Below are 57,405 nucleotides of genomic sequence, written 5' to 3'. Positions count from 1 at the left end.
CAAAACATTCTGTGTTTCTATAAATTCTTTAAACTTAATTTGTTCAGGTCTTAATTTACCTTTTTCGGTTTTCACTTCAATTGCGATAAACTTACCGTCTGATTTACGATAGCCAAATGTATCGGGAAAACCTTTAGGTAATAATTTAATAACGCGATTGTCTTTGGTTACGACTTTGCCTGCATTTGCACGCCATAACCTGTGGCCACGTTTGTTGATTGCTAAGATTATTTCGTTTTGTATTTGTTGTTCAGTCATAAATCCTCCACAATGTTGTTAAATGTAGGCTAATATGTAGGGTGAAAATAGCGCTCAAACCTTACGCGCTCTATGTTTGAATGAAATTATGTAGGGTGGCTCTTAAAAAAGTTATCTATATTTATATACTTCTTTTTATTTTTGTATATGACTTTTACAACTCTTACCCTACATAATATACATAAAGATAATAAAAACACTGATATAAAAAGGTTTGTAAGCTTTAAAGTGTAATTTTTACCCTACATTTCCACCTGCATACCCTACATAGTTTTATAAACTTTCTAACCCTGGATATTTCATCGGTATTTCTAAACCAAAATAAAACATCCCGCTCGTAATTCGTTTATATTCAAATTTCTCTTTCATCTTTTTGCCAAAATCTTTGTTACTCATTTTGTAGTTTCCGTTGTCATTCGCCCATTTTTTATATAATTCATATAGCTCATGAGCTTTTACTTTTCCGTCATCTACTCGCTTGCATTCATCTTCAATAAACTGTTCAATAACATCCATCTCATTACGATAAGCTTTACTTGCTGCTTTCAATTTATCAGGCATTTCTAAACCTTCCTGCATCCACATGTAGGCACCTTCGGCCATCCAATTTAAAATCGCCGGTGCTTCTCTTAACAATTTATATTTAAGATCTTTATCGACTTTTTCTTCAGGTATTTGAACATCGAACGGGATTAATACTAAACGTCTCCAAATACCATCATCAGTACCACGAATGATAGGTTTATGGTTTGTAGACACCCATATTTTAAATTTCGGTGTATATTCAAATTCTTCAGCATACAAGAAACGTGCAGTGACTTTATCTCCACCAGTCAACTGTTTTATTAATCCTTCATCAAAACGAAAACCCTCATTTGGTTCAGAACTGGTCACAAATCTCGCTTTACTTAAACGTGCAATGTCGGTATTAACATTGTCGTTTTTCTTAACCATCAATGATTTAGCTTGCATGTTATTGGAATAATCCCCAAGTATTTCCGAAATCACTTCAACAAAAATACTTTTACCATTACGACCTTTACCAAATAGAATGAACATAATTTGTTCTCTTGTACTACCAGTAAGCGAATAACCTAATGCTTTTTGAATGTAGCGAATTACTTTTTGATCACCTGCAAAAATATCGTTTAAGAAGTCTAACCATACTGCAGGTTGCATTTTTTCTGTGTAATCAGTATTGGTTATCTGAGAAAACATTTTATTGATATCGTGTTTATAAAGTTCTCTTGAAGTTAAATCAATATAACCATTCGCAACATTTATAAGCATGTCATCTCTATCAAAGTCATCAGGGGTAGCTGGTCGTCGATGCATGAGTTCATTCATAATATTTTTCTTCGCTTGAGTACCGCGTGTCTTTTTGTAGTATTTTTGGAAGAACTCTCTCGCTTCTTCTTCTGTAACATCATCACCATGAATTATTTTTTCATCTTTGATACTTTCAATCATTTCATCAATTAATTTACGAATTGAACCTTTATCATCAATTTTCCATTTCATACCATCATAAATATAAAATTTATTGGCAATGTAACTATATTTGTAAAGATTGCCGTATCTATCTATAAATCGGTCTGCGTTGCCTGTGTCGTCGTAACTTCTAATTGGGAAATCTTTTGTTTCTTCTTGATTATCGAATAGTTTGCTTAATGCATATCTAAGTGGGTTATCTTCTGTTTGTTGTTTGGGGGTATAAATATTGTTAGCTTCATTAATTGCTTTGAATAAAGTTTGTTCACCATATGTGGAATTCTTTCGCTTTTCATCCCACTTATCACGATATAGATTAGATTGTCTAAAAATACTATCCATTTGTGAGTAATCTCTTGCACACCAAAAGGCTAGTATATTCGCTAATGCCATATCAGCCTCTGAATGTGATGTGTAGTAAGGTTCGTAGTTCCCTTTCATTAAGTCATCAAATAGTTTAGCTTGCTTTGATTTATATATTTCGTTAATAACGTCAATTTCTGAAAGATTGTGGATATTCTGTTGATAATTATTTGTTGTAGGATATTTCACAGTGTTATTTGGTAAATATTTTTCATAAATTGTTTTAAAGACTTGTTCAGACACTTCTGTAACATCTTTATATTTACCAATCGTTTTACCAGTCATTGTGAAGAAACGACCACTATCGTACATTTCTATATTACCTTTACGTCTACGACTGCCGGGGATTTTACCTTTTACAATAATGTGTAATCCATTACCACTTGGGCTTACTTCTGTATAACTTTTAAATGCTTCGTTAAATTCACTAACAATATTGTCTAACTTATCCCCTTGTTTAAATCTGTGGAGATCATCATCAATATCATCAATATCAATGCCAAGGTATGGAGGTTCAAAGAAGAACCCTATACCATCGACACCTTCTGCATTAACTGCAGTTTCATAACTAGACCATGTACGTTTGTCGTTTGATTTTGCAAACTCACCTGTTTCTGCATTAAAAGGAATTTTTGTACGTTTGCCATTTCTATTTTCAAACTTCCACACACACCAGTTTTTAAGTTGTTTTAATTCATCTGGAATATTAGAAAGGTAAGTCGTCATCATTGATGTCTTCACCACCCGCAAATGCATTATTGCTACTTGGTTTATCGTCATCTGATTTCCATTCATGATTCACTTGTGGGAATTTAGTACGTTTAAAATTCCATGGTGCAACACGATTGACGATTTGTTTTTCGCCTTTATATTCATTTTCTTCTTGTTTCACAAATACTCTTACTGGCTTACCTCTGAACATTTCAAGTAACTGTTCGATACTTTCAATTGCTGTACCTTCTGGAACACCTACACCATTTAAATAGTGCATGAAGTTATCCATTTTATATTTATATTGTCCGTCAATTGTGCGTTTCCATTCATCGACGAAAATTACTCTGTTAGCGAATTTAGCTTGATGTTCTGATGTTTTCTTTAAATCGTTTCTAACAACTAATTGTAATTGTGTTTCTTCTTTTCCATTCTTCGTTGCTCTTTCTGTTGCACTCTTGATAACAACTTCGTATTCTCCTTCTGGTAGTGGTGAAAAGTCATTGCTTTCTAAATTTGAATAATCTGTAGTAAATAATGTCATAGTAAAAATCTCCTTTAATAATTGTATTTTTGTTTGATTGTTTTTAAATCTGCATATAACACCGGAAACGGTGCGTTTTTATAATAAGGATTATTAAATTTAATCCATGATTCTTTGTAATTGTTCGCTTTAGCAAACAAGTAGTAGTCTTCAAGTGTTTCTAAATCTTCCTTATTTTTTTTACGTTTGTCGTATTGCATTAATGTATAATCAACTTTGAAAGGTTTGATATCTGTGAGCTCTGCGTCGTAATTTTCCAGACCTTTCTTTTCTTCTGTTTCATTAATATGACCACAATTAGGGCACTCATACAGTTCAGAAGAATAGACTGTAAAACATTTTTTACATGTTTTTAGTCCTATATCATCGTTTTCTTTACGTTTACGCTTCTTAAATCCTTTAAAATATTTCTTCCAATCATGCGGCGTGTCAGGTAAGCCGTGCCTTGCATAATTACCTACATGATCAATAATTAACGCTTTCTTATTCGGTTGATAACGCATTGAACGCATTGCTTGCTGCATGAATAAAACAAGCGAATCAGTTGGCCTAGCTAAGATGACACATGTACAATCAGGTACATCAAATCCCTCTGAAATGAGATCAACATTACATAGAACTTTAATAACGCCTTTTTTAAAATCTTCCATAATTTGAGTTCGTTCTGAGATGTTTGTTTTTGCGTCTGCATGTTCTGCGTTAATACCGGCATTTCTAAATTGTTCTGCAATATCTTTACTAGCCTCAACACTGTGGGCGTAAAGTATGGTCTTTTGTCCGTTAGCGTGCTTTTGATAGTTTTCTACGATATCTCCATATATGCCTTTTGGTATCGCATTGTCGATTGATTTTTTAGTGAAGTCACCTGTGCTAGACTTTTTTAATTTACTTTCATCTGCCAATACCACACTTTTATAATCGTAGTCTGCTAAACGCTTATTTTTGATTAACCATTCAACTGATGGACCTTTCACCATTTCATCGTATATATCTGTAAATCCTTTACTGTTAGCACGCCATGGAGTTGCAGTGAAACCAACCCGTAAAGCGTTAGGAAAATAATCATAAATGTCTTTATACGTTTTCGCTCTACTATGATGTGTTTCATCAGTTACAATAAGCTTAGGTGGTGTAAGTTTGTGCATAATATTTTTAGCACGTTTTTCGGAAAGAATATCAACTTGCGATAAATCAACGTCGTGTTTAGTTAGTGTGTTTTTTATCTGATGACTTAATTCTTTTCGGTGTACGATAAAAAGAATGTGCTTTCCTTTATTAACTGCATTTTTAACCACTTCAGCAATCATGATCGACTTACCACTTCCTGGCGGGCTTTGTATGAGTACACCTGATTTATTTAACAGGATGTGCCTAGCTTGATCTACTAGCTTTTCTTGATAGTCGTAAAGTTTAAACGTTGCCATCCACATCACCGACTTTAAATAAATCTTCCTGCAAGCAATGTTCTCTGTTGTCTAATTGATTTTTTGCGAATACGTTATTGCTTGGGGCTAGTATGAAACCTCGTTTACCGGATTTCTCATTAAACACCAATCTTGCTACGACTTGGCAAAGACCTGCTACGTTATCGCGAATAGTTTTACGTATATCTGGTACAGCTTGCGTAATTTGTTGCCCTGCAGGCGTGTAGTTTTCAAAGTTCGTTTCCCAAGCAAGAAATACTAAACGTTTTTTTAAGCTTTGTAGGAAACGCAAACTATCGATTGTAAAGAAGTCTACACGTTGGTAATGACTCATTTCTGGTACACGTTCATTTTTACCATTACGCCCTAAGTTTGCTAACATTGATCTAAACAATTCTGAAATGTTGTCGATAGCTATTGTGTCGTATTGATTAATGATTTCTTTATTGTCTGCCAACCATTTCATTAATTCACTCCACTCTTTCCATGCTTCGTGGGTATTAAATTCTAAGATGTCGATGTTCTCATTACCTTTTAAAGGACGTTCTGATTTGTCCACATTGATATAAAGTGTTTTACCAGGAAGGAAATTCAATGTATGTGTTTTACCTGTACCTGGTTTTGCATAAATTAAATATGTCGATTTATCTGTGTTAATTTCAGTAGCGTTTGAAATGTTAAATGTCATACTCGACCTCCTCATATTCAGTTGTTTCAGTTACTGTTTTCTTTATTGCAGTATGTTTTGTCATGTCTATTACTGAATTATCTAACCCATCAAATGGCTTGGCATCTCGTCTGTTAGTTGAGTATTTAATGTCCGGAAAGTTGCCGCTAGGACGATTAGTGATATATAAGTCGTCATCTACATCATTACGTTTAATGAGATAAGTCACTGTCTCTTTCATCTACACACTCCCCATTTGAAATTTGGAACATTCTTTTATAAATTTCTGTTAAATCCTCATACAAATTGATCTTTTGTTGCATTTCTTTTCTTTGACGCTCTAATTCTTCATCACGTTCAGCTAGTTGTGACTTGAGTCGCCATTCGTTTTGCCATGCGATTTTGAGTAAGTTTAATAAATGTTCTTCTGTACTACTCATAGTTGACTACCTCCGTTTATTTTGATTTAATAAACGTAGTTCTTTCGGAAAATACGTTTACTTTTTTGACTGTTTGCTAATTGCCGTTAGCATTCAGTCTTTTTTATTTGAAAAAATTCATATTCGAAAAATACAAATGCTGCGATACTGATTAACATTGCAATACCTAATGCAGTTGTGAAGTAGATACCTGCAAATGTGAGTGCTAGTGAAAATGTGAACCATGTGAGTAATGCGATTAAGAATGATTTGTTCATCGTGTTACCTCCAATTCCTTTAATACTTCTTGTGAAAAATCTACGTGAGGAAACTTCTCTTGTACCAACTGAATAGGTATCTTTCCTCTTATTGCGATGTAGCCCTCTGATTCTAGTTGTTCATTTAATTCTCTAATGATTTTTGACGCAGTCGATTTTGATATTGGTAAAATCTGGCATAACTCTTTTGCGTTAAGATGATTTTTTATCATTATTGGTACTTCCTTTCGTGTATAATGTTGTTATCCCTTTATGAAGGGAGGTGTTATCTATAGCTAAAAAGTCAAACGTTTCTATTGATTTTGATGAAAAACAATTTGATCAAGACTTTCTAAAAGCTTTGGATAAACAATTAGCTAATTTTGATAAGAAAATGAAATGTCCAGTATGTGATAAAAAAGCGACTTTCAAGTTCAGAAATTATAAAGCTAATTGCCCGAAGTGTTCTTCTGAGATTGCTCTAAATCAAATTTGAGTCTAAATTGATTTAATTTATCAAAATCATTCTTTAAAGCTACAATGTCTTTTTGAATTGTCTCCAGCAATTCATCTAGTTCATTGCGGTTTTTTATATTTATTTTTAATTCAAATTTATTCTTTTTTCGTTTAAACATTTGATTTCCTCCCTTCTATAACAGGAATATTTGGAACACTTCTAGCACTATTAAAATTATTAGTAAGTAATTAAAGAAATTTAGTTTCCTATTAATATCAACTATTTCCCAACCAGTAATCTTGATGTGGTCGTTGTTACATTGAGATTTTTTGTTTTGGTCGTTCAATACTGCATGCTCCTTTCTGCTATACTCCTTATTAGGAGGTGATAATATGGAATTAAAATATGAACTTATACGACAAGTTCTATTAGTTGTTGAAAGTAAGAAAGACTTAAGAAATTTCCTAGACCTTGAAGATATATATGTCGATATAGATTCAAATAAATATTCTAAAGATGATGTTGCATACACACTGTTAAAGTCTAGAGATGCTGGTTTAATCGATGCTGAACCTATAAAAGGCTCTGAACTTTCTAGTTTTATGATTGGTCATCTTACATTCACCGGTCACGAATTTTTAAATAGTGTTGCTGATGAAAATGTATGGAAAGAAACAAAATCAAAAGCTTCTAAATTAAAAACCGTTACTCTACCTGTATTGCAACAATTAGCGGTATCAGTAATGAACAAACAATTAGGTTTAAGCTAATTTGAATTCTTTTCCTTGAATCAGTGCATAAAGGTTGTTTCTTGTTTTTGGGAATTTTGCGTATAACGATTCATAACTATCAATTAAACAATTTGATTCAAATATAGGTCGTCTATTATTTTCTTCGTCATAGTAGTAATAGATGACTTTTTTATTTTGTTCATGCATTTGTTTTCCTCCTTTAAGTTGTTTGTCAATTGTGGGTTAAATCGTTGCTAAGTTGTAATTCGTTCAATTATTATCACTTAAAGTGATACTAATATTAAATTTTTTTAGCCTTTATATAATCAACTTCGGTGTTGAATAATTTGGCTAAAGCATAAAGTTGTAATCCTTTTAGTTCAGCGTCATCTTTTTCCCATCTTATTACAGATTGCTTAGTGACACCTAATTTATCAGCTACATCTTGTTGTGTCATTTTTGAATTAGTACGCCACACTTTTACTGGAAACTCTTTAAAATCCTCTGGCATTTCGTATCACCTCCTATTGACACCTACAACTATACTATCACTTAAAGTAATATGTCAACACTTAAAGTGATATTTATTTAAAAATAGTAATAATAAGTGTTGTAAAGTAATATCACTTATGGTAAATTAGTATTACATTAAGTAATACTAAAAGGAGAAAAAACATGGAATATAAAAGTGCGAGAAAAATTTTGTCGGAGAATTTAGATCAACTTATGAAAGAGAACAACGTAACGCAAATAGAACTTTCTGAAGCAATCGGGGTAAGCCAATCCACAATCTCTAATTGGTTGAAAGAAGTTAAATATCCTAGAATTAGTAAAATACAGGAATTAGCTAATTACTTTAATGTACCGAAATCACGAATTACTGAAGATAAAAATGAAATAAAACAAAACACAATGGCTGCTCATTTCGATAAAGATGGCCTAACTGAAGAAGAAATTGAAGAAGTAAAACAATTTATTGAATTTGTTAAAAATAAAAGAAAATAAAGGGTGTTAATATGGGGAAGTATGAAGATTTGATAATAAAGAATAATCACTTACCTATAACTGAAACAAACCGATTACCTCACTTTCAATCCGGTTTTTATATGAATGGAGAAATATTCATCAATGAAAATAAATCGACAACTTCTAAACTTGAGGCATTAGCCGAAGAATTAGCTCACCATCAAATTACTTATGGGAATATTCTAGACTCTAGTAAAATACAGAATAAAAAATATGAGTTGAAAGCTAGACGTTTAGCTAGTGAAATATTAATACCATTAGAAAACATCGTTAAAGCATTTAAACATGGCGTTCATAATTTATATGAACTTGCCGAATTCCTAGAAGTATCAGAGAATTTCATCATCAAAAGTTTAGAACACTATAAGCAAAAGTATGGATTAACTACTCGATGCGGTGATTATGTAATCGCATTTGAACCATTAAGAGTGTTTGAATACAAAAATATATAAAGGAGCAACAAAAATGAAATTCAAAATATTAGGAACTGCATTACTATCTGCAACATTATTATTGACTGCATGTGGTCAAGGTGAGGACCATTCTAAAAAAGGCGATGACAAGAAATCAGAAAGTAAATCTGATAAGAAATCTAATGATCCAAAGAAAAATAAAGATAAAAAATCAGAGGACAATAAAGAGAAAGATAACAACAAAGAAAAAGACCAATCAAGTGAAGATAATCAACAAAATGAACAGTCTAATGATCAAAATAATTCTCAGAACAATTCAAATCAGAATAACCAACAAGCTCAACAGTCTCAACAACAACCTGCTCAAAACCAACAAGCAAATGCACAACAAAACAGTGGTGATCTAAATCAAGAACAAATGGAAGCTAATGCCAAAGTTGCTAAACAAAATGGTTATACAGGTATACCAAATGGAGATGTTGGCGGTGTTCCTACTTCAGATAAAGCATTTTCCAATGACCAGTTAGATCCCGAAACTGGATTACCTAAAGATGACGCAGTACCACAAGATACAGAATAATTCCACTTGGTACCTAGTGCCCCTTTTATTTTACTCTATTACGTTTGATCCGTTGAGGCTTTTTAAATTGCATAGAGTAGATTAACGCCGTGCTATTGGCAGATATAAATTAAATGGAAACATAAAGAAACCACGGATAAAAACCGTGGTGATAACAATATTGAGTATCGGAACAACTACCCTAGATAACTTCAGCCGCGCAACAGAATTCAACACCACGAGCGCCCGATATCCTGTTAACTTTATTATAACATGAAATTATATATAAGTATTTTGTTAATAGCTTGAAACTATTAATCTACCCTGTAGAAAAAAATCATAAATTTATAAAGGAGAAATATAATGAAAATAATTAATTATCAAGTTAAACTGAGAAAAATTTTTTATACCGTGAGAACTAACAGAGGTAATGTTTTTAGGAAGTCACGTCCTAAAAAGGAAAGTATCATGAAAACACGCAGAAAATTACAAAAATACGCCCGTGAAATTGATAAAAAAAGAAAGTAACTCCAAAGGAGTTGTTATTTATGAAAGAAACACATGAAGTTTGATAATTGTAATTTTAGTGGCACTTATTCTTACTGGCTAATAATGATAATTGGAAGATATTAGAAAGAATATAATTCTATGATTCAACCCGTCCTAGTGGTGGTTTGATGTAAATTAAAAAACGCCTAACTGAGTTAGACGTCAAAATTTACCATTTTTAATTGCATTAGCCCATAATGATGATTGCTGTTTATTTTTATTGTTTAATTTTTTTTGATTTTTAAGTTCTTTCATCTTATTATCGTTTTTCTCTTCAACTTTTTCAAATTGATATTTTACTTGATTAGAAAAATGTTTGAATTCAATATCATCTTTTTGCTTCATTTCTTTTAAAGATTTTAACATACAATCACCACCTAAGGAGGAATTTACTTTGAAACATTATTTATATACCGATAAAGAATTTATATATTCTTATTTAAGCCAACACGGAAAAGGTTTAAATCTATCTTACAGTCAAATGAACAAAAATACAAGTACAGAAAGCGAAGGTACAATCACTGCTAACACGAAATCCACAAATGAAATTAACGGAAAGTCAACAGGAGATTTAGGTTTAGAAATCAGTGCAGGCGTAGCAAAAGGTTCATATAAAAGCGGTGCTAATTATAAAATAAAAATCAATAAAAATTCTTTGAAAGAAACTTTAAATTTTATTAATTCGAAAAGTGAAGCTCAATCAGAATTGTATAAAATCGAATTGCACGATTATCTTTATGAAATATTTGAAAATACCGCTATGAATAAAGGTGATAAAATTTCTTTATATTCAGATAAAAAATTAACAATTGCAGAATTGGACGGTAATCATTTCAAATTTTTAGAACAATTAATGAATATTTATATAAAGTCTGAAACATCAAGTTTCATCGGTATCGATAAAAAAACTCAAGAAGAATTCAATGGTATGAAAAAAGATTTGAAACCTTTAGAAAAAATGAGTTCAATTATAGATAAATTAGTACCTGGAGATTATAAAATTATACTTGAACACGATAATCAATCTTTAATCGGTTCACTTTACAAAGGAAATTTAAATGTCCCATTTAAAGAGCTAAAATACTTTTACGCTCAAAGTAAATTAAACATCGTTGGAATAAAGGCTAGCAAAATCGAATTTAATAAATTTGAATATGAAAATGTATTTGAAGTTATACAATTAGATGCTTCATTACAAGGGCCATTATTAAATGAATTATTACCGAATGAATCAATTTATTATTTTAAACCTATTTTGATTTACAGTAATATTTAGTGATCTTTAGGGTAGTCCACCTACCCTTATTATTTTTTACCTTTTTTGAGGAGGATTGAAAGAAAATGCCAGTATATAAAGATGAAAATACAGGAAAATGGTATTTTTCTACCAGATATAAAGATGTTTACGGTAATAATAAACGCAAAATGAAACGTGGTTTTGAAAGAAAAAAAGACGCTAAATTTGCTGAAAGTGAATTCATTCAAAATATTAAGTTTGGTTATTCTGATAATCAACCATTCGAAACTATATTTTATGATCGATTAAAAAATGAAAATTTATCAACTCGCTCAATAGAAAAACGGACAACTGAATACAATACCCACATAAAGGCGAAGTTCGGTAATACACCTATTGGTAAAATAACCACAACACAATGTACAACTTTTAGAAATTATCTTATCAATGATTCAGGACTCTCAGTCGATTATGCACGCTCTGTGTGGGCAGGATTTAAAGCAGTGATAAATTATGCCAAAAAGTATTATAAGCTTTTATATGACCCAACACTGCCCGTTACACCAATTCCTCGTACAAAACCACAAGCGAAATTCATTACACGTGAAGAGTTTGATGAAAAAGTTGAAAAAATAACGAATGAGACTTCACGTAATTTAACAAAACTGTTATTCTATTCAGGTCTTAGAATTGGCGAAGCTTTAGCGTTGCAATGGAAAGATTATGACTTTGAAAAAGGTGAATTAAATATAAACAAGAAATTAAATTTAAGCAAAAAAACTATTGAAACAAATTTAAAAAAAGAAAGTTCTAAAGGAATTATTCCTATACCAAAACATATCAGAAAAATGTTAAATGATATGTATGGTCAAGATTCCAAAAACTATAAATATTTCACTGAAAATTATTTTATATTCGGCGGATATGAGCCAATGATATATATTACTTTTTCAGGTCATTTTAAAAAAGCCTTTCCAAATCTTCGTATTCATCATTTAAGACATTCTTACGCATCGTACTTAATAAATAACGGTGTAGATATGTATGTGTTGATGGAATTAATGAGACACTCTAATATTACCGAAACGATACAGACATACTCACATCTTTATACAGACAAGAAACAACAAGCAATGCGTATATTTGAATAAAAAGGTATCAAAATGGTATCAATACAAAAGAAAGAAGTTTTAAAAATGCATAATATCAAGGAAATAGTAAGTATAAATAACGACCCTTGGGAAGCCTATAATGACATCATTGATAATGGTCAACTTACTTTAAGTAATATAGAGTTTACGACTACTAATTTATGCAATATGAGATGTAGTCATTGCGCGGTTGGTTATACACTTCAAACTCAAGACCCAGAACCTTTACCAATGGACATTATTTACCGTCGACTAGATGAAATACCTCATTTACGTACGTTATCAATTACGGGCGGCGAACCCATGTTTTCAAAAAAATCTATCAAGAATGTTGTTAAACCATTATTAAAATATGCATATCAACGTGGTATTTATGTTCAAATGAATTCTAATTTAACATTGCCACAAGATAGATATTTAGATATCGCTGAGTATATCGATGTCATGCACATTTCTCATAACTGGGGTACAATCCAAGAATTTACAGATGTGGGCTTCGGTGCTATGAAAAAGCAACCACCTTTGAAAGCGAAACTCAAATTATATGAACAAATGCTTGATAACGCAAGCACGCTCTCTGACCAAGGTATGTTCGTTTCTGCAGAAACAATGTTGAATCAAAGTACTTTACCCTATTTAAATAAAATTCATAAAGAAATTGTAAATGATATGAAATGTAGTCGTCATGAAGTACATCCAATGTACCCTGCTGACTTTGCTAGTACATTAAATGTATTGTCATTAAAAGAAATGAAAGAAGCAATTCATCATTTATTAGACATTAGAGATGAAGATACTTGGATGTTGTTTGGTACGTTACCTATATATCCATGTATTAATGATGAAAATGATCAACATTTATTACAACGTTTAAGACATGCTAAAAACGTTACAATGCGAAATGATCCAGATGGCCGCAGTCGTTTAAATGTAAATGTCTTTACAGGTAATGTCATCGTAACTGATTTTGGTGATGAAAATGGGACTATCTCAAATATTCAAAATGATAAACTGACAGATGTTTTTAAGCAATGGCTTAATTCAGATTTAGCACAATCACTCAACTGTCATTGTGCTGAATATCAGTGTTTAGGACCAAATGTTTTAGTGAAAAATATGTACTACCCTAATACAGATTTTAAAGAAAATGAAAAAGCAATGCATGCTAAGCGTATTTTCTCTTAAAGTCTTTATTGTGTAGCATTTTAATTGAATCGCTATTTTAATAAGTATTAAAATAGGCCCTTATATCAATACGTTTTAACGCATTGGTATAAGGGTCTTTATTTAGGTAATTAGAGTATTATCTTTCTATATGCTGAATTTTAGATAAATACTCAATTGTATTTTTGCTTTCATCACGACGTTCTTTGCGACGAGCAACACGTTGTGGTGCAGTTTCATGGAACCATTTTTCAACTTTATCTTCTGGATATACTTGAGGTACTTGTGTTGGTTTACCACTTTGATCTAACGCAACGAAAGTTAAAAAGCTAAGAGCTGCTAATTTTCGTTCACCTTCGAACACATCTTCAATAATAATTTGCACACATACTTCCATCGAACTACTACCAGTGTACGAAACCATCGCTTCATATGATAAAATATCACCATTTTTAATTGGCAATAAAAAATCAACAGAATCCGTTGACGCTGTAACAACAGAGTTACCTGCATGTTTCATGGCAGTAATAGCTGCAATTTCATCAACGTTAGCCATTAAAGTACCACCAAACATCGTATGATGATGATTTGTATCTTGTGGATAGACTTGTCTAGATTTCAAACTTTTAGATTCTGACATTGCTTTTTTAGTCACTTGTTGTTTTGCCATTCATATCTCCCTATCTCTTAATGAATTTTGACTCCTCATCTGTTCTATAACATGATATTTAATTTGCCCAATTACCATTTTCAAATACGAGTTCTTTAGTACCATCTTCTAATATGCCATAGATAGTTAAATCTGCACTGCCAATCATAAAGTCTTCATGCACATTTGAATCATTTAAACCACTTGCTATTTTTTCTTCCGTAGTCATTTCTGTTCCACCTTCAATGTTGAAGCCGTATGCTGAACCTATAGCTAAATGACAGGATGCATTTTCATCAAATAACGTATTATAAAAGATGGTATTACGATTTGAGATTGGTGAATCATCCGGTACTAACGCAACTTCACCTAATCGTCTAGCACCTTCATCGGTATCCAATAAATCTCTTAACACGTCTTCACCTTTATCTGCTTTAAAATCAACAATTACACCATCTTTAAATGTTAAGGTAAAGCCATCAATAATATTACCATTAAAACTCAATGGCAATTTATTAGTCACATAACCGTTAACATTGTTTCTATCTGGTGCAGTGAAAACTTCTTCTGTAGGTATATTAGCAATAAAGGCTTGTTGATCACCATTGACATAACTTGTCGCATCTTCCCAAATGTGACCTTTAGGTAAGCCAACAACTAAGTCTGTTCCTTCAGATAGATAGTGTAATGCTTTGTATTGTTTTTTCTGTAATTTATCAGCATGCACACTTAAATTTTTTACGTGAGATTTCCAATTTTGAATTGGATCGTTACCATCAACTCTTACAATATCAAATACTTCATCTATAAAAGTTGAGTACGCATCTTCTACTGATTTATTAGGATATACACGTTGCGCCCAAGCTTTAGATGGGAATGCTGCTACGACCCATGGGAATTGATTCTTTTGACTTGCTTCCATATAACCCTTATACGCTTTTGAATATTGTAATTGATAGGCTTTTAATTTACTTGCATCGATGCCACTTAATAAGTCTGGATCTTCAGTTAATATTGCAAGATTCGCTGCCCCTCTTTTCACAAAGTCCATTCTAGCTTCTACATCATATGACTTAACGTCGTTATTTTCAAAGTGGTCTAATGATTCATATTCAAATTTTAATCGTTTTAAACGTGGATCAGCATACTCAACTCTAACATCTGAAGCACCCGCAATGTAGGCCTCTTCAACGACTAAATGAGTGAGTTCCAATGCCTCAACTGATGATCGAATAAATACTGGTTGCTTATCTTGAACATTCATTCCTACTCTAACTAATAGTTGTGCATATTGTCTTAACTTGTCTTGATAGTTACTCATTTAGGTTCCCCCTTATTGTCGTAATTGTCCTAGTGCATCTGCAATTGCAGTGACCTCACTAGGTGAAAATGAATCCTTTGAAGTAACAAATTGATGAATTTCACTAATCTCATCATGATTTGCCTCTTTAAATTTATCTGGATCGATGAGTGCTTTATTGACGATATTTAATTTTTGTCTAATCTCAGTAATCATCTCTTCATTAGTTAATGCCACACGTCTCACCTCTTTATCTAAGTAATCATATTCTATCAAACTAACATACTTTATGGAACTTTAATAGAAATTGAAAAAATTTGCTTTCTAATTGTTTGAAGAACCATTAAAATGGGGATATAATTACATGGTTTGGAGGAATCAATATGGTAGACGTTGCTTTTGTATGTCTTGGAAACATTTGCCGTTCTCCAATGGCTGAAGCTATCATGAGACAAAGACTTCAAGACAGAGGCATTAAAGATGTTCGGGTACACTCTCGTGGTACTGGTAAATGGAATTTAGGAGAACCACCACATGAAGGTACTCAAAAGATTCTTAAAGAACATCAAATTCCTTTTGATGGTATGATTAGTGAGCTATTTGAACCGACAGATGATTTTGACTATATTATTGCTATGGATCAAAGTAATATAGAAAATATCAAAGCAATTAATCCTAACATTCAAGGACAATTGTTCAAACTATTAGAATTTAGTAATATGGAAGAAAGTGATGTACCAGATCCATACTACACAAACAATTTTGAAGGTGTATATAAAATGGTACAATCATCTTGTGATCATTTAATTGACTACATCGTAAAAGATGCAAATTTGAAAGAGAGGTAAAATATTATGGAAAACAAATTCATTACTGGTGTATTATTAGGCGCTGTTATCGGTGGCGCAGCAACATTAGCTGATAAATCAACTCGTAATTCTTTAAAACAATCATTCTCTAATGTTAAAGAAGGCAAAAAATCTCAAAAACCTTCTAAAGTTAGTAGCATTAAAGATGAAGTAATGTATTGGAAAGATGTTATCGAAGAAATTCGTCGTAACAATCCAGAATTAGAACGTTCTATTAAAGATGCTAAAGACACATTTGTTAATAGAAAAAATGAACGTATTGGTAAGTAATGGAATGCCAAATGGACAATTTAATTGAATGTTGGCTTATCGCCAATACGTAATCTAGCTATTTTAAATAGTGAAACACTTCTATTATAATTGTCCCACTCCATTAATACGGGGGTGAGTTTAAGAATTCATTTCCAAATGAGTTCTTTCTCACTCCCTTTCTTTACAACTAATATTAAAATAAAATTGCATTTAAAATTCCATGTCAAAGGACTAAAGGAGATTGTTATGTCAAAGAAAGAAAAAACAAGTTCCAAATTCCTTAACTCTGCTAAAGAATATGAAGAGCATAAGGATGACAAAAATAGTGATAATAAAATTAAAGTAGACCGTACATATATTGAACCACAAGAATTTCAATCTAAGGAACCTAAGAAAGATAACCAAGTTTTCTTCTTATCAAGATTGAACAAACCTGCTAAATATACAAAGAATTCAAATTTCTTTTCTTATTTAGTTTATAGAATTGGCAAAGATGATGCTTCAGGATTAGCAGCACAAATGACTTATCATTTCGTTCTTGCAATGTTCCCTATGTTAATTTTCTTATTAACATTGTTACCATTCTTTAATATTGAACAAAGCCAAATTACTAATATGTTAAGCAGTGCACCTTCTGAAACATCATCAATCATAAAAGGTGTCATTGGCGATGTAACGAAGAACTCAAGTGGTGGCTTACTATCTGTCGGTTTGATCTTAGCAATTTGGTCAGCTTCAAATGGTATGACAGCAATTATGAACTCATTCAATGTTGCTTACGATGTTGAAGATAGTCGTAACGGCATTTTACTAAAACTTCTAAGCGTTGTATTTACAGTTGTGATGGGCGTTGTTTTTGCTATCGCAATGGCATTACCAACGTTAGGTTCTGCTATAAGTCATTACTTATTCGGACCTTTAGGCTTAGATTCTGAAGTAAAATGGGTATTCAATTTAATAAGAGTGGTATTACCACTTATCATCATTTTAGTTTTATTTATCGTGTTATATTCAGTAGCACCTAATGTTAAAACAAAAATTCTATCTGTATTACCAGGTGCTATCTTTACTTCTATCATTTGGTTACTAGGATCATTTGCATTTGGTTGGTATATTTCTAACTTTGGTAATTATTCTAAAACATATGGTAGTATCGCAGGTATCATTATTTTACTAATTTGGTTATACTTAACAAGTTTCATCATCATTATAGGTGCTGAAATCAATGCGATTATTCACCAACGTCATGTGATTAAAGGTGAAACGCCAGAAGAAGCTGCATTGAAACATGATGATAATAACCAAAATCATTACAACGAAGATATAACATATGAATATAATGATCATCGTGAAATAGGTAAAGATGAAGATTATAATATTGATAAAGATGCTAAAGACAAGTATCAAGAAGATCAAAGTACGATGAAAGATAAAATCGTTAATAAAATTAAAAATAATGATTCTGAAGATAAACATTCTTAATCATTAAATTAAAGGCCAAGTGGAATTGATATATCATCCACCTGGCCTTTTTTATAATTATTGAATTAAGTTATGTTGGAATGCATAAATGACTGCCTGTGTTCTATCTTGAACTTCTAATTTACTTAGAATATTACTTACATGAGTTTTTACTGTTTTTATTGTAATATGAGATGCACTAGCAATCTCTTGATTAGAATAACCTTTAGCAATTAACAATAAAATTTCCATTTCTCTATCTGTTAACATTTCGTATAGCTCAGCACGTTTTTTCATTCTGTTACGCATTTTAACTAATACTTCTGGTTCAAATACCGATTCACCATGATATGTTTTACGAACCGCTTCTGCGATATCACTAGCACTTGTGGTCTTTAAGATATAACTATCTACACCAGCATCTAGAGCTCGATACACTTCTTTATCTTCAATGAAACTTGTAAGCATCACAACTTTAATGTGTGGTAAATCCTTTTTAATTTCTGTTGTCGCTTCTACACCATCCATATCATCCATAAGTAAATCCATTAGAATCAAATCTGGTTGTAACTCATGTGCCTTTGCAATTGCATCTTTCCCAGACTCACCTTCTCCCACTACTTCAATGTCAGATTGTGTTGATAAGTAACTTGAAATACCTATTCTAACCATCTCATGGTCGTCTACAAATAATACTTTAATCGCCATACGAATCCTCCTTGTTTAATGGTGCTTTAACTTCAATACGTGTACCAGAATCTGGTAATGAAACGATATGGAAAGTAGCACCAATTTCTAGTGCACGTTCACGCATATTCTTTAATCCATAACTTTGCTCAAGTTTCTCGTCTACATTAAAACCTTTACCATTATCTTGTATACGTAACAATAAATAATCTTGTTTATTAAATAATTCAACCGTTACTCTTGTACCATTAGAATGTCTCAAAGTATTTGAAATTGCTTCTTGTGTAATTCTGAATAAATGATCCTCTATTCCTTTTGGTACTTTAAATTCTTGAATCTCATGTACTACTTTCATTGGAACTTTCTTTTGAAGGTCAATGACTAAATCTTTAATTCCTTCACCTAATGATTTATCTTTTAATCCTAGCGGTCTTAAATGAAGTAACAACGCTCTCATTTCAAGTTGAGAATCTTGAATCATTTTTTCGAGTACAGGTATTTGTTGATCTAATGGTGGTTCTAACTGTGTTTCTTTAATTGCTGATAACATCATACTTGCAGCGAATAGTTGTTGACTTACAGAATCGTGTAATTCTCTTGCTAAACGTTGTCGCTCGTCTTCAATAATTTTTTTAACTTTAACATCATTCATATTGTAATTTTCGTTAGTTAAATTTTGTGTTTTCATTCTTAATCGATGTAACTCTTGATTTAATGGAACGAGTGTATGATATATTTCTAAAGTCTCACTATACAATTCAATATTTTGGTCATTAATACCAACTGTTTCCCCTTCAATTGATCGCTCAATTTGAGTTTTAATCCAATCATTCTGTTGATTAATTTTATATGCTAGAACTGATCCGACTATAATACATAATAATATAACTATAATATTTAAGAATAAGAACACTGGAATACCGAAAATTTGTGTATAAAACATGCCTTGAAAGTAAATGATGTTAACAAAAACTTTATCAATAAATAAGAATGCCGTTAACATACTATATATCAATATCAGCATTGACCCAATGGCTCTTATATAGTGATTCATCTATATATCACCTCTACGTCGCCAATAAATGTTGATACATAGACATTAACTGTATAATTTTCTTCTTTTGTCTTTTCTTCAACATGAATATTATTATTCTCTATCTTGTATGATTTTTCATTAATATATGCGGAACCATAAAATGCCGTCGCATGGATATTAATATTATAATTTAATGGCACAATCACTTGTACTTTACCTAATATATGTCTAACAACAATTGTGTTGTTATCTTTAATATTTGCAGCTTTAGTTAAATCAATATGAATATCCCCGATTCCATGTTGGATTTGAACATCTTCCCACTTATATACATATACTGGTGTACGTTGTTCACCAAACCATTTCTGCTTAATAAATGCTGGCGACGTAACTTCTTCTTCAGTTGCTGTTACTTTTAATGGTTTAAATTTATAAATTAAGTACCTTACAATTAATATTAATAAAAATATAAACAATATGATAATTGTATATTTATTAGAAAGTAAGGTGAATGCAATTAACAAAGTACCAATCCAAAAGGATAACAACCCTCGTACTTTATGAAAATAAATATATCCTACATAGACTAATACGCACCCTAAAAGTAAAACGAGTAAAAAGCCTATTTTTTCAAAGAATATATAATAAAAATTAGCAATAATCATTAATGCTGTAAAAACTATCAACAATTCTGTTGATATATATTTATGTGTCATGATTCGCCACCTTTCTATGCCACAGCACTCATATATTGAATTAAATGACATTCTTTTTCGATAGTCATTTTCTCTTTTGCTTGTTCACTTATTTTAGTTTCAATTTGATCACAATACGCTTCAATTTGATTTAAATGATTTCTTAATGATGCAATTTCATTATCATGTACTTCTTCTGCACATCTAATATTATATAAATCTGCTATATCTATATATTTATTCTCTAATGCTAATGAAAGACTGTCAATTAGCTTTTTAAGTTGCATTCGCTTTTCATTTAAATAAGCGATATAATCTTCAATACTTTTCAATTTTTTGTCTAATTTCATTTTATAATCATCAATGTTGTATTGTAATGATGTTTTAAATATTTTATTTAAGTAAATCTCCATGTAATTCATAGAACCACCTCACCCTTGATTAGGTTCTATTATAAAACAATTCCGAAACCATCAGTAATAGGCTCCGGAACCATATCTTGTTAGTCCTTTAGTCCTAGTCTATGTAAAATGAATGACTATACGATCTAAAGGATGATAATACTTTAATCTTCAATTTTAGTTGTTAATAAAGGGCCTTCTTTTGTGACAATGACAGTATGTTCTATTTGTGCAACGTAACTTTTATCTCTTGTTTCAAATGCCCATTCATTTTTACCTTCAGTCACAAATGTTGCTTTAGAAGAAATAAATGGTTCAACTGCAATCACAAGTCCTTCTTTTAAAAGTGTTTTATCTTTAGGATCATAATAGTTCATGACATGATTAGGTGCTTCATGTAATGATTGACCAACGCCATGACCTGTTAGGTTCTTAATAACTGTTAAATCATTTTGACGTGCTGTTGCGTGTACAGCTTTACCAATATTACTCAACTTTGTACCTGGTTTTACTTTAGCCATTGCATTCTCAAATGCCATTGTAGCAACATCACACACTTTTTGTTTCATAGGATCACTTGCTTCTCCTACCACAAATGAAATACCTGTGTCGGCATAATAGCCATTTTTCAATGCAGAAACGTCAATATTAACTAAGTCACCTTCACGAATCACACGTTTTCCAGGTATACCATGTGCTACTTCTTCGTTGACACTGATACATGTCTGTCCTGGAAAATTCTCATCATGAATTGGCGCTGAAATTGCACCATGTTCTTCGAATAACACTTTAGCAATATTGTCTAACTCTTTTGTCGTAACACCTGGTTTAGTCTCGGCTTGCATTGTGTCTCTAACTTTTGCACAAATATAGCCAATCTCTTTTAAAGCTTGTAATTCCTCATCTGTTTTTACAATCATTTTTATCCCGTTCCTTTTTATTTATTATTCTATCTTATTATAGCAAAAATTTTTTGATATACTAAACATGAATGCATTGAAATGACTTTATTTTGTTTGATTAAGAAAGAGAATTTGTAAAACCGTAAATCGTTTTAAAAATTCCCTTTTCAAGGGGGACAACATGTTGAATGAAAAATGGTATAAAAATCTTATTGGTGCTCGCACTATCAAGACAGGTTTAGCTACATTTTTTACGACTGTCTTTTGTATGTTATTAAATCTTACACCAATATTTGCCATATTAACTGCAATTGTAACAATTGAACCTACTGCTAAGGCCTCAATTAAAAAAGGGTATCGCCGTTTACCTGCTACAGTTATTGGCGCATTATTTGCAGTTGTATTTACTTTTATATTTGGGGATCAGTCACCATTTGCTTATGCATTAAGTGCAACATTGACAATTTTAGCCTGTACTAAGCTGAATTTACAGGTAGGTACAACGGTCGCTGTATTAACGTCAGTTGCAATGATACCAGGTATACATGAAGCGTATGTATTTAACTTCTTTTCACGTTTACTAACCGCCTTAATTGGTTTATTGACAGCAGGTCTAGTCAATTTTATGATTTTACCACCTAAATATTATAATCAGTTAGAAGATCATCTTTACGATTCTGAAGAAAAAATGTACGCACTATTTAATCAACGGTGTCATGAATTGTTGCTTGGTCGCTTTCAATCGGATAAAAGTAATAAAAAGATTATCCGAATCAGTAATTTAAACCAAAAAATTGATATGCTAACTGGCTATCAACGTGATGAACTTACTTATCATCAGAACAAGGCAGACGATTGGAAAAAACTAAATAAATTAACTAATAGAGCTTATACTAATCGATTACTGATGACCCATTTAGCAAACATTATATATTTACCTAAAGATGCACACGTATTCTTTACACCTGAAGAAAAAATGGCAATTCTAAAAATCAGTACAAGTATTAGCCAAATCCTATGTGATGGTACATTTAGACGTGAGCGACAATCCGCTTCAACACTAAAATCTTCAGTTAAACAACTAGAAGAATTTGACCAAAATCAAATTAAAAGTCATCTTATATACGAAATATTGTTAATCTATAAAATATTAGACCATCGTTATGCATAATAAAATAGAAAGAGGTTGCGACTCGTTACAAAAGTCACAACCTCTTCTTTTATGTTATTTACTTTTATTTGCACGATCTATTAAAACTTGTTTGGCTGCTTCTTCTTCAGTATTATCTAATTCTTTGGGTTCAAACGGAATACCTTTTCTTTCACAAGCTTTCTCTAATAAATAATCAGTTACTTCATGGTTTTTAGGTAAAATTGGACCATGTAAATAAGTTCCTAGTAAATTCTTATAATGGATACCCTCTTTACGATCCGTATCATTATTACCATAACCATGTGTCACTCGACCTAGAGTACCAAATTGATGATAAGTTCTTCCCCCGTGATTTTCAAAGCCAACAATAGTTCCAAATGTATCACTTTCGATAATGATATCACCTGTTAATCGGTCTTCTCTAGATTCAGTATAAAAATCTAAAATACCTAAACCTTCTAACTCTGTACCATCTGGTGTAATATATTTAGTTCCTAGAAATTGATATCCACCACATATAGTTAATCCAGGCATACCATCCTCAATTGCTTCTTTTAATGGGGTTTTAATTTTACTCAATTGTTTTGTAGCTAGTGATTGTTCACGGTCACTTCCCCCGCCAATAAAGAAGATGTCACAATCATCAAAGGTTACACCCTCTGTTTCATTAATTTCTACAACATTCAATTTAATATTTCTTTTTTTGGCTCTTATTTTTAATGCAATAATATTGCCAATATCGCTATATAAATTTAATTTATCGGACATAAAATGATAAATCGTTAATTCGTGATTCATTATGATTGTCCTCCTTCAAAAGAACGATTCAATTGTTCTAGCATCGGTGATAATGAAGTATAGTTAGGAATCGCTACTGTAAACCCTGTAAAGTCCATTGTTTTAGCAGTTGCTTTATATATATCCCTTTCAAGGATAACAGGTACATCCACTTCAGCTAATTTTAATCTTAATTGTAATTCTTCAGCACGATTACCTGTAACGATAATCGTTTCAATATCTTGATTACTTAGTTTTTCAAAGTCCGCATCATAAATCCATGACGTATCTCTACCATCCGCAGCATTATCATTTAAACTGATAACATATACTTTACGTCCTTTTAATTGTTCGCCGACTGATAAACTTGCATTCATTCCAGCTGGATTTTTAGCTAAGTTAATCATCGCTTCTTTTTGATTTAATGAAAAATACTGCATACGACCATTGTCAGATGTATATGTTTCAAATCCTTTTTGAATAGATGTATCATTTAATCCTAATTCTCTTAACACAGTATATGCTGCAAGTGCATTATATGCATTAAAATCACCAGCAATCTTCATATTAAACGTTGCCTCTCCTATATTTAATTTAAGGAATGGTGATGTTTCGAAAGAAGATACTTCATATTTAGGTTGTTCACGTTTAAAGCCGCATTCACAATGATAATGACCAATTTGATTATAATGTATGTAATCATATTTAAGTAAACGGCCACAGTTAGGACAATATCTACTTTCATTCATTGTACTTTGTTCAAATTCATGAGCATGTGCTTTCATACCATAATAAACTCGAGTCTCACTTGCAATCTTAAGTCGGCTAACGAATGGATCATCCGCATTTAATAATAATTTGATACCTTTATCACTAATTGATTTAGCGATATTATTGACCATGATGTCTATTTCACCAAAACGGTCCATCTGATCTCTGAAGAAGTTTGTAAATACCATCATAGATGGTGTTACTTCTTTAAGTACTCTCGGTATAGAGCCTTCGTCTATTTCAATAATTGCAATTTTAGTTTGCTTTGTTGTTTGCATAATAAAGGCAGACGTAATACCTGCTGCCATATTGGCACCTTCATTGTTATGAATAATATCAATTTGGTTGGCCTTTAATGTATGTCCAATTAAGTTAGATGTTGTTGTTTTACCGTTTGTACCACTTATGAAGACAATATCATCAACTTGTTCTGATAATTTTCTTAATATATTTTGATCCACTCTACGTGCGATTTGACCTGGTAAGTCAGTTCCATTTTTACCCACGGCTCTACTGGCCTTGCGCGCTAACTTCGCTAAATGGGTTGCAGTCCATTGTCTCATTTGTTTCCTCCCTATTACTATTCACTCGCATAATTATAACATGCAGAGGGTATAACTAAAAAGATTCTCAATTAAAAAGATAAAAATGCACTCCAGATTATAATAATTATTATTTACGAATGAGAATAAGTTTGTTATACTCATTTTAGTCAACAGAGAAAGAAAATGAAAATTTTCATATGAGGTGAATACTATGTTAAATAAAGAATTATTAGAAGCATTAAATGAACAAATGAATCATGAGTATTTTGCTGCTCACGCATATATGGCAATGGCATCTTATTGCGATTCTCAATCATACGAAGGATTTGCAAACTTCTACATTCAACAAGCTAAAGAAGAAAGATTCCATGGTAAAAAAATCTATGATTATATTAATGACCGTGGTGGCCATGCGAAATTCACAGCATTACCAGCACCAAAAGTAGACTTTAATTCTATTTTAGAAACATTCAAAGACGGTCTAGCTCAAGAACAAGATGTAACAAAACGTTTCTACAATCTATCAGAAATCGCACATAAAGATAAAGATTACGCAACAATCTCTTTCTTAAATTGGTTCTTAGATGAACAAGTTGAGGAAGAATCAATGTTCGAAACTCATATCGATTACCTAAACCGTATTGGTGATGACTGCAATACGCTATATTTATATGAAAAAGAATTAGCTACTCGTACATTTGACGAAGAATAATTCAATATATAATTAGATAAGTCATTTATCATTTATAGAAGAGCTGTCAATTAACGCTTAAAGTTGATTGGCAGTTTTTTTATTGAATTTCAACAATGACTTCCACATATACGCGCCTTAAAATGAATGTTTTATAAATGTTAAGTCTTTCCCTTTTACTATCCATTATAGCTTTGATATATTAAAATATATTTTATGATTATTGATAGAAAGGAGTGGCACAATGAGTGAGAATGCATTTGTTGCACTAGACTTTGAAACTGCTAACGGTAAACGTACTAGCATTTGTTCAGTAGGTATGGTTAAAGTAATAGATAACCAAATTACAGAAACCTTTCATACTTTGGTCAATCCGAATGATTATTTCTCTGAACAAAATATTAATGTGCATGGTATATACCCAGAAGATGTGGCATCTTCTCCAAATTTTTCATATGTATTTCCCTATATGATGCAGTTTATCGATCAACTTCCAGTCGTTGCACATAATGCTGCATTTGATATGAATGTACTCCATCAAAGTATTCAAGACATTGGACTTGAAACTCCTCATCTAACATATTTTTGTTCATATCAATTGGCTAAGCGAACAGTTCAATCACATCGCTATGGCTTAAAACATATGATGGACTTTTATCAACTTGATTTTCATGGGCATCATGACGCACTAAATGATGCGAAAGCTTGTGCAATGATCACATATAGATTATTAAAACATTATGATGATTTACATAGCATGTTAAATATCTATGGCAAAGATTTAAAAGATAAAGGCTAATAATGTATTAAATATCATACATTACTAGCCCGTTATATAAAGTCATATATAGTCATATTGCGGTATGCTGATTGTTCTAGGTTACCTACTGTAACACCTATTAATCGTATAGGCACTTCAGGATCTTTCAAATCAGTATAAAGTGAGTAGGCAATATTATAAATATCTGTTTCTGAATTAACTGGATCTCTTAAACTGGTTTGCTTTGATAACGTCTCAAATTGATACGTCTTAATTTTAACAGTAACCGTTTTACCTGATTTTTGTAATTTATTTAATCTTTCAGCCGTTTTTCCAGATAATTCCCAAACCTTTCTTAATATCTCGTCATCATCATTTACATCTGTCGCAAAAGTACGTTCTGTTCCTACAGATTTACGTATACGGGTCGATTTTACCTCATTATGATCGATACCTCTTGCTTTATTGTATAAACCCCTACCCCTTTTTCCAAACAAACGTATTAACTCAAATTCGTCCTTATTATATAAATCTTGACCGTTAAAAATTTGATTATCATGCATGACTTTTTCAGATGCTTTTCCAACACCTGGAAATTCACCAATATCCAAACCCATTAAAATGTCATGCACATTATTATAATCTATTACTGTAAGGCCATTAGGTTTATTCATACCGCTCGCTAATTTGGCTAAAAATTTATTATAAGACACTCCTGCAGAGGCTGTTAATTCAGTTTGTTCTAATATATCTCTTCGAATAAAATTGGCTATTTTAGAAGCTGGTAAATCAGGTCTCACTAAATGTGTAATATCTAAATAAGCTTCGTCTAAAGATAAAGGTTCTACAATTTCAGTATAACTCCGAAATATATCCATAATTTTTTGAGAAGCTTCTCTATAAGCATCAAATCGGCTCGTTACGTAATAACCATTAGGACATAATTTATGTGCTTGCGACATAGGCATGGCTGAATGCACACCATACTTTCTAGCTTCATATGATGCCGTTGATACGACACCCCTGTTACTTGCCTTTCCTCCAACAATAACCGGCTTTCCTTTTAGTTTCGGATTATCTCTCATTTCCACTTGCGCAAAAAAGTAATCCATGTCAATGTGAATAATTCTTCTTTCTTCCATTATTTTACCACACTTTCATTTTTAGTTTAATCATACTTTTATTATAAAATGTATGACAAATATTCACGAATTTCATGCTCTTAAATTAAGGCATTAAAATAAGCCATCTCCACTTTTAAGAAAGATGACTTATTTGTTGAACTATTATTCATGATTCATTTGACTTGGCTTTTGTTGATATAAATATAATCCTTCATCATATTTTTGAATATATTTAAAATTACTAGCAAGTGCTAAAGACACTAATAAAATATCAAGCACACAATAACCAATATGAATACTAAACATAAATATCAACGATGAATATGCAAAAGTTTTGATTAATACAAGTAAAAGCGAACTTATTAATACAAGAGGCGCTAACATGATTGTGCTAAATTGCCATCTGTTAAAGCAAGTTTCAGTAAATTGTAGTAACATTGTTCCCTTTTTATATTTCATTTTAGGCTTTTCACCTTTAGAAAATAATATAAATAATACTCGATGTATCATCTCATGGAGAATTAATAAAACTAAAAATCCAGCGAAACCATAAACTAAGTTCAATATAATATTTTGTTCGATAATATGTGTCACCGTGTAAGCCCATTTATATGTAAATAATATGACAAACATAATTAAAATAATCTGCATTAATACAAAGCGACGAATATTAATTTTATGAGGAAACAAATTAATTTTATGCACAACCAACCCTCCATTTATCTCTAAAATCAACTTTAGTATACATTGTTTATGATTGATACTAAAGGCATTTTCAAGAAAGTAAGTTGCTTGTAATATAATTTTAATAATCGTCTTGTTTTAGCAATCAACTTCTTCAAATTTCTCATCAAATGACATTATTTTCTTTCAAATATTGCCACAGTTTCGATATGCGTTGTTTGCGGGAACATATCAACAGGCGTAATTTCTTTTAATTCATATTGACGACTAAGTATATGTGCGTCACGTTGTTGTGTAGACGGATTACATGATATATATACAATACGTTTTGGATTAAGTTCTAATATTGTTTCTAAGAACGTTTCATCGCAACCCTTTCTTGGCGGATCGACCATGACAACATCTGGTCTTATTCCTTCTGATTTCCATTCTAGAATAACTTCTTCAGCTTTCCCACAGACAAAAGTCGTATTTTCGAATTGGTTTATAGTCGCATTTTGTTTTGCGTCTTTAATCGCAGAAGGAACTACTTCGACACCATAAACGTGTTTCGCATTTTCAGCCATATACAAACCTATTGTACCGATACCACAATATGTATCAAGAACAATTTCATTGCCTGTTAATTGAGCATAATCTAATGCTTGTTGATATAATTTTTCTGTTTGATGTGAATTGATTTGATAGAATGATTGATCGCTAATATTGAAGGTGACTTCATTTAATTGATCTTTGATTTCTTCTTCACCATAAAGCGTGATAGATTGATGACCCATAATCACATTTGAATGTGCATCATTAATATTTTGTTTAATACTAGTGACATTAGGATATTTTCGAACTAGTGCATCAACCATAACTTGAGCTTGTTTGAATGCCTTTCCATTCGTCACAAGTATAATCATTAATTGATTCGTATAGTGACCTGTTCTCATTACTAAATGACGAAGTAGTCCTTTTTTAGTTTTTTCATTATAAACGCTTATATTTAAATTTGATATAAGTTGTTTAACATCGTTCATCACTTGTTGATGTTGTTGATCTTGAATTAAACAACTATCCATATCTATGATGTCGTGGCTTCGTTGACGATAAAATCCCATGATTGGTAACTGATTCTTACTTAAACCAACGGGAATTTGTGATTTATTTCTATATCTCCATGGCTCTTCCATGCCAACAGTATCTTTAATTACTGTATTGGTAAAATTGGATTTTCTATGAAATAAATTAACCACCTGTTCTTTTTTCATATTGAGTTGTGCTTGATAAGACATATGCTGTAGTTGGCATCCACCACATTTATAATAATATATGCATGGCGGCTCCACTCGTTCATCACTTTCAGTAATCACTTTTATTAATTTTCCAATCGCAAAGTTCTTTTTTACTTTAATAACTTTATATTCAATCGTCTCATCTATTAACGCATTTGGGATAAATATTGGATATCTATCAATTTTCACAACAGCATGGCCTTCATGTGTTAAGTCTACGACTTGTCCTGTTAGTACATCATTTTTCTTCAATGTTTCCACTTTATTTCCCCCACATATAAAAAGGTTAGGACATAAACGCTTGCCTATCCTAACCTTGTGTTCTGTAAATATTTATTATACTTCGTCTGAATTTTGTTGATAATCCTCAGCCTTCATCTGTGGTGTTACTGTTGGTTGGTCAAGTAATTCTTCATTATGAATATCATGAGGTGTAAATACATCGATATGTCTTTCTAAATTCAAGAAATTAGCTGGTAATTTACCGCCATATTCACCATCAACATTTAATTGCATTTCTGTATATGATGAAATATTAATAGATTTTGCTTTTTCATATATCACTTTTGGATGCTTAGTATGTTCGCCTCTCGAAGCTAATGTCATGATATGACCTAATTCTGCTAAGTTAGCTTTTTCTACTATTATTAATGTATAGTAACCATCATTTAACTTTGCGTCTGGTACTAATTTTTCAAAACCTGCCATAGAATTAGTTAATCCTAGTAAGAATAGCAATGCTTCTCCTTGAAAGACTTTGTCATCATATTCGATTCTCAAATCAACAGCCTTCATTTGCGGCAACATTTCAAATCCTTTAATGTAATATGCAAATGATCCGACGATAGATTTTAGTTTACTTGGTGTTTCATATGAGACTTGTGTCAATTGACCGCCCGCAGCTAAGTTAATGAAGTAACGATTGTTCATTTTACCAATATCAACTTTAGTACTGTGTCCTTCAATAATCACATCCAGCGCACCCATAATATCATTTGGTAAATGCAACGCACGTCCAAAGTCATTAACAGTACCCATTGGAATAACACCTAATTTCGGTCGATTAGGTTGCTCAGCAATCCCATTGACTACTTCATTTAGCGTACCGTCGCCACCCGCTACGATTAAGATATCATATTGTTGTTTAAGTGCTCGCTCTGCTTCTAGCGTAGCATCACCTTCACGCTCTGTAGCATACGCACTTGTTTCATATCCAGCTTTTTCTAGTTTAATTAAAACATCAGGTAACATTCGTTTAAAAAGCTCTTTACCAGATGTCGGGTTATAAATAATTCTTGCTCGTTTTCTCATATCATATCCCTCGACTTCATATACTCATATTTAATATTAAATGATTTACACTCGAGTTGAAAGTATTTTTTAGAACTTGTTAATAATTTATTGATTAGCATCTCTGATAAATTTCCGTAACTGAGGCATCAATATATTATCTTATTAAAGTGCTTCGTTTACCTAATACATAAATGACTTTTTCATTCTTTTTTCAATTCATTGTCTCACTCATAGATAGCTCTAACCATTTTTCGTGAAAACGAATGATATTCAAAAAACTCCTACAACGAATAGTTTACACTAAACGTTATAGGAGTGAAAATCAAACTATTTATCTTTTATCTAGTTCTTGTTTTAGTAATTGGTTTACTTTTTGAGGGTTTGCTTGTCCTTTAGAAGCTTTCATAATTTGACCAACTAGGAAGCCCATTGCTTTACCCTTACCATTTTTATAATCTTCAACGGATTGTGGATTGTTATCTAATGCTTCATTAACAAATTTTAATAATGTAGCTTCGTCTGAAATTTGAACTAAGCCTTTATCTTCCATAATTTGTTTTGCATCTCCACCATTTTCTGCTAATTCAGGGAAGACTTTTTTAGCAATCTTACTGCTCATTGTACCGTCTTCGATTAATTTAATCATACCTGCTAAGTTTTCTGGTGTTAATTTAGTATCTTGTAATTCTACTTGATTTTTATTCAAGTATTCATTTACGCCACCCATTAACCAGTTAGAAGTTAATTTCACGTCAGCACCATGTTCGATGGCACCTTCGAAGAAATCAGACATTTCTTTAGTAAGTGTTAAAACATGTGCATCGTATTCAGGTAATCCTAGATCATTGACATATTTCGCTTTACGTTCATCTGGTAATTCTGGGATAGTTTGACGAACACGTTCTTTCCATTCGTCATCTACATATAAAGGTACAATATCTGGCTCAGGGAAATAACGATAGTCGTCAGACCCTTCTTTAACACGCATTAAGATTGTTTTACCTGTTGATTCATCAAAACGACGTGTTTCTTGGCCAATCTCTCCACCATTTAATAATTCTTCTTCTTGGCGTTTTTCTTCGTATTCTAAGCCTTTACGAACATAGTTAAATGAGTTTAAGTTTTTCAATTCAGCTTTTGTACCGAATTCTTCTTGACCGTATGGACGTAATGAAATATTGGCATCACAACGTAATGAGCCTTCTTCCATTTTACAATCTGAAACGCCTGTATATTGGATGATTGAGCGTAATTTTTCTAAATAAGCATACGCTTCTTGAGGTGAACGAATATCTGGTTCAGATACGATTTCAATTAAAGGTGTACCTTGACGGTTTAAGTCAACTAAAGAATATCCATCTTTATGCGTTGATTTTCCGGCATCTTCTTCCATGTGTAAACGAGTTATACCAATACGTTTTGTTTTGCCGTCTACTTCGATATCAATATATCCGTTTTCACCGATTGGTTCATCAAATTGAGAAATTTGATAAGCTTTTGGATTATCTGGATAAAAGTAGTTTTTACGGTCAAATTTAGAATTTGTAGCGATATCCATATTTAAGGCCATTGACGCACGCATTGCCCAGTCTACTGCTCTTTTATTAACAACAGGTAAAACGCCAGGATACGCAAGGTCAATTACGTTTGTATTTGAGTTAGGTTCTGCTCCAAAATGTGCAGGTGATGGAGAGAACATTTTTGAGTCTGTTTTTAGCTCAACATGAACTTCAAGTCCGATAACTGTTTCAAAATGCATTATTTCCACTCCTTATAATTTTTCATAAGCGTCATGTAGGTTGAATTGTGTTTCATATTGATATGCAACACGATATAACGTCTTTTCATCGAACGGTTTACCAATAAATTGTAATCCAATTGGGCGTCCGTTTGATTGTCCACAAGGAACAGAAATACCTGGTAAACCTGCTAAGTTAACTGGTGTAGTTAATAAGTCATTGGCATACATAGTCAATGGATCATCAATCTCATCACCTAAATCAAATGCAGTTGTTGGTGCAGTTGGACCTACAACTATGTCATATTTTTCAAAGATTTTATCAAAGTCATTTTTGATTAAAGTTCTAACTTTTTGTGATTTTTTATAAAAAGCATCATAATAACCTGAACTTAAAGCGAATGTTCCTAAGAAGATACGGCGCTTAACTTCATCACCGAAACCTTCTGATCTAGACATTTTATAAAGTTCTTCAAGTGATTGTGCTTCTTTAGAATGATAACCATAACGGATACCATCAAAACGAGCTAAGTTTGCTGATGCTTCTGATGAAGCAATAACATAATATGATGGAATACCATATTTCGTATTAGGTAATGATACCTCTTCTACTTCTGCACCTAATGATTTTAATGTTTCGACCGCATTTTTTACTGATGCTTTAACATCTTCGCTAACACCTTCACCTAAATATTCTTTAGGAAGTGCTACTTTTAAGCCTTTAATATCTTTCCCAATATCAGAAGTAAAGTCAACATCATCCACTGGAGCACTTGTTGAATCATTAGGATCTATACCAGAAATAGCTTCTAACACTAATGCATTATCTTTAACATTACGAGTTAAAGGTCCAATTTGGTCCAATGATGAAGCGAATGCTACTAAGCCAAAACGTGACACACGGCCATATGTTGGTTTCATACCTACGATACCACAATAAGATGCAGGTTGACGGATAGAGCCACCAGTATCTGATCCTAGACTAAATGGTACTAAACCTGCTGCTACAGCGGCAGCCGAACCACCTGAAGAACCACCTGGGACTGCAGTATGATCAAATGGATTCACTGTTTTCTTAAAGTAAGATGTTTCAGTAGAACCACCCATTGCAAATTCGTCCATGTTTAATTTACCAATTAAGACTGCGTTTTCATTATGCAATTTATTCATAACAGTTGATTCATAGATAGGTACGAAACCTTCCAACATTTTACTTGCACATGTTGTTTCTAAATCTTTTGTTATGATATTATCTTTAATTCCCATTGGGATACCAAACAATTTGCCTTCCATTTGGTCTTTTGCTTGTAATTCATCTAATTCTTGTGCTTTTTTCATCGCATTTTCTGTATCTAATGCTAAGAAAGATTTGATTGTAGGATCAGTTTCTTCAATAGCATCATAAATATCACTTACAATTTGTGATGGTTTAATTTCTTTATTTTTAATTAAAGTTAATAAATTCTCAACAGACTCATAGCGAATACTCATCTTAAGCGTCCTCCTCATTCATGATGGCTGGAACTTTAAATTGTCCATTTTCAGTTTCTTTTGCATTTTTTAATGCTAATTCTTGAGGAATGCCCTCGATAGCTTTATCTTCACGTAATACATTTTGTAAATCTAAAACGTGATATGTTGGTTCAACACCTTCAGTGTCTGCACTATCATTTTGTTTAGCAAAATCTAAAATACTCTCTAACGTATTGGCCATTTCATCCGTTTCTTCAGGAGAAATTTGAAGTCTGGCTAAATTAGCTATATGTTCAACTTCTTCGCGTGTTACTTTAGTCATTAAATAAAAGCCTCCTTATTACTCATTCATCACTAAATTGTATCAAATATTCATTTAAAAATCTAAGTATTTATTGAGTGATAACAATTTAAATCACTACTTCCACTTTTTCGAACGTGTTTTTAGACATTTACATTACGAAATCCAATTATCAACGATTGATTCATTTGGGTGTAACTTATTTATATGTATTTATCATATATTTCTATTAAAATACAAGATCTTATATTAATCATTTATGATTATGCAATATTTATAAGTGGTACTATTAATTAAGATTTGTAATGTAAGCGCTACATCACATTTTTGGCAGTTATTTAAAAATAAAATTTTATTTTTTCACTTTTCTAAACATTTAACTATAATGTATAATATTACATGTGACACAAATTAATACATTGATAAGAGGGAGTGGTTAATATGCTATATTTGGGGACTGCACTAAATCAACAAGTTGATGCAAATTGGCAAACTTACATCATGATTGCCATTTACTTTATTATTTTGCTCATTATAGGGTTTTATGGCTATAAGCAAGCAACTGGTAATTTAAGTGAATTCATGTTGGGTGGTCGTAATATAGGACCATACATAACTGCACTATCCGCAGGAGCTTCTGATATGAGTGGTTGGATGATTATGGGACTACCAGGTTCTGTTTATAGTACTGGATTATCAGCTATTTGGATAACCATCGGTCTAACACTTGGGGCTTATATTAATTATTGGGTTGTAGCGCCTAGGCTAAGAGTTTATACAGAAATTGCAGGAGATGCCATTACACTCCCTGATTTCTTTAAGAACAGATTAAATGACCAACGAAATATTATTAAAATTATTTCAGGCTTAATTATCGTTATATTCTTCACTTTATACACACATTCTGGTTTTGTTTCTGGAGGTAAGTTATTTGAGAGTGCCTTTGGATTAGACTATCACTTTGGATTAATTCTCGTCGCCGTTATTGTTATTTTTTATACATTTTTTGGTGGATATTTAGCTGTATCCATTACAGACTTTTTCCAAGGTGTCATTATGTTAATCGCCATGGTTATGGTACCTATTGTAGCTATGATGCAATTAAATGGTTTAGATACTTTTAGTGAAGTAGCAGCAATGAAACCAACAAATATGGATTTATTTAGAGGCACGACATTAATTGGTATTATTTCTCTATTTTCGTGGGGACTCGGGTATTTCGGTCAACCTCATATTATTGTTAGGTTTATGTCTATTAAATCTCATAAATTATTGCCAAAAGCTAGACGCTTAGGAATTAGCTGGATGACAATAGGCTTACTTGGTGCTGTTTGTGTAGGATTAACAGGTATTGCCTTTATATCTGAACGTCATATTAAAATGGAAGATCCAGAAACATTATTTATTATTATGAGTCAAATTCTATTCCACCCACTAGTTGGCGGATTTTTACTTGCAGCGATTCTAGCTGCTATTATGAGCACAATTTCATCTCAACTTTTAGTTACTTCAAGCTCATTAACTGAAGATTTTTATAAACTGATTCGTGGAGAAGAAAAGGTAGCAACACATCAAAAAGAATTTGTAATGGTAGGACGGTTATCTGTTTTAGTTGTGGCTATCGTAGCCATCGCAATTGCTTGGCATCCAAATGATACGATTCTCAATTTAGTTGGTAATGCTTGGGCAGGTTTTGGTGCCTCTTTTAGCCCATTAGTATTGTTCTCATTATATTGGAAAGGTTTGACGAGAGCTGGTGCTATTAGCGGTATGATCAGTGGCGCTTTAGTCGTGATTATATGGATAGCTTGGATTAAACCACTAGCTTCTATTAATGAATTATTCGGTATGTATGAAATCATTCCAGGTTTTCTTGTGAGTGTTATCGTGACATATATTGTAAGTAAATTAACAGCTTCACCTGGAGACTTTGTAATTCAAGACTTAGCTAAAGTAAAACAAATTGTCAAAGAAAAATAAAAAAATGCGCGTAGCAAAGGTCAATTCTTTGCTACGCGCATTTTTATTTTTAGTAATTAATTATGATAAATATGAACCTGTGGTTCTTTATCATCTTTATTTTTACTAATTAATGCTCTCGGATTATTACCATCTTTAATTCTGATTTCATACTCGTCAATATTATCAAAGTATTTATTAGCTTGTTCAGTCACATATTGTGTGATACCAATCGTTTCAGCTTGACCATAATAATCAATTGGTAAATCTACTGTTAATTGTTTTGCTTTTTTATCTACGAATTTTACTTTACCTACTGCTTGTGTGAAGTTAGAGAAATAAGATTGTAAGTTATCATTAAATTGTTTAAAGTTATTATTTAATGATTCGTCATATTTACCTGCTGTAGATGAAGGTAACAATGCAGTTGTCTCGTTAATTGTTTTCCAATCATTGATTTTCGTTTGCCCATCATCAGCAGTTGCACCAGCAATAAATTCCCCCGGTGTAATAGATTCTTGGCTACTTTGTTTATATATAGCAAAGTGAATTGGAATATCTTTTAAATCACTATTTTCTCTTAATCTAGATAATATTTCACTCGCCATTGCTTTACCTTGCTTCTCTATTTCTTTGTCATTTAACTTCTTACTATACGTTTCACCATCTTTTTCTTTTTGGTAATAATATTCACTATTCATAGCTAAACCTATGGTCATACCTTTAATATTCTTACCTTTAGTATCACTATTACCATAGAAATCCTGTTCTAAAATATTAGATAAATACGCTGGTGACTTTTCAGCTATTTTTGTTGGATTGGTTTCTCCTTGGTGAGAAGGATTAAGACCTAAATTTTCATTAGCCTTTTTATCTTTCTTATCTTTTTCACTCATTTTTTCAATTTCTTTTTTAGTATATTTAGGGTCAAGATATGCATTGATTGTCTTTTTATCTAAAAATTGTCCATCTTGATATAAATATTTATCTGTAGGAAAGACTTCTTTACTAAGTTCTAACAGACCACTCTCAAAGCCTTCACTGTTATAGCTATTTGCCATATTATCTTGTAATAACCCACGTGATTGACTTTCTTTAAATGGTAAAATCGTACGATAATTATCGCCTTGTACGTTTTTATCTGTTGCCACCTGTTTAACTTGAGATGAATGACTTCCTTTAGTATGATCTGCTTCTTGGTCAGATGATTTATCTTTATCGTTACTGCATGCGGCTAAAATAAAAATTGTCGAGATAAGTAAAATAATTGTTCGCTTCATCGACGTACCTCACTCATTGTTTATTTCATTTTGTTTTGTTGCAAATTCTTCTTCTGTCCATATTTCCGTGCCAAACTTTTCTGCTTTGGTCAATTTAGAGCCTGCATCAGCTCCAGCAATTAGTATGTCTGTACTCTTATTGACACTATTCGTCACTTTTGCACCTTGCATTTGTAACCACTGTGAAGCCTCATTACGTGTCATTTGCTCTAATTTACCAGTCAATACAATTGTCTTTCCACTAAAATCTGGATGTCCTTCAATTTCAGTAGTTTTAACACCTTTATATGTCATATTAACATCTTTATCTTTTAATTTTTGAATTAATGCACGAATGTCATCATTTTCTAAATAAGTGACTACTGATTGTGCTAATTTACCACCAATATCATGAATAGCAATTAATTCTTCTTCAGTTACTGTTAAAAGTCGGTCCATTGTTTCATATTTTTCAGCTAGAACACGACTTGCTTTTACACCTAAATGACGAATACCTAAACCAAACAATAAATGTTCTAACGACTGTGATTTAGCTTGTTTTATAGCTTCTAATAAATTTTCAACTTTTTTACTTCCCATACGTTCTAGAGGTAATAAATCCTCTTCTTCTAAATAAAAGATATCGGCAACATCTTTGATTAAATCATTTTCATATAACTGTTGAATAATTTTTGTACCTAAACCATCAATATTCATTGCCTGACGTGAAACAAAGTGAATAAGACCTTCAATTAATTGTGCTTGGCATTTGGGATTAATACATCTTAAGGCCACTTCACCTTCAATCCTTACTAACTCATGTCCACAACTTGGACAATGTGTCGGCATGTGATATGTTTCAGCATCTTCTGGTCGACGATCAATAATACTTCTCACAACTTCTGGGATAATATCACCTGCTTTTTTGACAACGACACTATCACCAATCCTGATATCTCTTTCATGTATTAAATCCTCGTTATGTAATGAAGCCCTTGATACAGTCGTACCTGCTACTCTCACTGGTTCAAGTATTGCCGTAGGTGTAACAACGCCTGTACGTCCTATACTTAATTCAATATCTAATAGTTCTGTAACGACTTCTTCTGCTGGAAACTTATAGGCAATTGCCCATCGAGGTGATTTTTGAGTGAATCCCATTTCATCTTGTTGTTCTAAATCATTAACTTTGATAACAATGCCATCTATATCATAAGGTAACATTTCTCTTTCAGCTGTCCATTTTTCAATATATTTAAGCACGCCGTCTATATCAGATACTCTCTCTCGTTCATGATTTGTCTTAAAACCTAATTCATCTAATTCATCTAAAGCACCACTTTGAGTCGTAGCTTCAAAGTCAGTAAAATCGTTAATACTATATAAGAAAATACTTAACTTTCTTTTAGCAGCTAGTTTAGAATCAAGTTGACGTAATGATCCCGCTGCTGCATTTCGAGGATTGGCAAAAGGTTGCTCCCCATTCTTTTCTTTTTCTTCATTTAAATTCATAAATGATTTTCTAGGCATATATGCTTCTCCACGAACTTCAAAATTAAGTGGTTCTTTAATTTTTAATGGAATAGCATGAATCGTTCTTAAATTTTCAGTAATATCTTCACCTGTCGTTCCATCACCACGAGTTAATCCTTGTACAAAACGACCGTTCTCATATTTTAATGAAACAGCTAATCCATCTATTTTAAGTTCGCACATATATTCTACATTACCAATATTTTCTCGAATACGTTGGTCAAACTTTCTTAAATCTTCTTCATTAAACGCATTACCTAAACTCAACATAGGTGTATCATGATTCACTTTTTCAAAGGATGATTGCGCTTCGCCACCCACTCTAACTGTAGGTGAATCTGGTGTCTTAAATTCAGGATGTTCTGCTTCAATATGAATGAGTTCATGTAATAATTTATCATATTCACTATCTGGTACTGATGGATTATCTTGAACATAGTATTCATAGCTATATTGGTTTAATAAATCATGCAAGTCATTCACACGATTTTGTAATTCACTCATCCACTAATCCTCCTTTTTCTCAATTGGTGCAAATTGTGCAAGTAAACGTTTAGGTCCTTCTGATTTAAAGATAATATCTAATTCGACAGAACCATTCTTTTCGTTAACGTTACTTACCATGCCTTCTCCCCATGCTTTATGTGTTACTTTGTCTCCAACCTTCCAATCTGAAGATGTGACTTGTTTCTTAGATGATGTTGTACGTTTACTAAATCCACGTTTTTGAGTTGGTTTTGCTTTAGGCTGAATCGTTTGTCGTTTACTACCAGAATGACTTTCCATTAAATCTTCAGGTATTTCTTTTAAAAATCGTGATGGCATATTGGATTGAGAACGACCAAATAACATACGCGTTGTTGCATTTGTAATATATAACGTTTCCTCTGCTCGTGTGATTGCCACATAACAAATACGTCGTTCTTCTTCCATTTCATGATCATCATCACTTTTTATTGCTCTTATATGAGGGAACAATGACTCTTCCATACCCATGATAAACACAATTGGAAATTCTAGACCTTTCGCAGAGTGCATAGTCATTAATGTAACACCTGATTCGGTATCCGCTTCGTCAATGTCTGCTACGAGTGATAAATCTGTTAAGAAATTAATTAATGATTGTTCTTCTAATGGTGTATTCTCTTCATAATCTTTTGGGACTGACATAAATTCATCTAAGTTTTCAAGACGACTACGTGATTCTAAAGTTTGTTCTCTATCAAGCATGTCTCTATATCCAGATTTAACTAATACTTCTTCTACGATTTCACTAATTTCAAGAAACTCTTGCTCTTTAATAAGATTTTGAATCATTTCATAAAAAGCGATACATTCTTGAGTTACCTTTTTAGATAATCCAATAAAATCAACTTCGCCTAATGCATCAAACATACTGATATTATTTTGCACTGCATAAGTTTGAATTTTTTCAACAGAAGACGGCCCTACACCTCGTTTAGGTACGTTAATAATACGTTGTAAACTAATATCATCATTACTATTGGCAATGACTCTTAAGTAACTTAATAAATCTTTAATTTCTTTACGATCATAGAACTTTTGTCCGCCAACCATTGTATAAGGAATGTTTGATTTCATAAATGTTTCTTCAAGTACACGTGATTGTGCATTGGTTCTATATAATATAGCCATATCACTATACTTTTTACCATTACGTTGATGCTTCATTATTTCACGAACAACATATTCTGCTTCATCACGTTCCGTTGTTGCTTCGTAATAATTAATTTTATCTCCGCCTGTATTGGCAGTCCATAGCCCTTTAGGCTTTCTTTCAGTATTGTTTTTAATGACTTCATTAGCCGCATTTAAGATTGTTTTAGTTGAACGATAGTTTTGTTCTAAGAAGATTGTTTTCGCGTCTGGATAGTCTTCTTCGAATGATAAAATATTTTGGATATCCGCACCACGCCAACCATAGATAGATTGATCTGAATCACCTACAACACATAAATTTTTAAACTTGTTTGCTAACAATTTAATGAGTGTGTATTGTGCTTTGTTTGTATCTTGATACTCATCAACATGAATATATTGGAATTTGTTTTGATAATATTCTAAAGCTTCTGGCACTCTTTCAAATAAATTAATCGTTGTCATAATTAAATCATCAAAGTCCAACGCTTCATTTCTTGAAAGTTGACGTTGATAGCCTTTATAGACAGTAGCAACCATTTGTGAATGAAAATCATTAGCTTCTTTTTGAGCATCTTCTGGCGTTTTTAATTCATTCTTTAAATTACTAATCGCACCAATAAACATTCGTGGTTCAAAACGTTTACTATCGATATTTTCATTTTTTAAAACGTCTTTAATCACAGATTTTTGGTCAGTTGGATCAATAATTGTGAAATTGCGTTCTATCCCAATTCGATCTGCATCACGACGTAATATACGAACGCACATTGAGTGGAATGTAGACATCCATATTACTTGTGCTTCTTCGCCTACTAATTGTTCTACTCTTGCTTTCATTTCTTTAGCAGCTTTATTCGTAAATGTTATGGCTAAAATATTGTAAGGTGATACATCCTTCTCGTCTAATAAATAAGCGATTCTATGTGTTAACACACGTGTTTTACCAGATCCTGCACCTGCCATTATCAATAGTGGGCCTTCTGTTGTTCTGACAGCTTCACTTTGCTCTGCATTCATATTCTTTACTAATGAATTCATTTACTAGACTCCTTTATCTTAACTGTTTTCAATGCTTTCTTTATATCTCGATATACAATATCACCAACAACGATTGTATCAGCAAACTCAGCCATTTCTTGTGCTTGTGATAATGATGTTATACCGCCACCATAAAATAATTGTGTTGTCGTTAGTGTGTTTGCTACCGACTTAACTTTCTCTACATCCCCATATTCTCCACTATATTCGAGGTACATTATTGGGAAACGATATAATTCATTGGTCATTAATGCATATGCATCTACATCATCTATATCTAACTGCGTCTTTGCTTCTGTTTGATGTGCAACTTTACTATCATCATTCATTACTAAATAACCTTCAAAGACGACTTCTTCAAAATTAATCACATGTCCAAATTCCTTTAAGGCTTCTAGTAGCATTCCATTATGATACTTTACATTGTTACTATTTAAGACAGTAGGCACAAAGTAAAAATCAAAACCTGGCATAACGCTCTCTAAGTTAGAAATTTCAAGAACAAGTGGTAATGGATAACGTCGTACTCTACTCATTAAATGAATGACGTTATCTTCAGTTACATTATCAGTACCCCCGATGATGATTGCATCAGTATTTGACATACCAATCGCATCTAAATCATCATCTGAAATAGACTTTGCAGGGTCTAATTTAAATACATGACGCCATTGTTTAATATCATACATTACGTGAAACTCCTTTTTTTAACATACCTTAAATTATATCATTTTTAACATGCTAGTTCTAAACAGTTAACGTGAAATTGTACAACTTATTTTTTACTTTTGACACTAAAAAAGAAACGATCGTTCACATATTATAGCCGTTAAACTTTAATAGTTACGATCGTTTCGTATTATTTTATTCTTTTGTATCGATATTAAGGCGATCTAATATCATTGTGTAGGCATCATTGCCCCATTGCAAAGAACGCTTCACTCGAGAAATTGTTGCCGTTGACGCGCCTGATTCTTGTTCAATTGTTGCATATGTGTATCCTTGTTTAATCATTTTAGCAACTTGTAGTCGTTGAGAAAGTGATTGAATTTCGTTCACTGTGCATAAATCATCGAAAAACTGATAACATTCTTCTCTATTCTCTAATGTAAGAATTGCATCAAATAATTCATTTAATGCATCCCCACGTAATTTTTCAATTTGCATCATAACAGCTCCTATATGCATATTCTTTTTACTATTTTAACTTACTAACAAGTTAAAGTGTAGTAGTTTTAATTGAATTTGTATAGGATTTCAATTTAATTTCTAAAGTTATTCTAAGCCTGCTCTTTTAAAAATAGTGTCGACTTGATTTAAATGATGTTTAGGATTGAAGCATTCATCCAATTCTTTTTTAGATAAAACATCTGTAATCTTACTGTCTTGTTCTATTAAATCTCTGAAAGGTGTTTTCGTTTCCCAAGATTTCATAGCTTTTGGTTGTACTGTATCATACGCTTCTTCGCGTACCATACCTTTATTGATTAGAGAAAGTAATACGCGTTGTGAATAAATTAAACCAAATGTTTTATCGATATTCGCTTGCATATTATCCTCGTATACTGTTAAACGATCTACGATATTTGTAAATCTATTTAAGGCATAGTCTAAGGCAATTGTTACGTCTGGTAACATGATACGTTCTGCAGATGAATGTGAAATATCTCGTTCATGCCATAACGGTATATTTTCATAAGCAGTAGTAATATAACCACGAATCACACGAGAAATACCTGTAATATTTTCAGAACCAATTGGATTACGTTTATGTGGCATTGCTGAAGATCCCTTTTGACCTTTAGCAAAAGCTTCTTCAACTTCACGTGTTTCAGTTTTTTGTAGATTTCTAATTTCAACTGCAAATTTTTCTAATGAAGTGGCTATAAGTGCTAATGTTGCGATATAGTAAGCGTGACGATCACGTTGTAAAGTTTGAGTTGAAACAGGTGCTGCACCTAGTCCTAAATGTTTACAAACATAACTTTCAATTTCTGGTGGAATGTTAGCAAAAGTACCTACCGCACCGCTCATTTTTCCTACCTCTATTTCTTCACGTACATCTTTAAAACGTTTTAAATTACGTTTCATTTCTGTGTACCATAATGCCATTTTGACACCGAACGTCGTTGGTTCAGCATGTACACCATGTGTTCTACCCATCATTAACGTATATTTGTAATTTTTAGCTTTTTCTTCTAAAACCTTGATGAATCTTTCTAAGTCTTTTTCGATGATATCATTTGCTTGTTTAATAACATAACTAAGTGCTGTATCAACAACATCAGTAGAAGTTAAACCATAATGAACCCATTTTCTTTCGTCACCTAATGTTTCTGAAACCTGTCTAGTAAATGCGACGACATCATGTCTAGTTTCTAATTCTATTTCTTTAGCACGTTCCACATCTACTTTTGCATTTTGGCGAATTTTTTGAACATCTTCTTTTGGAATATATCCTAGTTCACTCCATGCTTCAGATGCTAAAATTTCTACTTCAAGCCAAGCTTCATATCGGTTTTGGTCTGTCCAAATAGACGACATTTCTTCTCTAGAATAACGTTCAATCATTTTTTAAACTCCTATCGTATGTATATTCATATTTTAAATCACAAAATCTGTACATTAACTGCAAAATAAACTTAAAAGTTCGTCTTTGACGATTTACTTTAATTCTAACAGAATACTTATCGATTGTATAATTCTAATTAGCTTACATTCCTATTTTATTTCATATTTTAGTCAAACACAATTCCAAAATAAAAGCCACTCAAAACAACTTATTGAGTGGTCTCTGTCATATTTTATTCAGTTATCTTCTTACCAATAAAAATGATATCTTGTTTTAAAACTTCTAAGCTTCCATCTTTATTTTCTTTATAAATTGGTTTTTCAATGCGTCTTGTTGGCATATGACCATCGGCTTTCATTCTTTGTAGGCAATCAGCAATCGTCTCATTATCATTTACTTTATACTTCATGCTCAACAACACTTTCTAATTCTTCTGGTTCGTACGCTTTAAGTTTACGTTTACGTACGCCTTTAACCCAGAAACCACCGTGAATATTTCTTGGTTCATAAGCAATGATAAAGGCTTTTGGATCTAAGTTTTTTATGGTATCCATTAACTTTAATTCATATTTTCTTGGTGTGAGAATTTGCATAACCATGCGGCTTCCATCTCGTCCAAACGCTTCATAATGTGTAACACCATACCCTAAGTTACGAAGTTCATTGGGTAAATCTAACTCGTATTCTGAAGATGTCACATTAACGACAGTGTATCCAAGCGCCAATTTCTCTTCGATTTTCATACCTACAATAATACCAATAGAAAAGCCAAATGCATATGCGACAATATTTTGAATTTGATCTAAACTAGACATTACTAATCCTAGACCTACGACATAAATCAATACTTCAACAAAACTTACAATCGCAGCCACATAACGGTAACCTTTTAAAGTTAAAATGGTTCTCATTGTTAAACATGTGACGTAACACACATTGATTACAAAGATAGCAAACACCATCAACCAAGGGTTTTGAGCAATCGCTGACATATTATTCCTCTTTTCTTACTTGAAATTCAAATTATTTTAACAGGCATTTTTAGCTTTGTCACGTCAAATTTTAACTTTAGTATTATAAAATAATTAATAGCATCATTAATTGTAAAATTGATTAAAAAGTATGTTCTACATTTCGATTCGTTTATAGCTTACTTTCTAATTTTTAGGCCAAGAATAACGTGTATAAGCGAGTTCACGTTTATGTGCATTTTTAACATAATGATTTTCAATCGTTTCTTTCGCTTCGCTTGAAACCTCTTTGCCTTCTAAATAGTCATCTATATCATTATAAGTTACGCCTAAAGCTTCTTCATCAGGTAATTGTGGTTTATCCTCTTCTAAATCTGCTGTAGGTGTTTTTTTATATAAATGTGCTGGCGCATCTAAATATTTTAGTAATGCTCGACCTTGACGTTTATTCAGTCCAAATAATGGCGCGATATCAGCTGCACCATCACCATATTTAGTATAAAACCCAGTGATATTTTCTGCAGAATGATCCGTTCCCACAACAATACCTGATTGATTGGAAGCAATTGAAAATTGTACTTTCATACGCTCTCTTGCCTTTTCATTTCCTTTTTGGAAATCTGTTAATTGAATCCCTGCTTCTTGTAGTGATTTTATACTTGTATCTACTGCAGGTTTAATATTGACGGTAATCGTTTGGTCAGGGTTAATGAAGGCTAGCGCGTCTTCTACTTCATCTGCGTCTGACTGGACACCATAAGGTAGTTTTACAGCTATAAATTGACATTCTCTACCTTCTTCACGTAATTCATTAACAGCTAATTGAACAAGGCGACCAGCTAATGTTGAATCTTGACCACCAGAAATACCCAGCACTAATGATTTGATAAATGAATGAGATTGTACATAACTCTTTACAAATTGTTTAATCTCTTGTACTTCTTTTTCAACATCAATTTGAGGTTTTACCTTCATCTCTCTTACTACGATATCTTGTAAATTACTCATGGTCTTCCTCCATTTCTTTAACATGCTCAGCCACTTCAAAGATGCGTTTATGTTTATTTTCCCAACAAGCAGTACTTAAATCAACTGGATACTCTTGTGGATTTAAATAACGTTTATTTTCGTCCCAAAATGTTTTAAGTCCTTCTGTTAAATAAGCTTGGGCATCATGAACATTTGGCAAATCATAAACGAGTTGACCATTTTCAAAAATAGCATGATGTAAATCAATAGCTTCAAATGATTTAATAAATTTCATTTTAAATGTATGGACTGGATGGAATAATTTTAAAGGTTTTTCTTTAGTTGGATCTTCACCATGTAAAGTAATATAATCCCCTTCAGCTTTACCAGTTTTCTTATTAATGATTCGATATACATTTTTCTTACCAGGTGTCGTAACTTTTTCTGCATTATTAGATAATTTGATACGGTCACTGTATTCCCCATCACTATTTTCAATAGCAACTAATTTGTATACAGCACCTAATGCTGGTTGGTCGAAGCCAGTTATAAGTTTCGTACCTACACCCCATGAATCTACTTTAGCACCTTGTGCTTTCAGACTTGTTATTGTTTCCTCATCTAAATCATTGGACGCGATTATTTTGGCATCTTTAAATCCTGCTTCATCTAACATCCGACGTGCTTCTTTAGAAAGATATGCGATGTCCCCTGAATCCAAACGTATACCTATAAAATTGATTTTATCACCTAATTCTTTGGCAACTTTAATAGCTGTAGGTACACCTGATTTTAAAGTGTGGAAGGTATCTACTAAAAATACACAATCTTTATGGCGTTCTGCATATTTTTTAAATGCAATGTATTCATCACCGTAAGTTTGTACGAGTGCATGCGCATGTGTACCTGATACAGGTATTCCAAATAATTTTCCTGCTCGTACATTACTTGTCGAATTAAAACCACCAATATAAGCAGCTCTAGCACCCCATAATGCTGCATCTAACTCTTGACCACGACGTGTCCCAAATTCCATAAGAATATCGTCATTCGCTATTTGACGAATACGACTTGCTTTCGTAGCAATGAGCGTGTGGAAGTTAATAATGTTTAATAATACTGTTTCCAACAATTGAGCTTGAATTAATGGGGCTTCTACTCTCATCAACGGTTCATTTCCAAAACATATTTCTCCTTCTTGCATTGAATGAATATGTCCTGTAAATTTTAAATTTTTCAGATAATCTAAAAAGTCATCTTGATAACCAATTGATCTTAAATATTCAATATCTGTTTCTGAGAAACCAAAATTATCCATAAAATCTATAACACGTTTAAGTCCATTAAAAACAGCATAACCACCATTAAATGGCATACTTCTAAAGTATAAATCAAATACAGCCATTCTTTCATGAATACCATCATTCCAATAACTTTCAGCCATATTAATTTGATATAAATCATTTTGTAACATCAAACTGTCGTCTTCAAATTGGTACACTCGTATCTCTCCATTTCGACCATTCTTTTATTAGTATTTTATCATAATTCAATTTAACTAGGTAACAACTGAATTGCTTTTACGCCCCTCATATAAATGAATTCTATCAAAATTTACTTTCAAGTATCATATGACTTTGCCCATATATCTTAGACGTTGCGACAAATTCGTGACAATTATCATTATTGAATGTGTAAATCAATCGTGTCGATTATAATACTAATGAGGTGTTTGAAATGTTAATAGATAAAGCAACAACATTTATCCAAACGATGTATTCTGAATTAAATTATACGCAAGATGAAATCGATAATAGAATTAAAGAAATTAATCATGAGATTCTAAAAACAGGTACCTACACGCATACATTAGAAGAATTAACTTACGGTGCCAAAATGGCTTGGAGACATTCAAATCGCTGTATCGGTAGATTTTTTTGGGAGTCACTTAATGTCAAAGATGCTAGAGATATTAATGATGAAACACATTTTTTAGAAGCTATTGAAGACCATATTATCAAGGGAACTAACGACGGAAAGATTAAACCTTATATAACGATTTTCAGTCCTGACGAACCTCCTAAGATCTACAATAATCAATTAATACGTTATGCAGGTTATGAGAATTGTGGTGACCCATCTGAACGTGATGTAACGACGCTAGCACAGCATTTGGGATGGCAAGGAAATGGTGGAGACTTCGACGTATTACCCCTCATTTATCAAATCAATGACGGACCAATTAAATATTATGAATATCCTAAATCCATAATCAAAGAAGTCATAATCGAGCATGACCGATACCCTAAATTGAAAGATTTAAATTTAAAATGGTATGCAGTACCTATCATTTCGAATATGGACTTACAAATTGGCGGCATTACCTATCCTACTGCACCATTTAATGGCTGGTACATGGTTACTGAAATCGCAGTTAGGAATTTTACTGATAGCTATCGTTATGATTTATTAGAAAAAGTTGCAGAAGCGTTCGAGTTTGATACACTTAAAAATAATTCTTTTAATAAGGATAGAGCACTTATCGAACTTAATTACGCTGTTTATCATTCATTTAAATCACAAGGTGTATCGATTGTGGATCATTTAACAGCTTCTAAACAATTTGAAATGTTTGAAATGAACGAAGCAAAGCATCAGAGAGAAGTAACAGGTAAATGGTCATGGTTAGCACCACCTATTTCACCGACGCTGACTAATAATTATCATCATGGTTATGATAATACGATGCGAGATCCAAACTTTTTCTATAAACAATCAAGTGAGACAAAGTGCCCCTTCCATTAACACATCAATAGAGGTGAAGGCATGCAAATATATTATTTAGGTCCAAAAGGTACATTTTCCTATTTAGCTTCTCAAAAGTTTGTTAATCAAAATCAAATACAACATTATGACTTTGTACCTAAAGCCAATTTATACGAAGTGATTAAATATGTTTCTCAAGATACTGCTTCAATAGGTATTGTGCCAATTGAAAATTCAATCGAAGGAACAATTAATATCGTTGCTGATTCACTTGCACAGCAAAATGTTTACGCACATGGTGAATTACATTTAGATATTGATTTTGCTTTATACGGTAAAGCTGGTAGTCAAATAAGTGATATCAAGAAAGTTTATTCTATAGCACCAGCCATTAGTCAAACCTCAAATTATATTATGAAACATCAATTTGATTACGATTATGTTGATAGCACTGTTAAAGGTTTCGATATGATTAATGACCATATTGGGGCTATTGCTCCACTAGCTAGCGGAAATGATTATGATTTTGAAATTTTAGATATACATATCCAAGATTTTGCTCACAATGCTACACGATTTTTAATCATTAAAAACCATGATAATTTCGATAGCAATACGAATACGTCAATGTTTTTAATCACACCAAAATACGATAAACCCGGCCTTTTAGCGAGTATATTAAATACATTTGCTTTATTTAATATTAATTTATCATGGATTGAATCACGACCACTTAAGACTAAGCTCGGCCAATATCACTTTTTTGTTCAAGCAGATGCTCCTATATCACAAGATGTCAAAAAAGTCATAACTATCCTTAATACACTTGATTTTGAAACTAAACTTATTGGTTCATTTTATAAATAAGATAATAAAGAACGCTTCTCCCATACTTTAAGATCTAGGGAAAAGCGTTTTTGTATTATTTTATGTTTTCTACATTCTTTTTTTCTATAGACACTAAATGATCATCTTGATTCAATGTTAAATCATCGATATCTTCGAGATGTATTTTTTGAGATTTATCATTAAATGTATTGCCTGCAATAAATATTTGCGTATGTTTCACATTATTATAACTTCTAATGTGTATAGCATCCTTTTCCATTTTCCCAATAAATTCGTTGCCAATCACATTAAAATTAGAACCTGCTTGTGTCCCCATGTCTTTACCAGTATAAGGATCTGCTGCGTTTTTACCATCTTTGACACCTAAAAAACGTATGCCCCCTACACAATTTATGAACTTGTTTTTAGATATAAATGTATTTTGAGATTTTAGTGGCGTTAGTGCATATTCTTGAATGTGATCAAACACATTGTCTCTGATATGAATATTTTCATAATATCGATGATATCGACTCGCATGTGATCCTATCGCCCTATTCCAAGGTTTCATGTTAGGATCATCTGACGGTCCAAAATAACAATTTTCTATAATGGCATTTTTAGTTATCGTCCCATCGGTGGTACCAAACTTTGGAAATGCACCTGGCACTTGGATATCCAATTGTACTGCTTCCGAAAAGAATCTATCACCATCAATATCTAAGAAACCTTCAAAAGAACAATTCGCTATCCTTAATCCATTTAAGCCACATGCATCTATGGCATGCCCACCTACAATATTTTTAAAAGTCACTCCTATAAATTGAATGTCTTCTGCATGTCCCATGCATATAGCTGTATTGTTATATGGAAAATTAGAGCCATTCATATCAAATGTACCACCTTTAATATGTATATGACTATTTCCTCTATATTCATGATAGAAAATATAGGGTTTTCCATTCTTTAACAGTGCATCTTTGCTATATCTCAATAATACTGTTTCATCATCTAAAAGCAGTGTTGTAGAATCATAAATCACTAACGCTTTGCCAATATGATACGTCCCTTTTGGGATATACACCGTATGTTCACCATTTTTTGCTTTGTTCAATGCTTTTTGAATTGCTTTAGTATCTTTTACTTTATTTTGACCTTCTGCGCCAAAATCTTTCACATTTATGAACATCCAATTTCTCCTTTGTTTCATATTTAATTGTAGTCCTCTTGATAAATATATATACTATGATTAATCTTATAAAACATTTTTTAAGCATATTAGATGAATTTTTAATTAACTTAATGAAATTGAATGACAGGATTGTAAACAATAGTTATGTTTATTTTGGGAAGGATGTTATTGAATGGAGAAAAAGGCTTTAATTGTAGTAGATTACTCAGTGGACTTTATTGCACCTGACGGAAAGTTATCTTGCGGAGAACCTGGACAAAAATTAGAAACATTTATAACAGATCGCATCCATCACTATATTGAAAATAATGACAATATCTTTTTTATGATGGATTTACATTACGAAAATGATAATTATCACCCAGAATCTAAGCTATTTCCACCCCATAATATTGCAGGTACCTCAGGACGACAACTCTATGGTACTGTGGGAGAAATTTATGAAGCGAATAAACATCAAAGCAATATTCATTACTTAGATAAAACACGTTACGATTCATTTTACGGTACACCTCTAGATAGTTTATTACGCGAAAGAACAATTAACACATTAGAAATCGTTGGTGTTTGTACTGATATATGTGTGTTACACACTGCTATTTCTGCATATAATTTAGGTTATAAGATACATGTACCGAAGAATGGCGTCGCTTCCTTTAATCCATCTGGACATGAATGGGCATTAGATCATTTTCAAAACTCATTGGGCGCAGAGGTAGAAGAATAAGCTATAGTCATGCTAAAATAACTATATAATATCAATAAAATAACTAATGAATAAGGGAGACATATATCCATGACAAACACTTACATTTTTGGACACAAAAACCCAGATACTGACGCAATTTCATCAGCTATTATTATGGCTGACTTTGAACAATTAACAGGAAATGCAGGCGCTAAAGCCTATCGCTTAGGTGAAGTTGGGGCTGAAACTCAATATGCATTAAATCACTTTAAAGTAGATGCACCAGAATTATTAGAAGATAATTTAGATGGTCAAGATGTTATTTTAGTTGACCATAACGAATTCCAACAAAGTGCTGATACAATTGCCGATGCCACAATTAAACATGTTGTAGATCATCACAGAATTGCAAACTTTGAAACAGCTAGCCCTCTTTATTACAGAGCAGAGCCAGTTGGTTGTACAGCAACAATTCTATACAAAATGTACAAAGAACGTGGATTTGAAATTAAACCTGAAATTGCTGGACTTATGATTTCTGCAATTATTTCAGATAGTTTATTATTTAAATCTCCTACTTGCACTGATGAAGATGTCAATGCAGCTAAAGCTTTAAAAGATATAGCAAACGTCGATTTAGATGCTTATGGTTTAGACATGCTTAAAGCAGGCGCTTCTACTACTGATAAATCTGCTGATGTATTATTAGATATGGATGCTAAATCATTTACTATGGGAGATTACGTAACACGTATTGCTCAAGTTAACACAGTTGATATTGATGAAGTATTAGATCGTAAAGAAGAATTAGAAAAATCTATGCTAGAATCAAGCGCTGAAGAAAAATATGATTTATTCGTTTTAGTTGTAACTGATATCATTAATAGCGATTCTAAAATTTTAGTTGTAGGTGCTGAAAAAGATAAAGTTGGCGAAGCATTCAACGTTAAATTAGAAGACGATATGGCATTCTTAACAGGTGTTGTATCTCGTAAAAAACAAGTTGTACCTCAAATTACTGAAGCTTTAACTAAATAATTTTATTAGTAATAAATGTATTTGATTGTATTGAGCCTGGGACATGATTTAATGTCTCAGGTTAATTTTTTATATTAAAATTAATTATTTTTGTGGTAATCGGGTAAAGATATGTTAAGCATTTTTTCTTGAGAATATTGTTATCTCAAATCCAACTTAAGGAGGTTCAACTTTTGAATTCAATTGATCAACTATTTGAAAATAGCAAAGCTTTTTTCAAAACACATCAAACTAAAGATATTAAATTTAGAAAACAACAATTAAAGTTGTTAAGCAAGAGTATTAAACATCATGAAAACGAGATACTTGAAGCTTTACAAAAAGATTTAGGTAAAAGTAATGTTGAAGCATATGCTACTGAAATTGGTATATTGTTAAAAAGTATTAAATTAGCCCGTAAAGAGCTTAAAAATTGGTCTAAAACAAAACAAGTAGATACGCCACTTTATCTTTTCCCTACAAAAAGTTATATCAAAAAAGACCCTTATGGCACTGTTCTTATTATCGGTCCCTTTAATTACCCAGTACAATTAACATTTGAACCATTAATCGGTGCGATTGCAGCTGGCAACACAGCGATTATTAAACCATCAGAACTAACGCCTCATGTATCTTCAGTCATTCGTAAAATTGTTGAAGATGTTTATAAACCTTACTATATTGCTGTAGTTGAAGGTGGTATTGAAGAAACAGACCACCTTATTCACTTACCGTTCGATTATATGTTCTTCACTGGTAGTGATAAAGTAGGTAAAATTGTTTATCAAGCTGCAAGTGAAAACCTCGTTCCTGTAACACTTGAATTAGGTGGTAAATCTCCTGTAATTATCGATGAAACAGCTAATTTAAAAGTAGCTAGTGAGAGAATTGCTTTTGGTAAATTTACAAATGCAGGTCAAACATGTGTTGCTCCAGATTATATTTTAGTAGATCGAAAAGTAAAAGATGATTTTATCAAAGCATTAAAACAAACCTTAAATGAATTTTATGGAAAAAGCATTCAATCTAGTCCAGATTTTGGCAGAATTGTAAATCAAAAGCATTTTAATCGCTTAAACGAATTACTACAACAACATAAAAGCAATATCATTTTTGGTGGTCATAGTGATGAATCTGATTTATTCATCGAACCCACTATTATTGATGATATTCAAACTTCAGATTTAATTATGCAAGAAGAAATATTTGGTCCATTATTACCAATCATCAGTTATGATCAATTTGATGAAGCTTTTGAGATAATCCAGTCTCGTCCTAAACCTTTAAGCCTTTATTTATTTAGTGAAGATGAAAATTCAACGCATCGTGTACTTAATGAACTTGCCTTTGGTGGCGGCGCAATTAACGATACATTGATGCACTTAGCAAATCCCAATTTACCATTCGGCGGCGTAGGTCTATCGGGTATTGGAAACTATCACGGCAAATACTCATTTGATACATTTTCTCATGATAAATCATATACTTTTAAATCGACACGTTTAGAGTCGAGCCTATTTTTCCCACCTTATAAAGGCAAATTTAAGTATATTAAAGCATTTTTCAAAAATTAAAAAGTAGATCCCATAAGCGATATCGCTTATGGGATCTATTTTTTAGAACATGACACAAACGCCTTCTGGTGCCTGAGTTGATTGATCTTTTAAAGTTAATGTACCTGTTTCTTTATCTCTTTCGAATACCGTTAATTTAGAAAGGCCTTCTTGATGTGCACAAATTAAATAATCATCTGATTCTGTGATATTAAAATCTCGTGGGAATGCATCGCCACTTTTGACAATATCAACCAATTCAAGTTTAGCTCCGTTTTCTAACACTTTGTAAATTGCAATGCTATCATGACCGCGATTACTTACATATAAGAACTGTTGGTCATGAGATAAATGTACTGCTGCAAGTTTAGTTGCACCATCAAAATGTTCTGGAATTGTTAAATGACGTTCTAATTCTTCAAAACGCCCATCTTCATATTGAGTCACGCTAACAACATTTGATAATTCATGTACGACATATGCATATTTTCCATTTTCATGGAATGCAATATGACGCGTACCATCAGCTGCATTAAATTCTGAAACAGCATGTTCTTTCAAACCATTTTCACTAAATGTGTATGACACAAGTCGATCTGTACCTAAATCAGCTGCTACTACATATTGACCATCTGGTGTCTCGTTTAAAAAATGCACATGAGGATGTTCTTGTCTTTCATGAGGTCCAAGTGGATAGTCATGCGCTAGTTCTTGAATTAAGCTCTCTATTTCACCAGTAGTTGGATTTAATTGATAAATTCGAGCTAACCCTGCACCATAAACCGCTTCAAATAAAAACTCACCATTTGTCGATACTTGAACATAACATCCTGTGCCATTTTGAGATTCCAAACATTTATTGATTAATGTTAATTCACCATCTTCCGCTATTTTAAAACTTGCGACACCACAATTGTCTCCTTCTTTTGTAATAGCATATAGAAAATGATTATTTCTTGTTACATATGTTGATGCTTCTAGTTGATAACCAGTCGCTACTTCAACTATTTGTCCCTTTTTTTCATCTAATTCAAATTGATAAATCCCTTTCCCATTCTTCTTCGTATATGAACCAATATAACCTTTAGTCATTTCGTCAACGCCTCCTTATCACTTATCTCTATTCTATTAAAATTATATATATAAAGACAAACGTTTGGGCATGATTTTAGTCATAAACCTCTATACTTAAATTTTATTTGTTGATAACCACACATGATTCTATCGAAATACCACTTGCAAAACAGAACGTACGTTCGTATAATAGAAGTATAAATATTGAGGTGATTGAAAGATGATTACGGATTTAAATAATAATCAATTGGACTATCGACATATTCCACGCAATCAATTGGATAAAAATATCCCGAAAGGCCGCGGCATGGTTAAATGGGCACCATTTGTTATATGTACTAATTTAAGATAAACATTGATATTATAATATGTTTTCATATTAGTTATGTACAGTATGTTAGTTTTTATAAACTATTACTTAAAAATAATGTAGGAGAATTCAAATAATTCTCCTACATCATTTTTAACAACAATTATCATTTTTTTGTTGGTCTTTTTCTTTTTTGTTTTCTTCCTTTTCTTCAATTTCCACAGAGCAACAAGCTTGTTCTTTAGGTTTTAATTTAGAAATTGCTTTTTTAAATGTATTTTTTTCCATTATAACACCTCCTTTAATTGTTATTTAACAACCGCATGATGTATCGCAACAATCATTTTTATGAACTATTTCTTCGTTTTCCTCTATAAATTCAAATGCTTCCTTATACGGCGACTGTTTTAATATATTAAATGTCTTTTCACAAACAAAAGTTTTTTCGCCACGTTCAAAGATATGATCATCATCGTCTTCAATGTGTTTAAACGGACCTTTGTAAATTACAGATTGATTTTTGTCAATATATGGGCCTTCTTTTCCCTTATGAGCAATTACTGTCATACTTCTAAAATCAATACCTTCAATAGAAGTCCATGTATTTTCACGTTTATCAATTTCTATACCATAGAATCCTACATTTTCGAAAGCTTCAATAAAAGCTTTTTCCTCAATAGCACCTGAATAACAACCACTCCATAAGTTTTCATCTTGTCTTAACTTTTCTGGTACCTCTACGTTAGAAACAATATCTGATATGACTGCTTTACCACTATTCTTTAAAACACGGTAAATTTCTCTGAACAGTGATTCTTTATCCTCTGTTGAAACTAAATTTAAAACACAATTAGAGATAACTACATCTATACTATTATCCTTTATCATAGTCATTTCATTTTCTAAGTAATTAATATATTGATTAATAGATTGATAAGTATCTAAGTTGTTAGCAGGATGTTCTTGTATATATTTATCGAGTTCTTCTAAATTTAATTTTAAGTTTTGAATTTTCCCTTTATGAAAAATGACATTATCATAACCAATTCTTTCAATCATTTGATTCTGATATTTTTTAGCAAGGTTTAACATATCATCATTCATATCTACGCCAATAACTTTACCCGTTTCTCCCACAATTTGAGATACTATATAAGGAACTTTTCCTCCCCCAGAACCTAAATCTAACACAGTATCTCCTTTCTTGATCTTACCTAAAGGATCACCACAACCATAATCTTTTTCTATAATTTCATCAGGTATAATCTTTAAGTACTTTGTATCGTATTCGACTGGACAACATAAATTCTTTTCATATGTTTTAGCAGCTTTTCCATATCTATTGATTACTGAATTTTCTTGATTCATTAATTTATCCTCCTTAAACTTATAAAATCATATTAATTATTAACCCTGTAGCAATAGCTACAACTAAAATTGCGATAATAAAAGATACTACAAATTTTTTCTTGAATAATTTAGATAGTAATACAACTTCTGGAATACTTGCACCAGCACCACCAATTATTAATGCGACAACTGTCCCTAATGACATCCCTTTTGATACTAATGCTTCAGCTATAGGTAACATTGTTTCAGGTCTGATATACATAGGAATACCTATAACAGAAGCAATGAACACAGATATAATGCCGTTTCCACTTGCATATTTAGTGATAAAAGTTTCAGGTACAAATCCATATATAAAGGCACCAATAAACACACCAATAAATAAATAAGGAAGCATTGGATAT

The 57,405-nt window shown here is 32.2% G+C and carries 65 protein-coding genes (2 of these 65 running past the window's edge); 20 read left to right on the top strand and 45 right to left on the bottom strand.

Annotated features, from left to right (window positions below; all coding sequences use genetic code 11):
* The 10 genes from AC2D8K_RS06195 to AC2D8K_RS06150 form a co-directional block, all read right to left on the bottom strand.
* Nucleotides 1-258, bottom strand: partial view of a VRR-NUC domain-containing protein gene (locus AC2D8K_RS06195; protein WP_482895337.1) — the 5' portion only. 54 nt of this gene lie to the left of the window's left edge; 258 of the gene's 312 nt are visible here — the first part of the coding sequence; it begins with the start codon at nt 256-258; its stop codon lies beyond the left edge, outside the window.
* 273 nt (nt 259-531) lie between these two features.
* Nucleotides 532-2,841, bottom strand: a complete 2,310-nt coding sequence (locus AC2D8K_RS06190) for a phage/plasmid primase, P4 family (protein ID WP_484698237.1) — start codon at nt 2,839-2,841, stop codon at nt 532-534.
* A complete protein-coding gene (locus tag AC2D8K_RS06185) occupies nt 2,819-3,367 on the bottom strand; it encodes a DUF669 domain-containing protein (protein WP_002452315.1) in 549 nt (182 codons plus the stop codon). The genes AC2D8K_RS06190 and AC2D8K_RS06185 overlap by 23 nt, the downstream gene beginning before the upstream one ends.
* A 14-nt stretch (nt 3,368-3,381) precedes the next feature.
* Nucleotides 3,382-4,791, bottom strand: coding sequence for a DEAD/DEAH box helicase (locus AC2D8K_RS06180; protein WP_484698235.1), 1,410 nt, complete (start codon nt 4,789-4,791; stop codon nt 3,382-3,384).
* Nucleotides 4,778-5,479 (bottom strand): AAA family ATPase, encoded by a 702-nt coding sequence (locus AC2D8K_RS06175; protein ID WP_484698233.1) that lies wholly within the window; start codon nt 5,477-5,479, stop codon nt 4,778-4,780. The genes AC2D8K_RS06180 and AC2D8K_RS06175 overlap by 14 nt, the downstream gene beginning before the upstream one ends.
* Complete coding sequence (locus AC2D8K_RS06170; RefSeq protein ID WP_454340439.1) at nt 5,469-5,699, bottom strand: DUF2483 family protein; 231 nt, start codon at nt 5,697-5,699, stop codon at nt 5,469-5,471. Before AC2D8K_RS06170 ends, AC2D8K_RS06175 begins: the two co-directional genes overlap by 11 nt.
* Nucleotides 5,671-5,898 carry a hypothetical protein gene (locus AC2D8K_RS06165; protein ID WP_484698230.1) on the bottom strand — a complete coding sequence of 76 codons (228 nt, stop codon included), beginning with the start codon at nt 5,896-5,898 and terminating at the stop codon, nt 5,671-5,673. The genes AC2D8K_RS06170 and AC2D8K_RS06165 overlap by 29 nt, the downstream gene beginning before the upstream one ends.
* 86 nt (nt 5,899-5,984) lie before the next feature.
* Nucleotides 5,985-6,155, bottom strand: coding sequence for a DUF1270 family protein (locus AC2D8K_RS06160; protein ID WP_107566320.1), 171 nt, complete (start codon nt 6,153-6,155; stop codon nt 5,985-5,987).
* Nucleotides 6,152-6,367 (bottom strand): helix-turn-helix domain-containing protein, encoded by a 216-nt coding sequence (locus AC2D8K_RS06155; protein ID WP_037552631.1) that lies wholly within the window; start codon nt 6,365-6,367, stop codon nt 6,152-6,154. The genes AC2D8K_RS06160 and AC2D8K_RS06155 overlap by 4 nt, the downstream gene beginning before the upstream one ends.
* Nucleotides 6,368-6,583: 216 nt before the next feature.
* Complete coding sequence (locus tag AC2D8K_RS06150) at nt 6,584-6,769, bottom strand: hypothetical protein (RefSeq protein WP_484698228.1); 186 nt, start codon at nt 6,767-6,769, stop codon at nt 6,584-6,586.
* Nucleotides 6,770-6,983: 214 nt separating this feature from the next.
* Between AC2D8K_RS06150 and AC2D8K_RS06145 the strand changes: the two genes are divergently transcribed.
* Entirely contained in the window at nt 6,984-7,361 is a 378-nt protein-coding gene (locus AC2D8K_RS06145; protein WP_023374904.1) for a DUF2513 domain-containing protein, read from the top strand.
* Here AC2D8K_RS06145 and AC2D8K_RS06140 read toward each other — a convergent pair.
* Both AC2D8K_RS06140 and AC2D8K_RS06135 read right to left on the bottom strand, forming a co-directional pair.
* The gene (locus tag AC2D8K_RS06140; RefSeq protein ID WP_023374903.1) at nt 7,353-7,529 is read right to left on the bottom strand and encodes a hypothetical protein; all 177 of its coding nucleotides are present in this window, start codon (nt 7,527-7,529) and stop codon (nt 7,353-7,355) included. The genes AC2D8K_RS06145 and AC2D8K_RS06140 overlap by 9 nt on opposite strands.
* A gap of 94 nt (nt 7,530-7,623) precedes the next feature.
* Nucleotides 7,624-7,833: a helix-turn-helix transcriptional regulator gene (locus tag AC2D8K_RS06135; protein WP_119527341.1), complete on the bottom strand. Its 210-nt coding sequence runs from the start codon at nt 7,831-7,833 to the stop codon at nt 7,624-7,626.
* A gap of 164 nt (nt 7,834-7,997) precedes the next feature.
* Between AC2D8K_RS06135 and AC2D8K_RS06130 the strand changes: the two genes are divergently transcribed.
* The 4 genes from AC2D8K_RS06130 (at nt 7,998) to AC2D8K_RS06115 (ending at nt 9,848) form a co-directional block, all read left to right on the top strand.
* Nucleotides 7,998-8,327: a helix-turn-helix domain-containing protein gene (locus AC2D8K_RS06130; protein WP_124227912.1), complete on the top strand. Its 330-nt coding sequence runs from the start codon at nt 7,998-8,000 to the stop codon at nt 8,325-8,327.
* A gap of 11 nt (nt 8,328-8,338) precedes the next feature.
* Nucleotides 8,339-8,800 (top strand): ImmA/IrrE family metallo-endopeptidase, encoded by a 462-nt coding sequence (locus AC2D8K_RS06125; RefSeq protein ID WP_135019219.1) that lies wholly within the window; start codon nt 8,339-8,341, stop codon nt 8,798-8,800.
* Nucleotides 8,801-8,813: 13 nt separating this feature from the next.
* Nucleotides 8,814-9,341, top strand: a complete 528-nt coding sequence (locus AC2D8K_RS06120) for a hypothetical protein (protein WP_484698225.1) — start codon at nt 8,814-8,816, stop codon at nt 9,339-9,341.
* A gap of 342 nt (nt 9,342-9,683) precedes the next feature.
* Nucleotides 9,684-9,848 carry a hypothetical protein gene (locus tag AC2D8K_RS06115; RefSeq protein ID WP_193390820.1) on the top strand — a complete coding sequence of 55 codons (165 nt, stop codon included), beginning with the start codon at nt 9,684-9,686 and terminating at the stop codon, nt 9,846-9,848.
* 183 nt (nt 9,849-10,031) lie between these two features.
* Here AC2D8K_RS06115 and AC2D8K_RS06110 read toward each other — a convergent pair whose 3' ends face one another.
* Nucleotides 10,032-10,235, bottom strand: a complete 204-nt coding sequence (locus AC2D8K_RS06110) for a hypothetical protein (RefSeq protein WP_207024265.1) — start codon at nt 10,233-10,235, stop codon at nt 10,032-10,034.
* Nucleotides 10,236-10,263: 28 nt separating this feature from the next.
* Between AC2D8K_RS06110 and AC2D8K_RS06105 the strand changes: the two genes are divergently transcribed.
* From AC2D8K_RS06105 to yfkAB, 3 genes are all read left to right on the top strand, one after another.
* Nucleotides 10,264-11,145 carry a hypothetical protein gene (locus tag AC2D8K_RS06105; RefSeq protein ID WP_207024263.1) on the top strand — a complete coding sequence of 294 codons (882 nt, stop codon included), beginning with the start codon at nt 10,264-10,266 and terminating at the stop codon, nt 11,143-11,145.
* A gap of 65 nt (nt 11,146-11,210) precedes the next feature.
* A complete protein-coding gene (locus AC2D8K_RS06100) occupies nt 11,211-12,257 on the top strand; it encodes a site-specific integrase (protein WP_243590391.1) in 1,047 nt (348 codons plus the stop codon).
* Nucleotides 12,258-12,302: 45 nt separating this feature from the next.
* A complete protein-coding gene (gene yfkAB, locus AC2D8K_RS06095) occupies nt 12,303-13,442 on the top strand; it encodes a radical SAM/CxCxxxxC motif protein YfkAB (RefSeq protein WP_037552650.1) in 1,140 nt (379 codons plus the stop codon).
* Between the two features lie 118 nt (nt 13,443-13,560).
* On the opposite strand, the gene AC2D8K_RS06090 is transcribed toward yfkAB, so the two are convergent.
* Genes AC2D8K_RS06090 through AC2D8K_RS06080 form a run of 3 tightly spaced genes read right to left on the bottom strand, consistent with a single transcriptional unit; the run spans nt 13,561 to nt 15,607 of the window.
* Nucleotides 13,561-14,091, bottom strand: coding sequence for an acyl-CoA thioesterase (locus tag AC2D8K_RS06090; protein ID WP_002452295.1), 531 nt, complete (start codon nt 14,089-14,091; stop codon nt 13,561-13,563).
* A gap of 58 nt (nt 14,092-14,149) precedes the next feature.
* A complete protein-coding gene (locus AC2D8K_RS06085) occupies nt 14,150-15,391 on the bottom strand; it encodes an aminopeptidase (protein WP_002452294.1) in 1,242 nt (413 codons plus the stop codon).
* Between the two features lie 12 nt (nt 15,392-15,403).
* Nucleotides 15,404-15,607, bottom strand: a complete 204-nt coding sequence (locus tag AC2D8K_RS06080; RefSeq protein ID WP_002452293.1) for a DUF1128 domain-containing protein — start codon at nt 15,605-15,607, stop codon at nt 15,404-15,406.
* 146 nt (nt 15,608-15,753) lie between these two features.
* Here AC2D8K_RS06080 and AC2D8K_RS06075 point away from each other — a divergent pair, with 146 nt between their 5' ends.
* From AC2D8K_RS06075 to AC2D8K_RS06065, 3 genes are all read left to right on the top strand, one after another.
* A complete protein-coding gene (locus AC2D8K_RS06075; protein WP_002452292.1) occupies nt 15,754-16,218 on the top strand; it encodes a low molecular weight protein-tyrosine-phosphatase in 465 nt (154 codons plus the stop codon).
* A 6-nt stretch (nt 16,219-16,224) separates the two neighbouring features.
* A complete protein-coding gene (locus AC2D8K_RS06070; protein WP_002452291.1) occupies nt 16,225-16,509 on the top strand; it encodes a hypothetical protein in 285 nt (94 codons plus the stop codon).
* A 228-nt stretch (nt 16,510-16,737) separates the two neighbouring features.
* Nucleotides 16,738-17,973, top strand: a complete 1,236-nt coding sequence (locus AC2D8K_RS06065) for a YihY/virulence factor BrkB family protein (RefSeq protein WP_002452290.1) — start codon at nt 16,738-16,740, stop codon at nt 17,971-17,973.
* 57 nt (nt 17,974-18,030) lie between these two features.
* Here the strand turns inward: AC2D8K_RS06065 and vraR are convergent, their stop codons facing one another.
* The 5 genes from vraR to map form a co-directional block, all read right to left on the bottom strand.
* On the bottom strand, nt 18,031-18,660 hold the full coding sequence (gene vraR, locus AC2D8K_RS06060; protein ID WP_002452289.1) for a response regulator transcription factor VraR: 630 nt from the start codon (nt 18,658-18,660) through the stop codon (nt 18,031-18,033).
* Nucleotides 18,650-19,693, bottom strand: a complete 1,044-nt coding sequence (vraS, locus tag AC2D8K_RS06055; RefSeq protein ID WP_002452288.1) for a sensor histidine kinase VraS — start codon at nt 19,691-19,693, stop codon at nt 18,650-18,652. Before vraS ends, vraR begins: the two co-directional genes overlap by 11 nt.
* Entirely contained in the window at nt 19,690-20,391 is a 702-nt protein-coding gene (gene vraT, locus AC2D8K_RS06050; protein ID WP_002452287.1) for a cell wall-active antibiotics response protein VraT, read from the bottom strand. The genes vraS and vraT overlap by 4 nt, the downstream gene beginning before the upstream one ends.
* A gap of 14 nt (nt 20,392-20,405) precedes the next feature.
* Nucleotides 20,406-20,792 carry a DUF2543 family protein gene (locus AC2D8K_RS06045; RefSeq protein ID WP_484698219.1) on the bottom strand — a complete coding sequence of 129 codons (387 nt, stop codon included), beginning with the start codon at nt 20,790-20,792 and terminating at the stop codon, nt 20,406-20,408.
* 143 nt (nt 20,793-20,935) lie between these two features.
* A complete protein-coding gene (gene map / locus AC2D8K_RS06040; protein ID WP_002452285.1) occupies nt 20,936-21,691 on the bottom strand; it encodes a type I methionyl aminopeptidase in 756 nt (251 codons plus the stop codon).
* Between the two features lie 163 nt (nt 21,692-21,854).
* Between map and AC2D8K_RS06035 the strand changes: the two genes are divergently transcribed.
* Nucleotides 21,855-22,844, top strand: coding sequence for an FUSC family protein (locus AC2D8K_RS06035; RefSeq protein ID WP_002452284.1), 990 nt, complete (start codon nt 21,855-21,857; stop codon nt 22,842-22,844).
* Between the two features lie 54 nt (nt 22,845-22,898).
* On the opposite strand, the gene gatD is transcribed toward AC2D8K_RS06035, so the two are convergent.
* Together gatD and murT are read right to left on the bottom strand one after the other, a co-directional pair.
* Nucleotides 22,899-23,624, bottom strand: coding sequence for a lipid II isoglutaminyl synthase subunit GatD (gene gatD, locus AC2D8K_RS06030; protein WP_002452283.1), 726 nt, complete (start codon nt 23,622-23,624; stop codon nt 22,899-22,901).
* Nucleotides 23,624-24,937: a lipid II isoglutaminyl synthase subunit MurT gene (gene murT / locus AC2D8K_RS06025; RefSeq protein ID WP_002452282.1), complete on the bottom strand. Its 1,314-nt coding sequence runs from the start codon at nt 24,935-24,937 to the stop codon at nt 23,624-23,626. The genes gatD and murT overlap by 1 nt, the downstream gene beginning before the upstream one ends.
* A gap of 193 nt (nt 24,938-25,130) precedes the next feature.
* On the opposite strand from murT, the gene ftnA reads away from it, so the two are divergent.
* Both ftnA and AC2D8K_RS06015 read left to right on the top strand, forming a co-directional pair.
* Nucleotides 25,131-25,631: an H-type ferritin FtnA gene (gene ftnA, locus AC2D8K_RS06020; RefSeq protein WP_002452281.1), complete on the top strand. Its 501-nt coding sequence runs from the start codon at nt 25,131-25,133 to the stop codon at nt 25,629-25,631.
* Between the two features lie 223 nt (nt 25,632-25,854).
* On the top strand, nt 25,855-26,409 hold the full coding sequence (locus AC2D8K_RS06015) for a 3'-5' exonuclease (RefSeq protein WP_002452280.1): 555 nt from the start codon (nt 25,855-25,857) through the stop codon (nt 26,407-26,409).
* A gap of 32 nt (nt 26,410-26,441) precedes the next feature.
* On the opposite strand, the gene dinB is transcribed toward AC2D8K_RS06015, so the two are convergent.
* From dinB to gatC, 7 genes are all read right to left on the bottom strand, one after another.
* Entirely contained in the window at nt 26,442-27,512 is a 1,071-nt protein-coding gene (gene dinB, locus AC2D8K_RS06010; protein ID WP_002452279.1) for a DNA polymerase IV, read from the bottom strand.
* Between the two features lie 144 nt (nt 27,513-27,656).
* Nucleotides 27,657-28,199 carry a DUF3267 domain-containing protein gene (locus AC2D8K_RS06005; RefSeq protein WP_002452278.1) on the bottom strand — a complete coding sequence of 181 codons (543 nt, stop codon included), beginning with the start codon at nt 28,197-28,199 and terminating at the stop codon, nt 27,657-27,659.
* A 155-nt stretch (nt 28,200-28,354) separates the two neighbouring features.
* A complete protein-coding gene (gene rlmD, locus AC2D8K_RS06000; protein WP_002452277.1) occupies nt 28,355-29,716 on the bottom strand; it encodes a 23S rRNA (uracil(1939)-C(5))-methyltransferase RlmD in 1,362 nt (453 codons plus the stop codon).
* A gap of 75 nt (nt 29,717-29,791) precedes the next feature.
* Nucleotides 29,792-30,766 carry a diacylglycerol kinase gene (locus AC2D8K_RS05995; RefSeq protein ID WP_484698216.1) on the bottom strand — a complete coding sequence of 325 codons (975 nt, stop codon included), beginning with the start codon at nt 30,764-30,766 and terminating at the stop codon, nt 29,792-29,794.
* Between the two features lie 313 nt (nt 30,767-31,079).
* A complete protein-coding gene (gene gatB / locus AC2D8K_RS05990) occupies nt 31,080-32,507 on the bottom strand; it encodes an Asp-tRNA(Asn)/Glu-tRNA(Gln) amidotransferase subunit GatB (protein WP_002452275.1) in 1,428 nt (475 codons plus the stop codon).
* 12 nt (nt 32,508-32,519) lie between these two features.
* A complete protein-coding gene (gatA, locus tag AC2D8K_RS05985) occupies nt 32,520-33,977 on the bottom strand; it encodes an Asp-tRNA(Asn)/Glu-tRNA(Gln) amidotransferase subunit GatA (protein WP_484698215.1) in 1,458 nt (485 codons plus the stop codon).
* Nucleotide 33,978: 1 nt separating this feature from the next.
* Nucleotides 33,979-34,281: an Asp-tRNA(Asn)/Glu-tRNA(Gln) amidotransferase subunit GatC gene (gene gatC / locus AC2D8K_RS05980; RefSeq protein ID WP_002452273.1), complete on the bottom strand. Its 303-nt coding sequence runs from the start codon at nt 34,279-34,281 to the stop codon at nt 33,979-33,981.
* A 420-nt stretch (nt 34,282-34,701) separates the two neighbouring features.
* Between gatC and putP the strand changes: the two genes are divergently transcribed.
* Nucleotides 34,702-36,240, top strand: coding sequence for a sodium/proline symporter PutP (gene putP, locus AC2D8K_RS05975; protein ID WP_484698213.1), 1,539 nt, complete (start codon nt 34,702-34,704; stop codon nt 36,238-36,240).
* Nucleotides 36,241-36,296: 56 nt separating this feature from the next.
* Here putP and AC2D8K_RS05970 read toward each other — a convergent pair whose 3' ends face one another.
* From AC2D8K_RS05970 to AC2D8K_RS05925, 10 genes are all read right to left on the bottom strand, one after another.
* Complete coding sequence (locus tag AC2D8K_RS05970; RefSeq protein ID WP_002452271.1) at nt 36,297-37,499, bottom strand: CamS family sex pheromone protein; 1,203 nt, start codon at nt 37,497-37,499, stop codon at nt 36,297-36,299.
* A gap of 9 nt (nt 37,500-37,508) precedes the next feature.
* A complete protein-coding gene (gene ligA / locus AC2D8K_RS05965; protein ID WP_207024253.1) occupies nt 37,509-39,515 on the bottom strand; it encodes an NAD-dependent DNA ligase LigA in 2,007 nt (668 codons plus the stop codon).
* A gap of 3 nt (nt 39,516-39,518) precedes the next feature.
* Nucleotides 39,519-41,711 carry a DNA helicase PcrA gene (gene pcrA / locus AC2D8K_RS05960; protein ID WP_002452269.1) on the bottom strand — a complete coding sequence of 731 codons (2,193 nt, stop codon included), beginning with the start codon at nt 41,709-41,711 and terminating at the stop codon, nt 39,519-39,521.
* Nucleotides 41,708-42,400, bottom strand: a complete 693-nt coding sequence (pcrB, locus tag AC2D8K_RS05955; protein ID WP_002452268.1) for a heptaprenylglyceryl phosphate synthase — start codon at nt 42,398-42,400, stop codon at nt 41,708-41,710. The genes pcrA and pcrB overlap by 4 nt, the downstream gene beginning before the upstream one ends.
* Nucleotides 42,401-42,575: 175 nt before the next feature.
* Nucleotides 42,576-42,878, bottom strand: a complete 303-nt coding sequence (locus AC2D8K_RS05950; RefSeq protein ID WP_002452267.1) for a YerC/YecD family TrpR-related protein — start codon at nt 42,876-42,878, stop codon at nt 42,576-42,578.
* A gap of 108 nt (nt 42,879-42,986) precedes the next feature.
* Nucleotides 42,987-44,282 carry an adenylosuccinate lyase gene (gene purB / locus AC2D8K_RS05945; RefSeq protein ID WP_002452266.1) on the bottom strand — a complete coding sequence of 432 codons (1,296 nt, stop codon included), beginning with the start codon at nt 44,280-44,282 and terminating at the stop codon, nt 42,987-42,989.
* Between the two features lie 233 nt (nt 44,283-44,515).
* A complete protein-coding gene (locus AC2D8K_RS05940) occupies nt 44,516-44,698 on the bottom strand; it encodes an NETI motif-containing protein (RefSeq protein WP_172852392.1) in 183 nt (60 codons plus the stop codon).
* Entirely contained in the window at nt 44,682-45,275 is a 594-nt protein-coding gene (locus AC2D8K_RS05935; RefSeq protein ID WP_002452264.1) for a DUF2179 domain-containing protein, read from the bottom strand. Before AC2D8K_RS05935 ends, AC2D8K_RS05940 begins: the two co-directional genes overlap by 17 nt.
* A gap of 165 nt (nt 45,276-45,440) precedes the next feature.
* Nucleotides 45,441-46,262, bottom strand: coding sequence for an ammonia-dependent NAD(+) synthetase (nadE, locus tag AC2D8K_RS05930; RefSeq protein WP_002452263.1), 822 nt, complete (start codon nt 46,260-46,262; stop codon nt 45,441-45,443).
* Entirely contained in the window at nt 46,255-47,724 is a 1,470-nt protein-coding gene (locus tag AC2D8K_RS05925) for a nicotinate phosphoribosyltransferase (RefSeq protein WP_075777797.1), read from the bottom strand. The genes nadE and AC2D8K_RS05925 overlap by 8 nt, the downstream gene beginning before the upstream one ends.
* 236 nt (nt 47,725-47,960) lie before the next feature.
* On the opposite strand from AC2D8K_RS05925, the gene AC2D8K_RS05920 reads away from it, so the two are divergent.
* Together AC2D8K_RS05920 and AC2D8K_RS05915 are read left to right on the top strand one after the other, a co-directional pair.
* A complete protein-coding gene (locus AC2D8K_RS05920) occupies nt 47,961-49,028 on the top strand; it encodes a nitric oxide synthase oxygenase (RefSeq protein WP_037552625.1) in 1,068 nt (355 codons plus the stop codon).
* Nucleotides 49,029-49,049: 21 nt separating this feature from the next.
* Complete coding sequence (locus tag AC2D8K_RS05915) at nt 49,050-49,856, top strand: prephenate dehydratase (RefSeq protein ID WP_002452260.1); 807 nt, start codon at nt 49,050-49,052, stop codon at nt 49,854-49,856.
* Nucleotides 49,857-49,911: 55 nt separating this feature from the next.
* Here AC2D8K_RS05915 and AC2D8K_RS05910 read toward each other — a convergent pair whose 3' ends face one another.
* Nucleotides 49,912-51,006 (bottom strand): glycosyl hydrolase family 28-related protein, encoded by a 1,095-nt coding sequence (locus AC2D8K_RS05910; RefSeq protein WP_002452259.1) that lies wholly within the window; start codon nt 51,004-51,006, stop codon nt 49,912-49,914.
* Between the two features lie 175 nt (nt 51,007-51,181).
* Here AC2D8K_RS05910 and AC2D8K_RS05905 point away from each other — a divergent pair, with 175 nt between their 5' ends.
* From AC2D8K_RS05905 to AC2D8K_RS05895, 3 genes are all read left to right on the top strand, one after another.
* Nucleotides 51,182-51,736 carry a cysteine hydrolase family protein gene (locus AC2D8K_RS05905; protein ID WP_002452258.1) on the top strand — a complete coding sequence of 185 codons (555 nt, stop codon included), beginning with the start codon at nt 51,182-51,184 and terminating at the stop codon, nt 51,734-51,736.
* A gap of 69 nt (nt 51,737-51,805) precedes the next feature.
* Nucleotides 51,806-52,735 (top strand): manganese-dependent inorganic pyrophosphatase, encoded by a 930-nt coding sequence (locus AC2D8K_RS05900; RefSeq protein ID WP_002452257.1) that lies wholly within the window; start codon nt 51,806-51,808, stop codon nt 52,733-52,735.
* A gap of 173 nt (nt 52,736-52,908) precedes the next feature.
* Nucleotides 52,909-54,288 carry an aldehyde dehydrogenase gene (locus AC2D8K_RS05895; RefSeq protein WP_002452256.1) on the top strand — a complete coding sequence of 460 codons (1,380 nt, stop codon included), beginning with the start codon at nt 52,909-52,911 and terminating at the stop codon, nt 54,286-54,288.
* Nucleotides 54,289-54,330: 42 nt separating this feature from the next.
* Here AC2D8K_RS05895 and pglS read toward each other — a convergent pair whose 3' ends face one another.
* From pglS to AC2D8K_RS05875, 4 genes are all read right to left on the bottom strand, one after another.
* The gene (pglS, locus tag AC2D8K_RS05890; RefSeq protein ID WP_002452255.1) at nt 54,331-55,359 is read right to left on the bottom strand and encodes a 6-phosphogluconolactonase; all 1,029 of its coding nucleotides are present in this window, start codon (nt 55,357-55,359) and stop codon (nt 54,331-54,333) included.
* 445 nt (nt 55,360-55,804) lie between these two features.
* A complete protein-coding gene (locus AC2D8K_RS05885; protein ID WP_002452253.1) occupies nt 55,805-55,939 on the bottom strand; it encodes a hypothetical protein in 135 nt (44 codons plus the stop codon).
* Nucleotides 55,940-55,963: 24 nt separating this feature from the next.
* On the bottom strand, nt 55,964-57,019 hold the full coding sequence (locus tag AC2D8K_RS05880; protein WP_484698208.1) for a methyltransferase domain-containing protein: 1,056 nt from the start codon (nt 57,017-57,019) through the stop codon (nt 55,964-55,966).
* Nucleotides 57,020-57,038: 19 nt separating this feature from the next.
* Nucleotides 57,039-57,405, bottom strand: partial view of a permease gene (locus tag AC2D8K_RS05875; protein ID WP_107536298.1) — the end only. 518 nt of this gene lie beyond the right edge of the window; the window shows 367 of its 885 coding nt (coding positions 519-885); the start codon falls outside the window, past its right edge; its stop codon occupies nt 57,039-57,041.

The organism is Staphylococcus sp. 510, assembly GCF_057219715.1.
The sequence above is the reverse complement of the archived record's forward strand: the minus strand, read 5'-3'. Positions and strand labels throughout refer to the sequence as shown.

Excerpts from the sequence above, each read along its gene's own strand:
- AC2D8K_RS06190 (WP_484698237.1), bottom strand. The coding sequence starts at position 2,841 with ATGATGACGACTTACCTTTCTAATATTCCAGATGAATTAAAACAACTT.
- AC2D8K_RS06185 (WP_002452315.1), bottom strand. The coding sequence starts at position 3,367 with ATGACATTATTTACTACAGATTATTCAAATTTAGAAAGCAATGACTTT.
- AC2D8K_RS06180 (WP_484698235.1), bottom strand. The coding sequence starts at position 4,791 with ATGGCAACGTTTAAACTTTACGACTATCAAGAAAAGCTAGTAGATCAA.
- AC2D8K_RS06175 (WP_484698233.1), bottom strand. The coding sequence starts at position 5,479 with ATGACATTTAACATTTCAAACGCTACTGAAATTAACACAGATAAATCG.
- AC2D8K_RS06170 (WP_454340439.1), bottom strand. The coding sequence starts at position 5,699 with ATGAAAGAGACAGTGACTTATCTCATTAAACGTAATGATGTAGATGAC.
- AC2D8K_RS06165 (WP_484698230.1), bottom strand. The coding sequence starts at position 5,898 with ATGAGTAGTACAGAAGAACATTTATTAAACTTACTCAAAATCGCATGG.
- AC2D8K_RS06160 (WP_107566320.1), bottom strand. The coding sequence starts at position 6,155 with ATGAACAAATCATTCTTAATCGCATTACTCACATGGTTCACATTTTCA.
- AC2D8K_RS06155 (WP_037552631.1), bottom strand. The coding sequence starts at position 6,367 with ATGATAAAAAATCATCTTAACGCAAAAGAGTTATGCCAGATTTTACCA.
- AC2D8K_RS06150 (WP_484698228.1), bottom strand. The coding sequence starts at position 6,769 with ATGTTTAAACGAAAAAAGAATAAATTTGAATTAAAAATAAATATAAAA.
- AC2D8K_RS06145 (WP_023374904.1), top strand. The coding sequence starts at position 6,984 with ATGGAATTAAAATATGAACTTATACGACAAGTTCTATTAGTTGTTGAA.
- AC2D8K_RS06140 (WP_023374903.1), bottom strand. The coding sequence starts at position 7,529 with ATGCATGAACAAAATAAAAAAGTCATCTATTACTACTATGACGAAGAA.
- AC2D8K_RS06135 (WP_119527341.1), bottom strand. The coding sequence starts at position 7,833 with ATGCCAGAGGATTTTAAAGAGTTTCCAGTAAAAGTGTGGCGTACTAAT.
- AC2D8K_RS06130 (WP_124227912.1), top strand. The coding sequence starts at position 7,998 with ATGGAATATAAAAGTGCGAGAAAAATTTTGTCGGAGAATTTAGATCAA.
- AC2D8K_RS06125 (WP_135019219.1), top strand. The coding sequence starts at position 8,339 with ATGGGGAAGTATGAAGATTTGATAATAAAGAATAATCACTTACCTATA.
- AC2D8K_RS06120 (WP_484698225.1), top strand. The coding sequence starts at position 8,814 with ATGAAATTCAAAATATTAGGAACTGCATTACTATCTGCAACATTATTA.
- AC2D8K_RS06115 (WP_193390820.1), top strand. The coding sequence starts at position 9,684 with ATGAAAATAATTAATTATCAAGTTAAACTGAGAAAAATTTTTTATACC.
- AC2D8K_RS06110 (WP_207024265.1), bottom strand. The coding sequence starts at position 10,235 with ATGTTAAAATCTTTAAAAGAAATGAAGCAAAAAGATGATATTGAATTC.
- AC2D8K_RS06100 (WP_243590391.1), top strand. The coding sequence starts at position 11,211 with ATGCCAGTATATAAAGATGAAAATACAGGAAAATGGTATTTTTCTACC.
- yfkAB (WP_037552650.1), top strand. The coding sequence starts at position 12,303 with ATGCATAATATCAAGGAAATAGTAAGTATAAATAACGACCCTTGGGAA.
- AC2D8K_RS06090 (WP_002452295.1), bottom strand. The coding sequence starts at position 14,091 with ATGGCAAAACAACAAGTGACTAAAAAAGCAATGTCAGAATCTAAAAGT.
- AC2D8K_RS06085 (WP_002452294.1), bottom strand. The coding sequence starts at position 15,391 with ATGAGTAACTATCAAGACAAGTTAAGACAATATGCACAACTATTAGTT.
- AC2D8K_RS06075 (WP_002452292.1), top strand. The coding sequence starts at position 15,754 with ATGGTAGACGTTGCTTTTGTATGTCTTGGAAACATTTGCCGTTCTCCA.
- AC2D8K_RS06070 (WP_002452291.1), top strand. The coding sequence starts at position 16,225 with ATGGAAAACAAATTCATTACTGGTGTATTATTAGGCGCTGTTATCGGT.
- AC2D8K_RS06065 (WP_002452290.1), top strand. The coding sequence starts at position 16,738 with ATGTCAAAGAAAGAAAAAACAAGTTCCAAATTCCTTAACTCTGCTAAA.
- vraR (WP_002452289.1), bottom strand. The coding sequence starts at position 18,660 with ATGGCGATTAAAGTATTATTTGTAGACGACCATGAGATGGTTAGAATA.
- vraS (WP_002452288.1), bottom strand. The coding sequence starts at position 19,693 with ATGAATCACTATATAAGAGCCATTGGGTCAATGCTGATATTGATATAT.
- vraT (WP_002452287.1), bottom strand. The coding sequence starts at position 20,391 with ATGACACATAAATATATATCAACAGAATTGTTGATAGTTTTTACAGCA.
- AC2D8K_RS06045 (WP_484698219.1), bottom strand. The coding sequence starts at position 20,792 with ATGAATTACATGGAGATTTACTTAAATAAAATATTTAAAACATCATTA.
- map (WP_002452285.1), bottom strand. The coding sequence starts at position 21,691 with ATGATTGTAAAAACAGATGAGGAATTACAAGCTTTAAAAGAGATTGGC.
- AC2D8K_RS06035 (WP_002452284.1), top strand. The coding sequence starts at position 21,855 with ATGTTGAATGAAAAATGGTATAAAAATCTTATTGGTGCTCGCACTATC.
- gatD (WP_002452283.1), bottom strand. The coding sequence starts at position 23,624 with ATGAATCACGAATTAACGATTTATCATTTTATGTCCGATAAATTAAAT.
- murT (WP_002452282.1), bottom strand. The coding sequence starts at position 24,937 with ATGAGACAATGGACTGCAACCCATTTAGCGAAGTTAGCGCGCAAGGCC.
- ftnA (WP_002452281.1), top strand. The coding sequence starts at position 25,131 with ATGTTAAATAAAGAATTATTAGAAGCATTAAATGAACAAATGAATCAT.
- AC2D8K_RS06015 (WP_002452280.1), top strand. The coding sequence starts at position 25,855 with ATGAGTGAGAATGCATTTGTTGCACTAGACTTTGAAACTGCTAACGGT.
- dinB (WP_002452279.1), bottom strand. The coding sequence starts at position 27,512 with ATGGAAGAAAGAAGAATTATTCACATTGACATGGATTACTTTTTTGCG.
- AC2D8K_RS05995 (WP_484698216.1), bottom strand. The coding sequence starts at position 30,766 with ATGAGAAAACGAGCAAGAATTATTTATAACCCGACATCTGGTAAAGAG.
- gatB (WP_002452275.1), bottom strand. The coding sequence starts at position 32,507 with ATGCATTTTGAAACAGTTATCGGACTTGAAGTTCATGTTGAGCTAAAA.
- gatA (WP_484698215.1), bottom strand. The coding sequence starts at position 33,977 with ATGAGTATTCGCTATGAGTCTGTTGAGAATTTATTAACTTTAATTAAA.
- gatC (WP_002452273.1), bottom strand. The coding sequence starts at position 34,281 with ATGACTAAAGTAACACGCGAAGAAGTTGAACATATAGCTAATTTAGCC.
- putP (WP_484698213.1), top strand. The coding sequence starts at position 34,702 with ATGCTATATTTGGGGACTGCACTAAATCAACAAGTTGATGCAAATTGG.
- AC2D8K_RS05970 (WP_002452271.1), bottom strand. The coding sequence starts at position 37,499 with ATGAAGCGAACAATTATTTTACTTATCTCGACAATTTTTATTTTAGCC.
- ligA (WP_207024253.1), bottom strand. The coding sequence starts at position 39,515 with ATGAGTGAATTACAAAATCGTGTGAATGACTTGCATGATTTATTAAAC.
- pcrA (WP_002452269.1), bottom strand. The coding sequence starts at position 41,711 with ATGAATTCATTAGTAAAGAATATGAATGCAGAGCAAAGTGAAGCTGTC.
- pcrB (WP_002452268.1), bottom strand. The coding sequence starts at position 42,400 with ATGTATGATATTAAACAATGGCGTCATGTATTTAAATTAGACCCTGCA.
- AC2D8K_RS05950 (WP_002452267.1), bottom strand. The coding sequence starts at position 42,878 with ATGCAAATTGAAAAATTACGTGGGGATGCATTAAATGAATTATTTGAT.
- purB (WP_002452266.1), bottom strand. The coding sequence starts at position 44,282 with ATGATTGAACGTTATTCTAGAGAAGAAATGTCGTCTATTTGGACAGAC.
- AC2D8K_RS05935 (WP_002452264.1), bottom strand. The coding sequence starts at position 45,275 with ATGTCAGCGATTGCTCAAAACCCTTGGTTGATGGTGTTTGCTATCTTT.
- nadE (WP_002452263.1), bottom strand. The coding sequence starts at position 46,262 with ATGAGTAATTTACAAGATATCGTAGTAAGAGAGATGAAGGTAAAACCT.
- AC2D8K_RS05920 (WP_037552625.1), top strand. The coding sequence starts at position 47,961 with ATGTTAATAGATAAAGCAACAACATTTATCCAAACGATGTATTCTGAA.
- AC2D8K_RS05915 (WP_002452260.1), top strand. The coding sequence starts at position 49,050 with ATGCAAATATATTATTTAGGTCCAAAAGGTACATTTTCCTATTTAGCT.
- AC2D8K_RS05910 (WP_002452259.1), bottom strand. The coding sequence starts at position 51,006 with ATGTTCATAAATGTGAAAGATTTTGGCGCAGAAGGTCAAAATAAAGTA.
- AC2D8K_RS05905 (WP_002452258.1), top strand. The coding sequence starts at position 51,182 with ATGGAGAAAAAGGCTTTAATTGTAGTAGATTACTCAGTGGACTTTATT.
- AC2D8K_RS05900 (WP_002452257.1), top strand. The coding sequence starts at position 51,806 with ATGACAAACACTTACATTTTTGGACACAAAAACCCAGATACTGACGCA.
- pglS (WP_002452255.1), bottom strand. The coding sequence starts at position 55,359 with ATGACTAAAGGTTATATTGGTTCATATACGAAGAAGAATGGGAAAGGG.
- AC2D8K_RS05885 (WP_002452253.1), bottom strand. The coding sequence starts at position 55,939 with ATGGAAAAAAATACATTTAAAAAAGCAATTTCTAAATTAAAACCTAAA.
- AC2D8K_RS05880 (WP_484698208.1), bottom strand. The coding sequence starts at position 57,019 with ATGAATCAAGAAAATTCAGTAATCAATAGATATGGAAAAGCTGCTAAA.